Source organism: Nocardiopsis coralliicola, from assembly GCF_054779695.1.
This window is the reverse complement of record NZ_BAAGXT010000017.1, coordinates 1-57,355: the sequence shown is the minus strand read 5'-3', so window position 1 is coordinate 57,355 and position 57,355 is coordinate 1. Positions and strand designations below refer to the sequence as shown.

Sequence of the window (57,355 nt, the reverse complement as noted above, 5' to 3'; positions counted from 1 at the left end):
GCGGAAGTGCTGCTGGCCGACGCTGATCCGGCGCGGGCGCGCGCCGTTGCCGGCGCTTCCGGCGGCAGAGCGGTGGACGCCGCCGCCGTTCTGGCCCCCGGAGCGGTCGACGCCCTGGTGATCGCCGCAGCCACGGACGCCCACGCCAGCCTCGTCACCGCCGGGATCGAGCTCGGCCTGCCGGTGTTCTGCGAGAAGCCGGTCGCGCCGGACGTGCCCGCCACCATCGCGGTACTGCGCGCCGCTGAGAAGGCTGCCGCGCTGGTGCACATCGGCTTCATGCGCCGCTTCGACGCGGGCCATCTGCGGGCCCGGGCCGCGCTGCGCTCCGGCGAGCTCGGCGAGCTCCACCGCGTGCACGCTGCCACCTGCGACCCGGCGCCGCCCCCGGCCGAGTACGTCCCCACCTCCGGCGGCATCTTCCGGGACTGCCACGTGCACGACTTCGATGCGCTCCGCTGGATCACCGGGCGCGAGATCACCGAGGTCACCGCCTACGGCGCCAACCGCGGCGCCGAGTTCTTCGCTGCCGCCGGCGACGTCGACACCACCGCGGCCGTGCTCCGGCTCGACGACGGCACGCTCGCCACGCTGCAGGGCTCCCGCTACAACGGAGCCGGATACGACGTGCGCATGGAGCTGGCCGGCACCCGCGGCACGATCGCCGTCGGGCTGGACGACCGGACGCCGGTCCGCTCGGCCGAAGAGGCGCCGTTTCCGGTCGGCGCGCCGTGGCCCGACTTCCCCACCCGCTTCGGCCCCGCCTACCGGGCCGAGATCGACGCCTTCCTGCGGGCCGCAGCGGCCGGCGGCCCCAGCCCCTGCACGGTTGCCGACGCACTGGAGGCCGTCCTCGCCGCCGACGCGGCGGACCGGTCCCGCCGCGAGGGCCGCCCGGTCCTCGTCGCCGAGGTGCGCCCCGGCCTCTGAGCCCCTGCCGCGGAGGAGGTCCGGTGTCCGTGAAAGAGCCACCGAGTTGTCCACAGACTCCGGAACCGCCCTTGCCCGGCCGCTGCGGGCCGCGCACCGTGGAACCGTGCGGCCCGGCTGACCCCCGCCCCCGTCCGGGCCGCGCCGCAGGCCATCACCGCGCCCGTGCCGCCGCCCGCCTCCGCAGCCCGGACTGCGGCCCACCGGAAGGCCCGACCATGACCGCGCTCCGCGAGTGCCGTCCGCCCGCTCTCCGCTCGCGGCTGCGCTGCCGGCTGCTTCGCCCGCTGCTGTCGGCCCTTCCGCGAGGTCTGATCGCGGTGGCGCCAGCCGCTCCGGTCCGCCGCCCGCGGGGCAGCCGCCCCCACGCGGTGCGGGCCCGGCGCAGCCGGGCCGGGCGGTGCCGATCGCCGTCGAGTCCGGCACCCGGCGTCCTGCAGTCCGCCACCGCGGGCTGGTCGGCCGTGCCGGGCCATGGGCCCGGGTGCGGTGGTGGCGCTGCCCCGCCCCGGGCCGTGCACGGCCCCGGCCGACGCCCCGAGCTGCAGCGCTGCCGTCCCGCCCGCACCCTCCGCTCCGAGGAGGCCCGGTGACCGACCCCTCCGCTGACCGCCGGAACCGGCTCGACGTGCTCGCGTTCGGCCGCATCGGCGTGGACATCTACCCCGACCAGGTCGGCGTGGGCCTCGACCGGGCGGAGTCGTTCGGCAAGTACCTCGGCGGTACCGCCACCAACGTCGCAGTGGCCGCCGCGCGGCACGGCCGCGCCGCCGCGGTGGTCTCCCGCACCGGCGACGACCCCTTCGCCGACTTCGTCCACACCGCGCTGCGCGGCTTCGGGGTCGACGACACCTACGTCACCCCGGTGCCCGGCCTCCCCACACCGGTCACCTTCTGCGCGCTCTTCCCGCCCGACCACTTCCCGCTGTACTTCTACGGCCGCGACCCCTCGCCCGACCTGCAGATCACCGCGGACAGCCTCGACCACACCGCGATCGGCACCGCCCGCATCCTCTGGACCACCGGCACCGGTTTCAGCGCGGAGCCCAGCCGCACGGCCACCCTGGAGGCGCTGCGGATCCGCGCCGCCCTCCGCCTCGGCGGCTCCGCCGGGGCGGGGGACGGGCCGCGCACGGTGCTCGACCTCGACTACCGGCCGCAGTTCTGGGCGTCCCGGTCCACCGCCCGGGACACCCTCGCCGAGGTACTGCCGCTCGTGGACACCGCGATCGGCAACCTCGACGAGTGGGAGACCGTCCTCGGCGTGCGCGACCCCGACGCCGTCCTCCGCGCCGCGGCGGGACTCGGCCTCGGCCTCGCGGTCGTGAAACTCGGGCCCGGCGGGGTCCTCGCCGCCTGGCCCGGCGGTACCGCCGCGCTCCCGCGGTTCCCGGTCGACACGGTCAACGGCCTCGGCGCCGGCGACGCGTTCGGCGGCGCGCTCTGCCACGGCCTCCTCGCCGGCCGCCCGGTCGCGGAGGCGCTCCGCTTCGCCAACGCCGCCGGCGCCCTCGTCGCCGGCCGGATCGCCTGCTCCGCTGCCATGCCCACCACCGGCGAGGTCGAGGACGCGCTCGCCCGCGGAGGCGCCCCCGCCCCGCCCACCGGCGGCCAGGCCGCCGCCGGTTCCGATACAGGCCCGCTGCGAGGTGCACCGTGACCGACGAAACCGACCCCCGCTTCCGCTCCGGGGCGCCCGCCGCGCCGCTGCTCCGGCCGGCCGGAGCAGCCGCGGGGCCGGATCCGGGAGAGCCCTACTTCTCCACCGTGCTCACCCCGGACACGGCCGGCTGGACCTACTCCGGCCTGCGTGTCCTGGAACTGCCGCCCGGCGGTCGCGCCGCGTTCGCCACCGGTGGCGCCGAGACCCTGGTCCTGCCGCTCTCCGGCTCCTGCACCGTGGAGTGCGCCAGCGGCGGCACGAACGCCTCGGTGGATCTGGCCGGGCGGCCCAGCGCCTTCACCCGCGTCACCGACTTCGCCTATCTCCCGCGGGACGCCGACGCCGCCGTCAGCAGCGCAGGCGGCGGCCGGTTCGCGCTGCCGTCGGCGCTCTGCGCCGAGCAACTTCCGTTCCGCTACGGCCCGGCAGCGGGGGTCCCGGTCGAGCTGCGCGGAGCGGGCGCCGCTTCGCGCCAGGTCAACGGCTTCTGCATGCCCGGCGTGTTCGCCGCGGACCGCCTCATCGCCTGCGAAGTCCTCACGCCCGGCGGCAACTGGTCGTCCTATCCGCCGCACAAGCACGACACCTCCTCCGCCGCGGAGACCGAACTCGAGGAGGTGTACTACTTCGAGGTTGCGCCCGGCCCCGGCGGCGCCCCCGGCGTCGGCTACCAGCGGGTGTACGGCACCGCGGAGCGCCCCGCCGAGCTCCTCGCGGAGGTGCGCACCGGCGACGTCGTCACCGTGCCGCACGGCTGGCACGGCCCGTCCATGGCCGCCCCCGGTTACGACCTCTACTACCTGAACGTGATGGCCGGCCCCGGAGCGGAGCGGGCATGGCGCGTCAGCCACGACCCCTGCCACGCCTGGGTGCGCGATACCTGGGCCGGCGAAGCCGTCGACCCGCGGCTCCCGCTCTGCACCGCCGAGGGGCCGGGCCGCGGCGCTCCCGGAGCGGGCGGCGGCAGCGCCGCCGGCGCCGTGGAAGGGCGCTGACCATGCCCGCACTCCGCCTGACGACGGCCCAGGCACTCGTCCGCTTCCTGGCAGCCCAGTACACCGAGCGCGACGGCGAGCGCCGCCGCCTCATCCGCGGTGTGTGGGGCGTCTTCGGCCACGGCAACGTCGCCGGGCTCGGCCAGGCCCTCCTGGGCTCCGCCGACGGCGCCGGGGACCCGCACCTGCCGTTCCACATGGCGCGCAACGAGCAGGCGATGGTGCACACCGCAGCGGCCTTCGCCAAAGCCTCCGACCGGCTCAGCACCTATGCCTGCACCGCCTCCACCGGGCCCGGCTCCACCAACATGGTCACCGGTGCCGCCCTGGCCACGGCCAACCGCCTCCCGGTCCTGCTGCTGCCCGGAGACATGTTCGCCACCCGCCCGGCCGACCCGGCACTCCAGCAGCTCGAGGCGCCGCACTCCGGCGACCTCTCCGTCAACGACGCCCTGCGCCCGGTCTCCCGCTACTGGGACCGGATCAGCCGGCCCGAGCAGCTGCCGTCCGCGGCGCTGGCGGCGATGCGCGTCCTCACCGACCAGGCGGAGACCGGCGCCGTCACCCTCTGCCTGCCCCAGGACGTCCAGGCCGAGGCGCACGACTGGCCCGCGGAGCTCTTCGCCGAGCGCGTGTGGCACATCGACCGCCCGCTTCCCGACGCCGCAGCGCTGGAGCGCGCCGCCGCGCTGCTGCGCCAGGCCCGGCGGCCGCTGATCGTCGCCGGCGGCGGGGCGGTCTACGCCGGCGCCGCCGCCGAGGTGCGGGCCTTCGCCGAGGAGGCCGGCATCCCCGTCGCCGACACCCACGCCGGGAAGGGCGCGGTGCAGTGGGACCACCCGTGCGCCCTCGGCGGGATCGGCGCGACCGGAACGGCGGCCGCCAACGCGCTCGCCGCCGAAGCTGACGCGGTCCTCGGGATCGGTACCCGCTACAGCGACTTCACCACCGCCAGCCGCACCGTCTTCGCCGCCCCCGATGTCCGCTTCGCCAACCTCAACATCGCCCGTTTCGACGCCGTGAAGCACTCCGGCACCGCCCTCGTCGGCGACGCCCGGGAGGGGCTGCGCGCCCTGCGCACCCTCCTGTCCGGATACCGGGCCGCGCCCGAATGGCAGCGCCGCGCGGCCGATGCGGCCGCCGCGTGGCACACCGCGGCCGACACCGTGCGCGCCGACCGCACCGGCGGAACCGGCCCGCTCACCCAGGGTGCGGTCCTCGGCGTGCTCAACGACGCCCTGGACGACCGCGACGTCGTCGTCAACGCCGCCGGCAGCCTCCCCGGCGACCTGCAGCGGCTCTGGCGCGCCCGCGATCCGAAGGGCTACCACGTCGAGTACGCCTACTCCTGCATGGGCTACGAGATCGCGGCGGGCCTGGGCGTGCGGCTCGCCGCGCCCGACCGGACCGTCGCCGTCCTCGTCGGCGACGGTTCGTACCTGATGCTGGCCCAGGAGATCACCACCATGGCGGCGGAGGGCGTTCCGGTCCTGATCGTGGTGCTGGACAACGGCGGCTTCGCCTCGATCGGCGGCCTCTCCGAGCAGGTCGGCTCGGAGCGGTTCGGGACCGAGCTGCGCCACCGCGACCCCGGAACCGGGCGGTTCGACGGCGCCCCGCTCCCCATCGACCTCGCCGCCAACGCCGCCAGCCTCGGAGCCCGGGCCGTGCGTGCCGCCACCGCCGGCGAACTCCGCGCCGCAGTGCAGGAGGGCCGCACCGCGGACACGGTCACCGTCGTGCACGTCGCCACCAGCCTCACCGACCCCCAGCCGCCCACCTCCGCCTGGTGGGACGTGCCGGTCGCCGAAACCGCGGAAAGCGCCGCCGTCCGTGCTGCCCGCACCGCCTACGACAAGGAGAAGGCCCGCCAGCGCCCCTACCTGTGAGCCGCCCGTCCCGCCTCCCCGAGTCCGACGATCCCGCGAGCGGCGCCCGTCCGCACACGCGAACACCCGCCTTCCACGGCCCCACCGCCGACCAAGCCCGCCCATCCCGCAGCACGGATTGGCGCAGCCCCCCGCCCACCGCCACCGACCGCCGGAACCCGCACCACTGCAGCGCGTCCCGGACCGCAGCCCGCCTACCGGCGCCCCTCCCCGGTACGGCGGCGTGGACCTCGGCTCCCGACCGGCCCCGCCGCCCGCTCCAACGCCCGTCCCCCCCCGCAGCCCTCAGCTCTCCGGCCCCGTCCGCCTCTCGCACCGGCCCCCGCGCCATCGCCCGCCCCCTCCCCGCCGGCCAGCGCCCCCTTCCGCCCGGCCCCGCCTCCCGACCGCAATGGAGGAATCCGTGCCCGCATCCGCGTCCGCAGTGCCGCCGGAGTCCGCGTCCGGCCCGCTCGTGCTCGGCTCCGCTCCCGACTCGTGGGGCGTCTGGTTCGCCGACGACCACCGCCAGACCCCCTGGAACCGGTTCCTCGACGAGCTCGCCGAAGCCGGCTACGGCTGGCTTGAGCTCGGGCCCTACGGCTACCTGCCGACCGATCCCGCCCAACTGGCCGACGAGGTCGGCGCCCGCGGCCTCCGGGTCAGCGGGGGCACCATGTTCGGCGCCCTGCACGATCCGGACCGGTGGGACGCCACCCTCGCCACCGCCCGCAAGGTCGCCGCGCTCACCGCGGCCATGGGCGCACACCACCTCGTCTTCATCCCGCCGCTCTTCCGCGACGACCGGACCGGCGCCTTCCTGGAACCGCCCGAGCTCGACCCGGGCCAGCGCCGCACCCTGCACCGCAGCGCCGACCGGCTCGGCGGCATCCTCCGGGACGAGTACGGCGTGCAGCTCTGCCTCCACTCCCACGCCGACAGCCATGTCCTCACCCAGCCCGAGATCGAGCAGTTCCTCGACGCCACCGACCCCGGCCGCGTCGCGCTCTGCCTGGACACCGGGCACGTGGCCTACGGCGGCGGCGACGCCGTCGCCCTCGTCGAGCGCTACCGCGAGCGCATCGGCTACGTGCACATCAAGCAGATGGACTCCGCAGTGCTGCGCCGCGTCGCCGCGGAAGGGCTCTCGTTCGGCGAGGCCGTCGCCGAGGGCGTCTGCGTCGAACCGCCGGCCGGGGAGCCGGCTCCGGCCGATGTGATCGATGCCCTGAACCGCGTCGGCGCGCAGGTGTTCGTCATCGTCGAGCAGGACCTCTACCCCTGCGATCCCGGCGTTCCGCTGCCCATCGCCGTCCGCACGCGGCGCCACCTGCTCCGCTGCGGCGCCGGAGCGCCGCACCAGCGCGCCTGACGGAACGGCGGGGCACCTGCGCGAAGGCGGAGAATGGACTGCCGGCGCAGCACACCCCGCGGCACCGCCATCCGCCCGCCCGACCACCACCGCACCCCGCACCGACCCCCTCCCGAGGGAGGCAGGAACATGTTCGCCAGACGACCCGTCCCCGCCCTGGCCGCGATCGCCGCGGCACTCGCCCTGGCCGCCGCCGGCTGCAGCTCCGAAGGCGGCCGCCAGGCCGAGGAGGAGGCGGCCCAGGCCGAGGACCTCACCTTCGCGCTCATCACCCACCAGGCGCCGGGCGACACCTTCTGGGACCTCGTGCGCACCGGCGCCGAGGCGTCCGCGGAGAAGAGCGGCGCCGCCCTCGAGTACTCGGCCGACCCCGAGGCGGCCAAGCAGGCCACGCTCATCCGCACCGCGGTCGACAAGGGCGTCGACGGCATCGCGGTGTCCTTCGCCAAACCCGACGCCCTGCGGGGCGCCGTGGAGGAGGCGCAGCAGGCGGGAATCCCGGTCGTCGGGCTGAACTCCGGTATCGAGTACTGGGAGGACGCCGGCCTGCTCTCCTACTTCGGCATGGAGGAGGAGCTCGCCGGCGAGGCCTACGGTGAGCGGCTCAACGACGAGGACAGCGGACCGGTTCTGTGCGTCATCCATGAGCAGGGAAACGTCGGCCTGGAGGAGCGCTGCGCCGGAATGGAGTCGGCCTTCGACGGCGACCTGGAGACGCTCTACGTCGACGGCGCCAACATGCCCGACGTCGCCTCCTCCATCACCGCGAAGCTGCAGGAGGACGATTCCGTCGCGCACGTCGCGACGCTCGGCGCGCCGTTCGCGCTGACCGCCGTCGACGCGGTGGCCGACGCCGGGTCGGACGCCGTCGTCGCCACCTTCGACACCAACGAGGAGACGGTGCAGGCCGTCCAGGACGGCTCGGTCGCCTGGGCCGTCGACCAGCAGCCCTACCTGCAGGGGTACATGTCGGCCGAAGCGCTCTGGCTGCACGCCACCAACGGCAACACGCTGGGCGGCGGCAGCGAGCCGGTGCTGACCGGCCCGGACTTCGTCGACGAGTCCAACGTCGCCGAGATCGCCGAGTACGCCGAGCGGGGCACCCGGTGAGCGGCGCGGCATCCGGATCCGCCGAGCCCTCCGGCGGTCCCTCCGCGCGGGCCGCCGGCGCGGCGGCCGACCCGCGGGCGCTGCGCGTGTCGCCGCTGCGCCGGGCAGCGGCCCGGCCCGAGGTCGGGTCGCTGCTGGGCGCGATCGTGCTCTTCGGGGTCTTCCTCGCCGTCGCGCCGCCGTTCCGCCAGCCCGAGTCGCTCGCCACCGTGCTGTACGCGGCCTCGACCATCGGCATCATGGCGGTGGCCGTGGCGCTGCTGATGATCGGCGGCGAGTTCGACCTTTCCGCCGGTGTCGCCGTCGTCACGGCGGCCCTCGCCGTCGGAATGATCGGCTACCAGCTCAACCTGAACGTGTGGGCGGCCGCCGGCATCGCGCTCGCCGTCTCGCTGTCCATCGGCTTCCTCAACGGCTGGATCCTGGTGCGCACCGGGCTGCCCAGCTTCCTCGTCACCCTCGCCATGTTCCTGATGCTGCAGGGCGTCAACATCGCGGTCACCAAGCTGGTCAGCGGCAGCGTCGCCACCAAGAGCATCGCCGACATGGACGGCTTCGAATCGGCCCGCGCCGTATTCGCGTCCAGCATCCCGGTCTTCGGCGTACCGGTGCGCATCACCGTCCTGTGGTGGCTGGTCTTTGCGGCGATCGCCACCTGGGTGCTGCTGCGCACCCGCGTCGGCAACTGGATCTACGCGGCCGGCGGCGACGCAGAGGCGGCCCGCGCCGTGGGTGTTCCGGTGGCGCGCGTCAAGATCGGCCTGTTCATGACCGTCGGCGGGCTCGCCTGGTTCAGCGGCATGCACCTCATCACCGCCTCCGGAGTGCAGCAGTCCGGCGAGGGCGTCGGCAACGAGCTGCTCTACATCATGGCCGCCGTCGTCGGGGGCTGCCTGCTCACCGGCGGCTACGGCACGGTGGTCGGTGCCGCGATCGGGGCGCTGATCTACGGCATGACCAAGCAGGGCATCGTCTATGCGGGCTGGGACAACAACTGGGTGCTGTTCTTCGTCGGGGCGATGCTGCTGCTCGCCGTCGTCGTCAACAGCTGGTTCCGCGGCCGCGCCGCCGGGAGGAGATGACCATGGGCTCCCCAGACGACCGGGCGTCCCGCCCCGAGCCGGGCGGCGCCGGTCCGGCACCCGGCGCACCGGACGGCGCGCCGGGTGCCGGACCGGCGCTGCGGCTGGACGGCGTCGGCAAGGTGTTCGGCAACGTGCGCGCGCTGGACGGCGTCGACCTCGACGTGCACACCGGCCGGGTGAGCTGCGTGCTCGGCGACAACGGCGCCGGAAAGTCGACGCTGATCAAGATCCTCGCCGGACTGCACGCCCCCTCCGAGGGCCGCTACTTCGTCGACGGCGCGCCCACCGTTTTCGGCTCGCCGCGGGAGGCGCTCGACCGCGGCATCGCCACCGTCTACCAGGACCTCGCACTGGCGCCGCTGATGCCGGTCTGGCGCAACTTCTTCCTCGGCTCCGAGCCCACCGCGGGCCGCGGCCCGCTGCGCAGGCTCCGGGTGGCGCAGATGCGCAGCACTGCAGATGCGGCACTGCGCCGCCTCGGCATCGCGCTGCCCGACATCGACGCGCCGGTCGGACAGCTCTCCGGCGGCCAGAAGCAGGTGGTGGCGATCGCCCGGGCGATCCACTTCGGCGCCCGCGTCCTGATCCTCGACGAGCCCACGGCGGCCCTCGGCGTCAAGCAGTCCGGGGTGGTGCTGTCGCTGGTGCGGGCCGCGCGGGACGCCGGCGTCGGCGTCGTCTTCATCACCCACAACCCGCACCACGCCCACCTCGTCGGCGACCGGTTCACGGTGCTGCGCCTGGGCCGCGTCGAACTCGACGCCGAGCGCAGCGCGCTCACCCGCGAGCAGCTGGCCCACCACATGGCGGGCGGCGCGGAGCTCGAGGAGCTCGAACACGAGCTCGAGGCCTAGGACGTGTTTGGTGGACAACTGCCCTGCTGCGCGGCGCCCTGGCACGCCCCTCGCGGCGTTCTCCTCAATCGACAGGAAAACCCACCCTGACTCATTCGTCGGCCTTGCGACGGGTGCACCAGGACACCGCTCGCGACGAACGCCATTCACCAAACACGCCCTAGCCGGCCGGCCCGAATCCGGGACCGGCCGGGAAGGCGCGACGGGCGGCGCATCTGCACCTGCCCGGCCCGGGCGGTTGCGGCGCGGCCCAGCGCCTCGGCGGGCGATCGGGCGCGCGCCTGGATCAGTCCTGCTCGGGGGCGACCGTGTCGGTCGCCGCGAGCAGGGCGTGCGGGAGGTCGGCCCACCGCATCGGGGCGGGCTTCGCGCTGGGCGCCGCGGCCGGCGGTGCCGGACTGGCGGTGGGGACGGAGGAGACCGGCGCGGCGTGGTTCTGCGTGCACCCGGCGATGGCGAGGGCGACCAGCGCGGCGGCCGCCGCCCCGGCGGCACGGCGGGCGCCCCGCGGCCAGCGCCGGGTGGTGCGGGCGGGGGCCGTGCCCAGGCGCTGCGGCGGGGCGGACATCGGTGCGGACAAGTACAGACCTCCCGAAAGCGGTGCGGAGCGGTCGGGTGACCGCGGGGAGGGGGATGGCGCGGGGCGCCCCGCACGCACCGCCGCGCCGCACCGGGACCCGTGCGCGCGGCGGCCCGGCAACGGTAGTGCCGCAGGGTGCCGCCGAAAGGGAAGACGCGCGGCCCCGCCGCGGGGAGTACACCGCGAGCTGCGCCTTCGGTGCGAATCCGGGGGTTGACGGACGGTGATGGCCGGATCAGTCTGTGTGCGCGCAAACCCGCGCAAGGAATCCACTCCGGAGGGGATCATGCGGCTGAGGTTTCTCACGATCGACCCTGACACCGGCGGAGACCACTGCCCCGCCCTCTTCGTCGACGAGGAGAGCGGAGACCTGGTATTCCAGGGGGAAGTCGTGACCGATGGGAGTGATCTCGGACAGATCGAGGAACACAGTTCAATGGCCCCGACGGAGGCCGCCGTCCGTCTCCCCCGGCGGATGGCCGCGGGAATCCTGGAGGCACTGAATGGAGTCGACGCTCCCCCCGTTCGCTGACCTGATCGCCGAGACCCGCCACACCGCCCACCACCTCGAAATGCGGGACGCCTACACGCCGGACGACCCGGTCTACCGCTCCTGGCAGGCCGGGATCCCGCTACCCGATCCCCCCTACCCCGACTGGTTCGCCACCGTCCGCGCGCACTGCGCCCGCGGCGTGGCCATCCGGCGGGCCCGCATCGTCTCGGAGCCGCTGTCCCGGTTCGCCCGCTTCGAGTACGACATCACGGCCGGCCTCAACCGCGCGGCGGGGGAGGAGGTGCGCTGGCTGCCGCGCCGCCGGGCCGCCGGCATCCCGCTCCCCGCGCACGATTTCTGGCTCTTCGACGGCCGCCTGCTGCGCATCCACCACTTCGACGGCTCCGGCCAGGTGATCGAGGACGAGCTCTCCTCCGACGCGCGGCTGATCAAGCTCTGCGCGGCGGCGTTCACCGCGGTATGGCAGCGCGCCGTCCCGCATGAGGAGTACCGTCCCCTGCGCTGACATGTCTTCCTCCCCCTCCTCCAGTGTCCAGCGGGCCCGAGCCGAAGTCGCCGGCCGCCTCCGCGAGCTGCGCCTCGACGCCGGGCTCACCGCGCGTGCCCTGTCCGCCCGGGCCGGCTGGCACGAGTCCAAGACCTCGCGCATCGAGGGCGGCAAGCAGGCGGTGACCGACGCCGACGTCGCCGCCTGGTGCCGGGCCTGCGGCGCGGAGGGCGAGTCCGCCGACCTCGTCGCCGCCTCCCGCACCGCCGACTCGCTCTACGTCGAGTGGCGGCGCCTGCACCGCACGGGCATGCGCCGCGCCCAGGAGTCCCGGGTGCCGCTCTACGAGCGCACGCGGAGCATGGGGGTGTACTCCTCCACGGTCATGCCGGGCCTGGCCCAGACGCCGGCCTACGCGGCGGCGCTGCTGCGGTCGATCACCGCCTTCCAAGGCACACCGGACGACGTCACCGACGCGGTCCGCGCCCGGATGGACCGCAACCGCATCCTCCGCGAGGGCGACCACCGCTTCGCGCTCGTCCTGGAGGAGGCGGTGCTGCACCACCGCCCCGGAACGGCGGGGGAGGCTGCTGAGCAGCTGGAGCACCTGCTGCAGGTGATGGCGCTGCCGTCGGTGTCCCTCGGGATCGTGCCGCGGGGCCGCCCCGGCGGCGCGGTCTGGCCGCTGGAGACGTTCACCGTGTTCGATGGCGAGCGCGTCCACGTGGAACTGCTCTCGGCACAGGTCACCGTGGTTGCGCCGGGAGAGGTCGCGCTCTACCGGCGCGCCTTCCGCCGCCAGGCCGAGGCGGCGGTCTTCGGCCGCGCGGCCCGCAGCCTGGTCGAGCGGGCGGCCGGTGCGGCCCGCCGCGACGCCGCCGCGGAGGAAGCCGCGTCCGGGCACCGTGCCGCCCCCTCCGCTGAGCAGGAACAGCCCTGATCACGCGGTGCAATGCGTGCGATGTGCCCGTCTGTCCTCCGCTGCGCCGCGCTCGTGTGCAAGTCCGCGCAAGTCGGTGGTGGGCGGGGGAACCGGGTCCGTACCGTCCTGGCAACGGCATCGCGCAGAGCGGCCGTGCACGGCGACGGTGCAGGCCGGAGCTGTGCGCGCACACCGGAGGGGGAGCAGTGCGGCACGACGGAGGCAGTCCGCCCGGCGGCCCGGCCCGGGACGGCGGCGCAGCGGGGGAGCAGCCGCACGGAGCGGCAGACGCACAGATCCCGGCCGACCTGGAGCACCGCTTCCCCGGCTGGCGCATCTGGCGCACCCGGGACGACCGCGGCCGCCCGGCCGGCTGGGCCGCCACCCGCACGACTGCCGACGACGTCGAGCCGACGCTGCACGCCACCACCGCCGAGGGGCTCGCCGATCTCCTCTCCGCGCCGGGCCGCCGTGTCGGGCGCGGCGTACCCGGCCTCGAAGTGTTCGAGGCGCCCCCGGACCACACCTGACCGCCCCTGCGGCCCGGCCCCGGGCCCCGGCGGCCGCCGCCCGCCCCCGGCCGGCGCCCGCCAACAGGGGGCCGGGCCGCGGGGGTGCACCCCGCCGGGCGGCCGTGGGACCCTGTGGTCCCCGCCTGCGCATGGGGGCCGCATGCTCGCCAACCGCACCATGGACCTGCTCCTGCCGATGGTCGTGCCGGTCGCGGCGGCCGGCCTTCCGGGCGACCTCCGGGAGGAGGCCGCGCGCGGATGGCAGCGCGGCCCGGACGGTCTGGTGACGCTGGGGGAGGCGCCCCCGCGGAGCGGCAGCGCCTCGCCCGAAGAGCTGATGGAGGCCGAGCGGGCGTTCCACGACTTCGGGATCGACGACTGCGACCTCCCGCCGGCGCCGGCGGAGCGCTCCTCCGGGCTGGGGGATGAACGCCTCCATCTGGTGGCCGGACGCGCTTTCGCCTTCGCGCGGGCGTGCCTGGCGGCCGGCCGCAGCCTGCCGGAGTACGGCGACCTGACGGCGCTGGTCTCGGTCGCGGCACAGGAGGGCGACCTGCGCACGGCCGCGGTGCGGTTCTTCGTCCGGCGCGGCGGCCTGCCCGCCTGCTACGCGGACCTGGACGACTTCCGGTTTGAGGCGATGGCCCTCTTCGGGCCCGGAGCCCCCGCTGCGCTGCAGTGAGTACCGGTCCCGTGCAGACGGTGCGGGCCCGATTTGCATATCCATGCAGATGCATGGATACTTTTTCCTGTGTCCAAGGTACTCACTTCCCTTCCCGTCAGCGAGCGCGTCGGAATCGCTTTCTCCGGCGGCCTCGACACTTCCGTAGCGGTCGCGTGGATGCGTGAGAAGGGCGCGGTGCCCTGCGCCTACACCGCCCACATCGGCCAGTACGACGAGCCCGACATCGAGTCGGTGCCCGGCCGCGCCACCGACTACGGCGCGGAGATCGGCCGGCTGGTCGACTGCCGCACCGCCCTGGTCGAAGAGGGCCTCGCTGCGCTGGCCTGCGGCGCCTTCCACATCCGCTCCGGCGGCCGCGCCTACTTCAACACCACGCCGCTCGGCCGCGCCGTCACCGGCACGCTGCTGGTTCGCGCGATGCTCGAGGACGACGTCCAGATCTGGGGCGACGGCTCCACCTTCAAGGGCAACGACATCGAGCGGTTCTACCGCTACGGCCTGCTCGCCAACCCGGCGCTGCGGATCTACAAGCCCTGGCTCGACGCGGACTTCGTCGCCGAGCTCGGCGGCCGCACCGAGATGTCGGAGTGGCTGGTCGAGCGCGGGCTGCCCTACCGGGACAGCACCGAGAAGGCCTACTCCACCGACGCCAACATCTGGGGCGCCACGCACGAGGCGAAGGCGCTGGAGCACCTGGACACCGGCGTCGAGATCGTCGACCCGATCATGGGCGTCAAGTTCTGGGACCCCTCGGTCGAGATCGTCACCGAGGACGTGACCATCGGCTTCGAGCAGGGCCGCCCGACCACTATCAACGGCAAGGAGTTCCCCTCTGCCGTCGACCTGGTGCTGGAGGCCAACGCGATCGGCGGCCGGCACGGCCTCGGCATGTCCGACCAGATCGAGAACCGCATCATCGAGGCCAAGAGCCGCGGTATCTACGAGGCGCCCGGCATGGCTCTGCTGCACGCCGCCTACGAGCGCCTGGTCAACGCGATCCACAACGAGGACACGATCGCCGCCTACCACGCGGAGGGCCGCCGCCTCGGCCGGCTCATGTACGAGGGCCGCTGGCTCGACCCGCAGGCCCTGATGCTGCGCGAGTCGCTGCAGCGCTGGGTCGGCTCGGCCGTGAGCGGCGAGGTCACGCTGCGGCTCCGCCGGGGCGAGGACTACTCGGTCCTCGACACCCGCGGCCCGGCCTTCAGCTACCACCCGGACAAGCTGTCCATGGAGCGCACCGAGGACGCCGCGTTCGGCCCGGTCGACCGGATCGGCCAGCTGACCATGCGCAACCTCGACATCGCCGACTCCCGCTCCCGGCTGGAGGCCTACGCCGGCCTCGGCATCGTCGGCTCCGGCGGCGGCGACCGCCCGCTCGGGGCAGCGCAGGCCGCCTCCACCGGCCTCATCGAGACCATGCCCGAGGGCGGCGCCGACGCCATCACCGCCGGCGGCGGCCACGCCGCAGACGACCTCCTCGACCAGGCCGCCATGGAGTCCGGCACCGACTAGCCGGACTGCGCGCCTTCTCCTGGCCCGGTGCCCTCAGGGGTGCCGGGCCAGCGGCGTGTCGGGGCACGGTGCCGGACTCCCCGGCGGCTGCTAGCCCGTCTCTAGGCCGAGCGCAGTCTGGACCCAGGTTTCCGCCTCCCGTTTCGGGGAGAACGCCGAACGGAGCCTCGTCCGCGCAGTCGTGGAGACCAGCCGTTCGGGCAGCGGGTCGACGGCGCTCCCCGCGAGGGAGCGGTGCCACGCAGGGTCGGGGCACATGAGGAAGGCGAGGACGCGCAGCGGGTTCGCCAGCGGAACCGTGCCGAGTCCTGCCCCTGCGAGCGACGCGTGGAACGCGGCCGCGGCCAGGGCGGCAGCGGCCGTGATCTCCTCGTCGTCCGGCTGCTCTGGGTCGGGGTCGAAAAGGAGGTCGGCGAGGGGATCTTCGGCTCCGGCGTCGCCGAGTCGTGCAAGCAGCTCGCACCAGAAGTGGACGTCAGTCGGAAGCCGACGGCGGCCAGGTCCGGCGCCGGCCCGTCTGCCGCCCGGTGCGAAGGAGCCCGGGGTGGCGCTGAGACATTCCGGGGCGGCCAGGACACCGCTCGCGGCGCGTGCAGCCCCGGTGGTCGCCGGGTCTGCCGCGAGCCCGTCGACGAGGTCGGCCCGGACGAGGCTGGCAGCCGCTGTGCGGTGCTTCGCGGACGCCGGAAGAAGGCGCCCGAACTGATCCCTGCGGGGCGGGAAAGCGGCCCACTTCCGGTCGGCTTTCTCTCGGAACGCACGCCTGTCGGCCACTCGAGCCCGGGCGGCTAAGTCCAGCAGGGCGATGCCGTGTTGGGTGCCCTTGCAGGTCTGGCAGGCGCAGCGGTCGCCTCGGGCTCTGGCGCAGCTCTTCGGGTGGCCCATCGCGACATCTCCCGGGTTCCGTGGTCGGTCGCCCCTGCCACGGTTCTTTCATCCGGTGCGGCGCCGCGGAATGTGCACGGCGAGGACACTCACCTGGCGTGCGCGCAGGCAGACTGCTCCCGGGATCCCCTTGCGCCGGACCCTCTGATGAGGACCGGGGCAGATGGGGCGCAGGGCCGCTCTTGCGGTGCTGAAGGTTTCCCGTTGACCGGGTGGGCGGGCAGACTGGGAGGCCCCGGAGAGGAGCAGTATGGGCCGGGTGCCCGCGGAGGATCTGCTGCGGATCCACGCGCCGCTGTACCGGGCCGGGGCGAAGCCGGCCCTCGTCGACGTGCCGCCGCTTCCGTACCTGATGGTCGACGGGACCGGAGCGCCCGGCGGTGCCGCGTTCCGCGGCGCGGCCGGCGCGCTGATCGCCGCGGCCCGCGGCGTGCGGTCCGTGCTGGCCGACTGGAAGCGCGTCGACTGCCGGCTCATGCCGCTCCAGGGACGCTGGTGGCCGGAGCCGGAGGGCAGCGCGGCGAGTGCCCCGGCCCCGCCCGGCGGCGGCCCCGCAACGTGGCGCTGGACCCTCATGATCCTCCAGCCCCGCCAGGCGGGGCCCGACGTGGTCTCCGCCGCGTTCGACGCCGCCCGCGCCGAGCGTCCGGCCGCGCCGATCGACCGCGTGCGCCTCGCCGTACTCGACGAAGGGCGCGCCGCGCAGATCCTCCACGTGGGCCCGGCCGACGACCAGCCGCACACGCTGGAACGCCTCGCCCACTTCGCCGCGCACCAGGGCTACGCCTTCTGCGGCCCGCACCACGAGGTCTACCTCAGCGACCCCGCCGCAACTCCGCCCGAGCGGATGTCCACCATCCTCCGCTACCCGGTCGAGCCCGCCGAGCCCGAGCACGCCAGGCCGGGCCCACTGCACGTCTAGCGGCGCCGCACGGGCCGGACGGCGCGGCCGCCTCCGGCCGCCCCGAAGAAAAGGTCTGTATTGCAAACCAAAGAGTCGCGGCGTACCGTCGGATCATAAAGGTCTGCAGTGCAGACTCAAGAGTGAGGCGCGGACCCCGCGATCGGCCACGCGCAGAGAGTTGCGAAGGAGAGCACTGGTGAACCCCTCGATCGACCCGGCGCGGATGGACCGCATGATGGCGGTGACATCGCAGTTCAACGGATTGCGCGGCCTCATGGTGGTGCCGGTGGGCATCGCCCTCGCCGTCTCCGGAGCCGGCCACTTCGCCGGCCTGTCCGAATGGACGCTGCCGGTCCTGGCCCTCGGCCTGCTCGCGATGATCCCGACGAGCGCCTATTACCGGCGGCGCTACGGAAGCGTGCGCCGCAGCAGCGCCGTCGAGGGCACCGTCCTCGTGGCGGTGGTCCTGGCGCTCTTCATCGGCTTCGGCATCGGCGTCACCCTTCTCGATCTGCAGGACGGCCCGCTGTGGCTTGCGGGCGTGCAGATCGGGCTGGTGCTGGTGGTGGTCGGCCTCTACGGCTGCGCCGCCCGGCGCAAGTGGCGCGACGCCCGCATCACCCGCCACTATGCGGTGATGGGTGCCGTTCTCACCGCGGCGGGGCTGTTCCCGCTCGGCCTCTTCACCGGGGGCACGCATCCGCTCAACGCCTCCGACGGCCTGCAGAACGGGTCGCCCGTCTTCGCGCTCGGCATCTGCTTCATCATCGGCGGGCTGCTGGACCACCGCACCCTCGACCGCGCGCTCGCCGCTGTGTCCGTCCGCGGAGCCGGTGCCGGCGGCGACGCCGGCCCGAACGGACAGGGACACCCGTGACCGACGAGACCGCCGGCGGCCTCCCCGACATCGACAAGGTCATCCACGAGCCGGCCCGGCTGACGGTGGCCACCGCCCTGCTCGCGGCCGACGGCGCCGACTTCCGCTTCCTGCAGACCCTGACCGGCCTGACCAAAGGCAACCTCTCCAGCCACCTGCACAAGCTGCAGGACGCCGGGATCGTCGCCCTTACCCGCTCGGGCGCCGGCCGCACCGCACGCACCTGGGTCGAACTCACCCCGGACGGCCGCACCGCCGTCGCCCGCCACTGGGAGCAGCTCGACCGCCTCCGCGGCCTCGCCCAGGGCGGCCTGTAGGGCCGGCGCCCGCGCCGATGCGGTGCCCGACCGCGGTATCGGCCGCCCCGGAAACGCCGATACCCGCCGCTGATTCAGCGGATAGGAGCGTTTTCCGGCGACGGGGTGATTGCGCCGCTACGGTCCGTTCCGTGAGACAGGAGAAGAAGCGCGGCCTCGGCTACGCACACGAGACGCGGGTGCAGTTGTTCCGCGATGACCCGGAATGTGCGGCGCACCTGGTCACGCGCGTTCTCGGCCGGCAGCTGCCCCACTATGACCAGGCGGTGCTGCACAACGCCGACCTCGGCGAGACGCAGCCGGTCGAGCGCCGTGCCGACGTGGTCATCGGCCTGCTCGACAGTGCAGGGATCGCCGAGCGCGAGGACTCCGGGCGGACCGAGATGGTGCTGGTGGTGGAGGTGCAGACCTCCTACCGGCGGGACAAGGTGTTCCAGTGGCTGGAGTACGCGGCGGTCTGCGCCGAGCGGCACAAGTGCGGTGTCGGCCTGGTCGTCGTCTGCACCGACGAGCCCACGGCCGAGCGCTACGACCGGGAGTACGACTGCGGATCGCTTGTGCTCCGCCCGTGGGTGGTGGGCCCGCAGACGCTGCCGGCGCCGAGGGACGAGGAGGAGATTGCAGCCGACCCCTCGCTCGCCGTCCTCGCCGCCGCGGCCCATCAGGACGTGCCGGGCATGATCGAGACGTTCCTCCGCGGGATCCGGCACCTGCCTGACGAGGAGTTCGCGAAAGTACGCTGAATACACGCTCACCTTGCTGTCGGGCGAGGCGCTGCAGGAGATGAGGAAGGCGATCGGGATGGGGCCGATCCGGTTTCACAGTCCGTACTCCGACCGGTTGCGCGAGGAGGGGCGCGAAGAGGGGCGCGAAGAGGAGGCCGTTCAGCAGCTCCGCGCGCGGATTCTGGATGTGCTCCATGCTCGGGGGATCGCAGTGGGTGCGGAGCAGCAGCAGCGGGTTGCGGCGTCGGCCGACCGCGACGAGTTGGAGCGGTGGCTCGGGCGGACTTGGACGGCCGAGACCGCCGATGAGATCTTCAGCTAGCGGCGGACTCCGGACACGGGAGGGGCGGCCGGGATGGGGCCGATCCGGTTTCACAGTCCCTACTCCGACCGGTTGCGCGAGGAGGGGCGCGAGGAGGGGCGCGAAGAGGGCCGCGCCGAGGGCCGTGCCGAGGAGGCTCTGATTCAGCTGCGGGGGCGGATCCTGGATGTGCTCCAGGTGCGGGAGATCGCGCTCAGTGCGGAGCAGCGGCGGCTGGTCGGCGAGTCCACCGATGCCGACCGGCTGGAGCTGTGGCGGGAGCGGACGTGGACGGCCGAGACCGCCGATGAAGTCTTCGGTTAGGGCGTGCCAGGGCGCCGCGCAGCAGGACAGGTGTCCACCCAACACGCCCTAGCGACTCGGCCCAGTGCGGGGCGCTGGTTCGGCCCCGCACTGGCGCGGCGTCAGGGGACCGGACGGCCCTGGGCCAGATGGAGCTGGGCGCCGGTCCAGCGGCGGCGGAGCCAGCGGTCGTGGCTGGCGATGACGACGGCGCCCGGGGCGGTCTGCAGGGCGGCCTCCAGTTCTTCGGCGAGCGAGAGCGATAGGTGGTTGGTGGGCTCGTCGAGCAGCAGCACCTGCGGCTGCACCGCGATGAGCAGGGCCAGCGCCAGCCGGCGCCGCTGGCCGACGCTGAGCAGTCCGAGCGGCCGGTCGGCATCGCCCGGGGCGATCAGTCCCAGGTCGGACAGTGGCGGGGCGCCTGCCGGGGCAGCAGCGGCGTAGCGGGCCCGCGGCGTTGCCTCGGGATCGCGGAAGACCACGTCCTGCTCCAGCAGGGCGACCTTCGCTCCGCCGAGCCACTGCACCGCGCCCTGGGGCCCCGGGTCGAGCCGCCCGGCCAGGACCGAGAGCAGTGTGGACTTGCCCGCGCCGTTGGCGCCGGTGACCAGCAGGCGGCCGTCGGCCGGCAGGTCGAGCTCGTCGAGCCGGAGCCGGTCCCCCACGTCGATGCGGCGAGCGGTCAGGGCCAGCCCGGAGGCGGGTGCCTCCCCGGTGAGCGTCCCGGAGAACGACAGGGGCCGCGGCGGCTTGCGGACCTGGGAGCCCTCCAGCTCGTCCAGCCTGCGCTGGGCGTTGCGGATCCGGCGCGACACCTGCTTGTCGACGCGGCTGCCCTTGAAGTCGTAGAGGATCTTGGCCTGGTTGCCGCGCGGCCGCCCCAGCGAGACGTTGCGCGCCGTGGTCTGCACCGACTCGCGCAGCTCCTTGAGCTCCTCCTGTTCCGCGGCGTAGCGCTGCTCCCAACGGGCCCGCTCCTTGCGCTTGGCCTCCAGGTAATAGGTGTAGGCCCCGCCGTAGGACACCGGGCCGTCCACCGCCGGGTCGAGGTCGAGCAGCCCCGTGCAGACGGCGTCTAGGAACGCGCGGTCGTGCGAGGCCAGCACCACCACGCCGGGCAGCGCCGTGAGGTACTCCTCCAGGAAGCCGACGGCGTCGTCGTCCAGGTGGTTGGTGGGCTCGTCGAGTAGGAGCGCGCGCGGCCGACGGATCAGCAGCGCGGCCAGCGCGAGCCGGCTGCGCTGCCCGCCGGACAGCGCTCCGACGCTGCGCTCGCGGTCGGTGCCGCCGAGCCCCAGCCCGGCCAGCACGAGCTCTGCGCGCTGGTCGGCGCCCCACACGTCCAATGCTTCGGCGAGTGCGAGGGTCTCGGCGTAGTCGGCCGTGGCGGCCGAGTCCGCGCCGTCCAGGGCGGACGCCCGCTCGCTGAGCAGGCGCTCGACTTCCCGGGACGGCGCCAGGGCCGCCTCGACGACGCCGGCGATGGTGTCGGCGTCGGTGAACGGCGCCTCCTGGCGCAGGTAGCCGGTTTCCGGCGGCCGCTCGACGGTGCCCCCGTCGGCCTCGACCTCACCGGCCAGCAGGCCCAGCAGCGTCGACTTTCCGGCGCCGTTCTCGCCGACCAGGCCGAGGCGCTGGCCGGGCGCCGCGGCGAGCGCGACACCGTCGAAGACGGGCCGCCCGCCGTAGGACTTGGCCAGGTCGGCCGCGCGCAGCAGCGGGGCGGAGCCCGCGTCGGCCACTTCTGCGACGAGATCGAATCGGGTGCGTGACAAGCGGCAGCCTCCACGGTTTCCATCGTGGCGGGTCGCGCAGAGGCGTCCGGGACAGCGCGATCGGCGCGCCGGGCACCGCAGAGGTGCACCGGACGGCTGCGTCGAGACCACGCCGGCTTCTTCCGGACGGGGTTCCCCGCGGCGGATCCGCGGAGGACCGGCCGCATACAGGGAGACGCACCGGGAGGGGCTGCTCCAGCCGCTGGTATCGGAGGGATCCTCCGGCAGGGCGAGCGCCGCGCGTCCCGGTGCGTGGTCTCGACGGTTAAATGCGCATGTCTCCAGAGTAGGTGCCTGTGCCCGGGCAGGCAAAGCATTTTCGACGTGCTCCGATGCACGCCGGGCCGTCGGCCGGAGCGCCGCCGGCGGAAGGCCCAGGACTCACCGGCCGGCGTCTCCGGGCCCGGATGCGGGCCCGTGCAATCGGGCCTTCTGGCCGAAGACTTTTGTGGAGAACGGAGTATTTTTCCCCGCCCTTCCGTGAAACAACGCCGGAATGGACTCTTGCGAAGGTGGCCGCCCAGGGGCCTAAATGTCCCCCACCAGTTCACCTCCCCAGCGACCGGATGGAACCCCCACCATGTCCGAAACGACGACTTCGGAGGCGTCCGGCGGCTCCGGCTTCCTCAAGGTCCTCGGCCGCACCGACGTGCTGGCCCTGGCGTTCGGAGCCATGATCGGCTTCGGCTGGATCGTGCTGACCGGCGACTTCATCAGCGCGGCCGGCACCGCCGGCGCCGCGCTCGCGTTCGTCATCGGCGGCGTGATCATCGCGTTCGTCGGCTTCACCTACGCCGAGCTCGTCTCGGCCATGCCGCACGCCGGCGGCGAGCACCACTACGCCATGCGCGCACTGGGCGGCAAGGGCGCCTTCATCGCCTCCTGGGCGATGGTTCTCGGCTACGTCTCCGTCGTGGGCTTCGAAGCCGTCGCCGTGCCGCAGACCCTCCTCTACCTCTTCCCCGACCTCGGCGCGTTCCCGCTCTGGACGATCGCCGGGTACGAGGTGCAGGGCAGCCTCGTGGCGCTCGGCATGCTGATCGCCGCCGCCATCACCCTGGTCAACTACATCGGCATCCGGCCCGCCAGCGTCTTCCAGGCGGTGGCCGTCCTCTTCCTGCTGGCCGCCGGCGCCGCCATGCTCGTCGGGTCGTTCGCCGGCGGCTCGGCCGAGAACATGGAACCGCTGTTCACCGGCGGGGTGTCCGGCATCTTCGTGGTCCTGGTGGCCGTGCCGTTCCTGTTCGTCGGATTCGACGTGATCCCGCAGTCGGCCAGCGAGATCAAGCTGCCCTACCGCCAGGTCGGTACGCTCCTCGTCGTCTCGGTCGCCTGCGCCGCGGCCTGGTACGTGCTCATCATGCTGACCGCCGGCGCCGGCCTGACCGCGGAGCAGCTCTCCGCCTCCGACCTCGCCTCGGCCGACGCGATGGCCGCGCTGTGGAACAGCCCCGCGATGGGCAACGTCCTGGTGATCGGCGGCATCGCCGGCCTTCTGACCAGCTGGAACGCCTTCCTGATCGGCGCGAGCCGGCTGCTGTTCGCGATGGCCGAGTCGCGCATGCTGCCGCTGTGGTTCGCCCGCATGCACCCGAAGTACCGCACGCCGAGCAACGCCATCCTGTTCATCGGCGCGCTGTCGGTGCTGGCCCCGGTGTTCGGCGAGGCGATGCTCGACTGGCTGGTCAACGCGGGCGGCGTCAACATCGTCGTCGCCTACGTCGTGGTGGTCGTCAGCTTCCTGCTGCTGCGGCGCCGCGAGCCCGGGATGGAGCGGCCGTTCCGCGTGCCCGCCGGCGGCTTCGTCGGCGCAACCGCCCTGGTGCTCAGCGTCGGCCTGGGACTGCTCTACCTGCCCGGCCTGCCGGCTGCGCTCGCCCCGCCCGAATGGGTCATGGTCGGCGCGTGGTGGGCGTTCGGCGCCCTGTTCCTGCTGCGGCTGCCGAAGGTGCGCCCCGGTGCCGGCGCCGAGCAGCGGCTCATCGCCGCGGTCGAGGCCCGGTCGCGCGGCTGATCCGGCTGATCTGATCCGCCTGCCGGGTGGCGCTCCGGTGTGCCCGGCGGGCCGGAGGCAGCAAAACCGAACCCCGTTCTAGTGCGGTCGGGGTTCGGTCGGTAAGGTTCCGCACATGGATCTGAATGGAGTTTCCGCCATCGTCACGGGCGGCGCGAGCGGCCTGGGTGAAGCGACCGTCCGGCAGCTGGCCGACGCCGGGGCGACCGTCGTCGTCGCCGACCTCAACGCCGAGCGCGGCGAGGCAGTGGCCAAGGAGGTGGGCGGCCTCTTCGCCCTCACCGACGTCTCCGACGAGGCCCAGGTGCAGGCCGCCGTCGGTGTCGCCACCGGCACCGGCAAGCCGCTGCGCGCGGCGGTCGCCTGCGCCGGCATCGGCTGGGCGACGCGCACGGTCAACCGGGACGGTGTCCCGCACGACCTGGAGAGCTACCAGAAGGTCATCCAGGTCAACCTGATCGGCACCTTCAACCTGCTGCGGCTGTCGGCCGCCGCCATGGCCACGACCGAGCCGGCCAACGCCGACGGCGAGCGCGGCGCGATCGTCAACACCGCCTCGCTGGCAGGGATCGAGGGCCAGATCGGCCAGATCGCCTACTCCTCCTCCAAGGGCGGCGTGATCGGCATGACCCTCCCGGCGGCGCGCGACCTCGCCGCGATCGGCGTCACGGTCAACACCGTCGCGCCCGGCATCCTGGACACCCCCATCTACGGGCAGGGCCCCGATTCGGAGGCGTTCAAGGAGCGGCTCGCCGCCCCGGTGCCGTTCCCCAAGCGGCTCGGCACCGCCGACGAGTTCGGCCGCCTCGTCCGCTCGCTGCTGGAGATCAGCTACATCAACGGCGAGGTCGTCCGCATCGACGGCGGCCTGCGGATGCCCCCGAAGTAGCGTCCCGCCCCGCCGGCCGGCGCAGCCGGGTGCCGAACGGCACCGCGCAGCGGCCGGCGCCGACCCGCCCGCGCACGCAGAGGACAGGAGGGCCCATGGCCGAAGAGACGCCCGTGCACTACGAGGCGGCCGACGGCATCGCCGTCATCACCATCGACCGCCCGAAGGCGAAGAACGCGGTGAACGCCGCGGTGGCCCAGGGCATCGCCGACGCGCTGGACGACCTGGACGCCCGGGACGACCTGACCGTCGGCATCATCACCGGGGCCGGGGGCACGTTCTGCTCCGGCATGGACCTCAAGGCGTTCATGAAGGGCGAGGTCCCGGTGGTGGAGGGCCGCGGTTTCGCCGGGTTCGCCCAGCGCCCGCCGCGCAAGCCGCTGATCGCCGCGGTCGAGGGCTACGCCCTGGCCGGCGGGTTCGAGGCGGTGCTCGCCTGCGACCTGGTGGTCGCGGCCGAGGACGCCCAGTTCGGCATCCCCGAGGCCAAGCGCGGCCTCGTCGCCGCCGGGGGCGGCCTGCTGCGCCTGCAGCACCGCATCCCGCGCAACATCGCCATGGAGTTCGCGCTGACCGGCGACTTCGTCGGCGCGCCGCGGATGGCCGAACTGGGGCTGGTGAACGCGGTCGAGTCCAGCGGCGAAGCGCTTGCGGGAGCCCGCCGCCTCGCCGCGCGGATCGCCGCGAACGCCCCGCTCGCGGTCGCCGTCTCCAAGGAGGTGATCGGCGCCTCCGCCGACTGGCCGCAGGCGGAGATGTGGGCCCGGCAGGACGCCGTTACCGGCCCGGTCTTCGTGAGCCACGACGCCATGGAGGGCGCCGCCGCATTCGCGGAGAAGCGCACGCCCAACTGGAAGGGCGCCTAGGGCAGCAGCCCGACCGCTTCCGCCCCCGGATCCGGCCCCGCCGGGCCGGGGGCGCACGCGTTTCCGCGAACGCCTGCCCTGGCGCGCCCCGCACCTTGTGCGCGCGCTGCAGGGCCTGGAATAGTCCTCAACCAGTTCTAGCGAGGAATCCGGGTCGTTCACGGCCGGGAGGAATCGCTTCCCTCGCCCGTCCGGACGGTCAGTCCGGGCGTTTCTGTTGGTCGATGTATTCGGCGATGACCGATAGCGGGGCGCCCCCGCACGATGCTGCGAAGTAGGACGGCGACCAGAAGTGGGTGTCCCACAGAAACCGGCGCACGTGGTCGGGGAACTGCTTGCGCAGGTAGTGCGCTGAGGTGCCCTTGAGTCGGTTGACCAGCGTCGAGATCGGGATCTTGGGCGGGTAGTGCACGAGCAGGTGGACGTGGTCGTCCTCGCCGTTGAATTCGCGCAGCTCCGCTCCCATGGTCTCGCACACGCCGCGCATGGCCTGCTCGCAGTGGTCCAGCATCGGGCCGGCAAGCACACCGCGCCGATACTTGGTGACGAAGACAAGATGGACATGAAGGTTGAATAAAACACTGCGTCCGCGTCTGATATTGGGGTCTGGTTCCCACCGCGGTGACATAGATAAGACGGTAACCTGGAAGGGTGAAGATCGTCGTGCAGGTGAAGCTGCTCCCCGACGCCGTACAGGAGAGGGCGCTGTGGGAGACGCTGAAGCTGTGCAACCAGGCAGCCAACCACGCCGCCCAGCGGGCGCACGAGGCCGACGTGAAGGCCAAGGCGCCGTTGCAGCGTCTGGTCTACGACGAGGTCAAGGCCATGGGTCTGTCAGCTCAGCCAGCGATCCACTGCGTGCGCAAGGTCGCCGGGTCCTATGCCACCGTTGCGGCCAACCTCAGGGCCGGGAACTACGGATGTGAAGGCTCCAAACGGCGCACCCGGGTGGAGAACACGCCGGTGCGGTTTCGCAAGGACGCCGCACAGCCGTTTGACGACCGGTGTCTGTCCTGGCGACTGGACGCGCGCACCGTGTCGGTCTGGACCGTTCAGGGGCGCATGAAGGATCTAGCGTTCACCGGCTCACCGGACCAGTTGAAGATGCTGGCTGAATATCGCCAGGGCGAGTCCGATCTGGTCCGACGTGGCAACAACTGGTACCTGTACGCCACGTGCGAGGTGCCCGAAGCCAACGAGTACACGCCCGGGGACTTTCTCGGCGTCGACCTGGGCATCGCCAACATCGCCACCACCTCTGACGGCACTATCCATTCTGGCGGGCACACGAACAATGTCCGTCATCGGCACCGTCATTTGCGCAGGCGGTTGCAGAGGAAGGGAACGAAGTCCGCCAAGCGTGTGCTGCGCCGGCTGTCGGGCCGTGAGGCACGGTTTGCAGCTGACACCAACCACCGCATCGCCAAATGCATCGTGACCGAGGCTCAACGCACCTGGCGCGGTATCGCCCTGGAAGACCTGGGCGGCATCCGCAAGAGGGTACGGCTACGCAAGCCCCAGCGGGTCACGCTGCATTCATGGCCCTTTGCCCGACTCGGGTCCTATATCGCCTACAAGGCGAAACGGGCCGGGGTCCCGGTCGTCTATGTCGATCCCGCCTACACCTCGCAGGAGTGTAGCGAGTGCGATCACATCGATAAGAAGAACCGGCCTGAGCAGGCCACATTCGTCTGTACGTCGTGCGGCTTCGCTGAGCATGCCGACGTCAATGCAGCCCGCAACATCTCCTCGCGAAGTGTCGCGGGCTGGGCAGTGAGTCACGCTGCCGACGACGCGGCCTAGCATCCACCCTCCAGGTGCGAGCTAGAGCCGCAAGCTCGGCCCTTCAGGGACGAGAAGCTGACGCACTCCGGCTACGGCAAGGACTTCTCGCTGTACAGCCTGGAGGACTACACGCGCGTCAAGCACGTCATGAGCTACTTCGGCCGCGACTGACCGCCTTCGGGGCGGGGACCTGCCGGGGCACGACAAAGGGAGCGCGCGTGGACGGGGGACAGCAGTCCGGGGAGCACGCGTCGGCTGCGCCACCCCCGCGATCGGACGGGGAACAGGGCTCCACCCGCCCCGGTGACCCGGCCGAAGGGCCGCATGCCTCGGGGAGCACCGGGGGCCAGGCGCCGACCGGCGGCACCGCTCCCGCGGTCGCCGTGCGCGGCCTCGCCAAGGCCTTCGCGACTCGCGCCGGACCGGTCACCGCCCTGAACGGGGTCGACCTGTCCGTTGCTCCGGGCGAGTTCTTCTCGCTGCTCGGCCCTTCCGGCTGCGGCAAGACGACCCTGCTGCGCTGCATCGCCGGGTTCGAGGAGCCCGACGCGGGCGCGGTCCTGCTCGGCGGCAGCGACGCCGCGGGCGTGCCGCCCGAGCGGCGGCCGGTCAATACGGTCTTCCAGAGCTACGCGCTCTTCCCCCATCTCTCGGTGCGGGACAACATCGCCTTCGGCCTCCGCCGCTCCGGCGTGCCCCGCCGCGAGGCGGCCCGCCGGGTGGGCGAGGCCATCGATCTGGTGGAGCTGGGCGGCCGGGAGCGGGACCGGCCCGACCGCCTCTCCGGCGGCCAGCGGCAGCGGGTCGCGCTGGCCCGCGCCCTGGTGAACCGGCCCCGCGCACTCCTGCTCGACGAGCCGTTCGCTGCGCTGGACCCGGTACTGCGCCGGTCGATGCGGCGCGAGCTCACGCGGATCCAGCGCGAAGTCGGCATCGCGTTCGTGCACGTCACCCACGACCAGTCGGAGGCGCTCGCCCTCGCGGACCGCCTGGCGCTGCTCGCCGGCGGCACCGTCGTGCAGACCGGCACCCCCGCCGAGGTCTACGAGCGGCCCGCGTCCCGCTTCGCGGCCGGCTTCCTCGGCGCCGCCAACCTGCTCACCGGTACCGCCGAGGCGGGCGCCCCCGCCGGCTGGACCGACGTCCGCGTCGGCGGGGGCAGGGTCCGCGCCGCCGGCACCACCGCTCCCGGCGCCGCCGTCCATCTCACCGTGCGGCCGGAGAAGATCGCCCTCAGCACCGAACCCCCGGGGGACGGCGGCGGGCTCTGCGCCGTATCCGGCACGGTCCGCGAAGCCGACTACCTCGGCGGGACCACCCAGTACACCGTCGACGCCGAAGGGGTGCAGATCGCCGTGCACGCGCTGAACACCGGCGGGCCGGGCACCGCCGTGCAGCGCGGTGCGCCGGTCTGGCTGAGCTGGCGGCCCGAGCACACCCGCACCCTGCCCGAGTGAGGCCGGGTCCGCCGCCCGGCCCAGCGGCTGTCCGGTCTCGGCCGGACCGCCGGGCCGGGACCGCGCACCGCACGGACCGGGTACGACGATGCGCGAGCGGATCGCCCTGGCCCGCCGCCCGCCCGCCCCGCCCTGCCGGGCGGCACCCCGCAGCCCGCCAAGCCCCCCGAATGAAGGAGGAGCCCCCGTGGCCCGCCCCCGCTCCACCCCTGTACCCCCGCCGCGCCCGGGCCGCCGCGCGGTCCGGCGCGGCGCCGGGCTCGCGGCCGCGGCGTGGGCGCTGGCCGGCTGCGGCGTCGGCGGGAGCCGCGCGGAACCGGTGACCGCCGCGGAGTTCTGGGACGGCAAGGAGTCCTCCGGCCGGCTCTCCTTCGCGAACTGGCCCCTCTACATGGACCCCGAGCGGGCCCCGCTCGCCGCGTTCACCGAGGAGACCGGCATCGCCGTCGACTACGACGAGGCGGTCCAGGAGAACCACTCCTTCTACGGCAGGATCCGGCCCGCGCTCGAGGCCGGCGATCCGGTCGGCTACGACCTGATGGTGCTCAGCGGCGGCATCGAGCTCACCCGCCTCCTCGCGCAGAACCACCTCGCTCCGCTCGACCACCGAATGCTGCCCAACCTCGGAGCGCACGTCGCGGACCGCTACAAGCGGGCCGCCTACGACGAGGGCAACCGGTACACGGTCCCCTACGCCTCCGGCATCACCGGCATCGCCTACAACCCCGACTACGTCGACCGGGAGATCACCCGCATCGCCGACCTGTGGGACCCGGAGTTCGCCGGCAAGGTCGGCATGCTCGCCGACCCGCAGGAGCTCGCCAACTACGCGCTGCTGCTCGACGGGACCGCGCCCGCCGGCTCCGGCCGCGCCGACTGGGAGCGCGCCGCCGACCGGCTCACGGAGCAGCGCGACGCCGGCATCGTCCGCCGCTACTACGAGTCCGACTACATCCAGCCGCTCAGCAACGGCGACCTGTGGCTCTCCATGGCGTGGTCGGGCGACGTGCACCAGCGCAACGCCGAGGAGGGCACCCGGCTGGAGTTCGTGCTGCCGGACGAGGGCGCCACCCTCTGGAGCGACCTGATGATGATCCCCTACACGGCGGAGAACCCCGTCGACGCGGCGATGCTGATGGACTTCCTGCTCGCGCCGGAGACGGCGGCGCAGCTCGCCGCGGAGATCGCGTTCATCACGCCCGTCCCCCAGGCACGCGACGTGCTCCGCGAACGTGCTGCCGCGGACGGCGTGTCCGACGCGGAGCGCGCCGAACTGGAGCGCACCGCCGACAGCCCGCTCGTCTTCCCCGCCGCCGACGACTACGACCGGCTGCACGACTTCGTCCCCGTCCCGCTGGAGCAGGCCGAGGACTTCACCGCCCTCTTCCAGTCGGTCACCCGGTCCTGACCGCCGTGGACGACCGATCGCCGCCGCGCACCGGCGCGGAGCTGCAGCGCAGCGGCCCCCAGGGCGGCGCGCGCCGCCGGCCGCCCGGGCAGCAGGGCGGTCCGGGCGCCGGCCCCGCCGGGCCGCGGGGCGCCCGCGCCCTTCCGTACCTGCTGGCCGCCCCGGCCTGGCTGTGGCTGGCCGCGTTCTTCATCGTGCCGATGGGGGCGATGCTGTCGCTGTCCCTGATGGACGGCGATTCCGTGCAGGGATACGCCCCGGCCTGGAACACCGGGGTCTACGCCGAAGTGTGGGCGGCGCACAGCGGGCAGATCGCACGGTCGCTGCTGTACGGCGCCTGCGCGACGCTGGTCTGCGCCGCCGTCGGCGTCCCCACCGCCTACTGGATCGCGTTCCGCAGCCGGCGCAAGGGGCTCTGGCTCTTCCTGATCCTGCTCCCGCTGCTCGTGCCCTTCGTGCTGCGCATGGTCTCCTGGCAGGCGCTCCTCGCCGACGACGGCCTGCTCCTGGGCCCGCTGAAGGACCTCGCCCTGCTGCCCGGCGGGGCCCGGGTCCTGACTACGGCGCCCGCCGTCGTGTTCGGTCTGGCGCACACCTTCTTCCCGTTCATGGTGCTGCCCGTGTACACCGTGCTCGCCCGCGTCGACGGCACCGTGGTGGAGGCGGCCCGCGACCTGTACGCCGGCCCGCTGCAGACCCTGCTGGCGGTGGTGCTGCCGCTCGCCCGGCCCGGAGTGGCGGCCGGCGCGATCATGGTCTTCGTCCCCGCGGCGGCCGACTACGTGACCGCCGAGACGCTCGGCGGCGCGCACACCGCCGTGGTGGGCTCGGTGATCGAGGACCGGTACCTGGTGGACCACGCCTATCCGGCGGCCGCGGCGCTGACGGCTCTGGTACTGGTCCTGCTGCTCGCCGCGGTGATCGCGGCGGTGCGGGTGCCCGCGGTGCGCGCCGCCGTGCCGGAGGGCGCCCCGTGAACGGCAGCGGCAGGGGCGGCGGCCAGGGAAGCGGCACCGGAACCGCGCCCGAGCGGCCGCGCGGCCCGCGGAGGAGGGGCGGCCGGTCCGGGCCCCGGCCGGCGCGCGGCCGGCGGATGCGCCTGCCGCGGCGGCCGTGGGGCGGCCTCGGCGTCGCGGCGGTGGCGGTGTGGATGTGCGCGCCCGCCGCCTTCATGGCGGTCTTCGGGTTCAATGACGCCGCGGGCCGGTACAACGTCACCTGGCAGGGGTTCACCCTGCGCTGGTACCGGGACGCCTTCGCCCACGCCGACCTGAACCGGGCCCTGCTGACGTCGCTGGCCATCGCCCTGCTCACGATGGCCGTGGCGGGGATGCTCGGCGCCCTGCTCGGCCTGGCGCTGGGCCGGCACCGGTTCCGCGGCCGGGCGGCGACCGAGGCCGCGCTGTTCGCGTCGATCGCGGCCCCCGAGGTGGTGCTCGGCGCGGGACTGCTCTCGCTGTTCCTCGCGCTGAACATCGCGACCGGGTTCTGGACGACCGTGATTGCGCACGTCGCGTTCGCCCTGCCCTTCGCCGCGCTCACCGTCCGGGCCCGGGTCCGGACACTCGACCCGGCGCTGGAGGAGGCCGCCCGCGACCTCGGCGCCACCCCCGCCGCGGCCTTCCGCCTCGTCACACTGCCGCTGCTGGCGCCCGGTATCGCGGCCGGCGGGCTGGTGGCGTTCGTGCTGTCGCTGGACGACTACATCGTGACGTCCTTCGTCAGCGGCACGACGACGACGTTTCCGCAGTGGATCTGGGGCAGCACCCGCGTCGGCATCCCCCCGCAGGTCAACGTGGTGGGGACGCTGCTCCTCGCCGCGGGCCTGGCACTGGCCGCCGGCAGCGCGCTGCGAAGGCGCCGCCGCTGAGGCCGCCCAGCGGCCCGGCCCCGGCTGCTCCGCACCGCTGTCCCGGCAGTACCCGGGGTGATCACCGCTCTTGGCAGTGCACGTGCACGTGTGCTTCCATGCTCCCGGGGACGGGGGCTTCCCGAGTCCGGGGGAGGGGCATGAACGTGACGGCTTCGGACCGCGCCGGTACGGCACCGGCGCTGACCATCGCACTGCCCGGGGGGTTCGCCGACTGGCTGGCCGGTGCGGCGCCGTCCTTCGACGACGACCTCTTCCACGCCTCCGCGCGCAGCGCGATGGCGCACGCCCGGGTGTATCCCGGCGGCGAAACCGAGGTCACCTGCGATGTCGGCGGGCTCTGCGTGATCGGTGAGCAGGCGTACCGGCTGGCGCACACCCCCGGCATCTCCGACGCGCTGCACGACGCCGCCATCACCGCGCTCGACCGCTTCCACTCCGCCATGGACACCTGGAACGGCCGTGCGCCCGGCGGCGCCGGCGGTCCGGACGCCTCCGCCCCGGTGCGGCCGGTGCACGCGAAAGAGGGCATGTGTGTGGACTGCGGGGGCAGCGGCCGCGCTCCCAGCGGCGAGGCGTGCCCGCAGTGCCGGGGCACCGGCCGCATCCCCACCGGCTGGTAGCCGACCCCTTCCGGCCAGCCAAATCGTACGGCTCTGCGCTGCGCCGGGTGCCCTGCGTGTTTAGTTCTTGACGTTCCGTTGAATGAATGCTGGTGCGCGGTTGGTCCGGACTATCTCCCGCGCACCGGTACGTCCACGGGCCCCGCGGCCCGCAGCGGAAGGGAGCAGCAGCATGGTGGCGATTGTTCCGCGGTCGGAGTGGGGTGCGCGCTCGCCGCGCTCGGTGACCGAAACGACCTGGGGAGGCCGCACCGGCTTCACGGTGCACTACTCGGAGGGGCCCACCAGCCAGACGCCCCGCCAGATCCAGGACTTCCACATGGACGGCAACGGCTGGGCCGACGTTGGCTACAACTTCCTCGTCGACACCGACGGCACCGCCTACGCGGGGCGCGGCTGGCTGGTGGTCGGCGCGCATGCGGCGCCGCACAACACCACCCACATCGGGGTCTGCTTCATCGGCCGCGACGGCGACGCCACCGACGCCGCCAAGACCACGATCCGCGCCCTCTACGACGAAGCGAACGACAAGGCCGGCAAGACCCTCGACCAGACCTACCACGGCGGGCTGTCCGGCAACTCGACCGACTGCCCGGGCGCCGACCTGCGGGCCTGGGTGCAGGACGGCATGAAGAAGCCCTAGTGCATGGCTGGCGGGCGGCGTCCGCCGCGGGGCAGCTCCTCAGGCGGCCGCCCGGCGCCTGGACGCTGGCCCGCCCGGTGCCGCCCCGCGCAGCTGAGCGCCCGGTGAACAGCGGTGCGGATGACCGGAACCCCGGAATTCGGCTTGATCGTCTGGCGGGCCGACGCCCCGGAGAATCCGGTCTGACCTGCGCGTTCGATGCCGGGGCGGAGGGATGCCCGGAGAACGGCCGGGGTGCGCCTGTGCCAAGGGGTGTTTCCGCGGGGCAGCGGGGAATAGAGTCGCGCGAGAGACGTTGTACAGGCTGGTCGTGAATCTGTGTATGTGTTTGACCTTGTGTTGACGCTCGCGGAGTCGTCGCGGGCGCCTAGCTTCTGCCGGGAACGGTGGGGCGCGCCACGTCTCGAAGTGCGATCAGGAGGCCCGGAAGTCGGGTCCTCCACCCATCGACCTGTCAGGAGGCAGATATGGCTCAGGGAACCGTGAAGTGGTTCAACGGCGAAAAGGGCTTCGGCTTCATCGCCCAGGATGAGGGCGGCCCGGACGTCTTCGTTCACTACAGCAACATCCAGGGATCGGGCTTCCGGAACCTCGAGGACGACCAGCGCGTCGAGTTCGAGGTCACCCAGGGCCCGAAGGGTCCGCAGGCCGAGCAGGTCCGCGGCATCTGATTCGGGTTCGGGGCCGGGCCAGTCCCGGCCGCCCGTCTGGGCGGTGCCACCGCTGGCGGGCTGCGGCGCAGCAGCGCCGCGGCTGACGGCAGCGGCCGGCACCGGATCGAGACACCGGTCCCCGAGCGCGGCTCCGGGGACCCAGCGGCGCCCCCGCCTCCAGGAGAGGCGGGGGCGCCGCCGTGTGCGCGGCCGACCCATGACATCCGTCATGGAGCGGGCGTTACGAATCGCCGCCGGCACCGGTGACGCGCGCGTCTACCGGCACCGGCGCCGCCGGCGAGACGCTGGCACCATGACCACACCACAGCGGGGGCGCGGGGGCGGAGCCGCGGCCATCAGCGTGCGGGGCCTCCGCCAGTCCTATGGCGACTTCGAAGCGGTGCGCGACGTGTCGTTCGAGGTCGGCCGGGGCGAGCTGTACGCGCTGCTGGGGACCAACGGTGCCGGCAAGACCACGGTCATCGAAACCCTGGAGGGGTTCCGGCGGCCCGGTGCCGGGGCGGTGCGCGTCTTCGGCATCGACCCCTACGGCCAGCCGGCCGCGCTGCGCGAGCGCGTCGACGCCGTGCTGCAGAACTCCGGCCAGTTCCCCGAGCTGACCGTCCGCGAGACCGTCGACCTCGCCCGCGACCTGTGCGCCGACCCGATGGGCACCGCCGAGGTGCTGGCGATCACCGGGCTGGAGGAGCAGGCCGGGGTCGTCGTGCGGCAGCTCTCCGGCGGGCAGCGGCGCCGGCTCGACCTCGGCACCGCGCTGCTCAGCCGGCCCGAGGCGCTCTTCCTGGACGAGCCCACCGCGGGCATGGACCCCGCTGCGCGGCGTGCGGCCTGGGAGGTCGTCTCCGGCGCGGTCCGCGGCGGCGCGGCGGTCGTCCTGACGACCCACTACCTCGAAGAGGCCGAGCGGCTCGCCGACCGGATCGGCATCATGCACCGCGGACGCATGCATGTCTCCGGCACCCTCCGGTCGATCGTCGCCGAGCGCGGCGACCGGATCGGCTTCGCCCTGCCGGACGGCGTGCGCGCCGGCGATCTGCCCGCGCTCGAAGGCGCGCAGCCGGACGTGGAACTGCGCGGCGCCCGCGCCTGGGTCGGCTACACCGTGCACGGCGGCGACACCGAGCTCCGCGCCCACCGCGCGCTCGCCGCGCTCGTCGCCTGGGCCGAGCGGTTCCGGACCGGCCTGCCGCTGCTGGAGGTGCGGCCGGCGACGCTGGAGGACGCCTTCCTCAGCGTCGCCGACGGCACCCGCGAGCTGGCGGAGGGCTGACGGCCGTGGCGAACGCACCAGAGGCGGCGGAGGCGGCCGTGTCCGCCCGGACGGGGGACCGGGCGGCCGCGGCGCGTCCACCGCGTACCCCGGTCAGCCCGCTCCGGCAGCTGCTCCGCCTGGCGCGGGTCGAGATGCTGCTCTTCTACCGCTACCGGACCGCGGCCTACACCGCCGCCACCCCGCTCATGTTCCTCCTTCCCGCGCTCGCGCTCAGCGGCGACGGCCCCCACGGGATCGACCAGCGCGCCTTCGCCATGGCACCGGTGCTCATGCTGGCGCCGATGACCCTGGGGATCATGCACATGCCCACCGTGTACGCGGCCCGCCGCGAGTCGATGCTGCTGAAGCGGTACCGCGCGGCCGGCGTGCCCGCATCGGCGCTGTTCGGGGCGACAACACTCAGCGTGGTCGCGGCGGTCGCCGTACTGACCGGCGTGATCGGCGCCGCGGTCGCCGCCGCCGGCGGCGCGCTGCCGGTCCACCCGGTGCTGCTGCTCCTGGGGATCCTGCTGTGCACGGTCGTGTTCTGCCTGCTGGGCCTGTCCGTGACCCGCCTGGCCCGCAACGCCGAGAGCGCGCAGCTGGTGTCGGTGCTGCCGTTCCTGCTGCTCTTGGCGGCCAGTGGCAGCTTCGTTCCGCTGACCGGGCTGCCCCAGCTGCACACCGCGCTGTCGTTCCTGCCCATGCTGCCCGCCGTCGACCTGGCCCGCGCCGCCTACTTCGGGGTCGACACCTTCGCCGCGGCCCCGGGCGCGGCCGCTCCGCTGGCCGGACCCGAGGTATGGGCCGCCGCCGCTCCAGCGCTCGCCGTACTGACCGTCTGGATCGGGATTGCCGCCTGGATCCTGCGGTACTTCCGCTGGGACCCGCGCCAGGGCGGCTGAGCGGATGCTGTGCGCCATCCCCGTCCAGCGCAGGGGAAGCAGGCGCACGCCGGAGGCGTTCCGGGGGAGGCAGCCGGGTCAGCCGGCCGGATGCCGGCGCGGTCCGCGGCGGCGGCAGAGGCCTCCAGGCGGGCGCTTTCCGCCAGAATGGACATCCGCGCCGCACGCCCCGCCGGAGCGGCTGCAGTGAGGAGACGGGATGCAGGTCGAGCAGTGGCCGGACATCGGCACCGATGCCGCCGCCGCGATGCAGAAGCGCATGCGCATCGCCTGGTGGATCATGGTCTTCTCGCTGAGCTTCGTCGCCCTGCAGATCCCCTTCCTCACCGTGGCCACCGCGGTCTCCGGGGTCGCCGAATCCATCGCCCTCTGGCGGGTGGCCGTCGGGGTGGCGGTGAGCGTCCCGCTCACCGCCGTGGTCATCTGGATGCTGATCTTGCGCATGCAGCACCGGGTGCGCCCGGTGCTCGACCGGGCGCTGCTGGGGGGCTCCGCTGCGCTGATGGCGGTTGAGGTCGTCGTCTTCGACATGTGGACCGGCACCGCGATGATCGTCGGGGCGTGGTGGTCGTCCGCGTGGGTCCTGGCCTCCCGCCGCTGGCGCGTCGCCATCACCGCGGTCGCGCTCGCCGCGCCGTGGGCGCGGGCGCTGTTCTTCACCGACCCCGACTGGATGCTGGTGGGCGGAGTGATGCTCACCGGCGCCGGGTACGGCGGGGTGCTGCTGTCCGGCAACATCGCGATGCTCTGGCTGTGGGACGTCGCCAAGGACTCCGTCGCCGGCTGGGAGGCGCGGGCCCGACTGGCGGTGAGCGAGGAGCGGCTGCGGTTCGCCCGCGACATGCACGACCTGCTCGGCCACAGCCTTTCCGGGATCGCGGTGCAGAGCGAGCTCGCGGCCCGGCTCGCCGAGCGCGACGCCGGCCGCGCCGCAGAGGAGATGCGCGCGGTGCAGCAGCACGCCCGGGATGCGCTGCGCGAGGTGCGCTCGGCCGTGACCGGCTACCGCGCGATCGACCTTCACCAGGAGATCGACACCCTCACCGGGGTGCTCGCCGCGTCCGGTGCCCGCACCGCCGTCGCGGGGGACGTCACTGCGGTCCCGGTCGGGCTTCGCTCCCTGGCCGGGTGGGTGGTGCGCGAAGCGGTCACCAACGTGATCCGGCACAGCACGGCGACCCGCTGCGAGATCGCCCTGCGGCGTGATGCCACCACCGCCACCATCGAGGTCTACAACGACGGTGCCTCCGAGGCCGGAGCCGCGCCCCGCGGCAACGGACTCACCGGCCTCGCCGAACGGGTTTCCGCGGCGGGCGGCACGCTGAGTGCCAGCCCCAGCGGCTCCGACGGCTTCCTGGTCCGTGCAGTCCTGCCGGCGGATGAGCCGGCCGCTGCGCCCCGCCCGGGGACCGCCCCCGCCGAGCGGGGGCCGGAGGGCGCCCTGCCCGCGGCGCCGCCGGAGGGCCCGGCGGCCCCGGCCGTGCAGGCCCACGATGTCCACCGCTGAGAGCCGCCGGCCGGAAGGCGCCGCCGCCTCGCCGGAGGGGCCCGCCGGAGCGGGCCGGCCGCCGGCCGAGGACGCGCGGCTGCGCTCCGCCAAACGCATCGCCTACGGCGCTCTGGCGGTGCTGCTGGTGCAGATCCCGATGTGGGTGGGCGTGCTGCTGTGGACCTTCCAGATCGACGGCGCCTTCTCCGGCCGCGACGACGCGCGGATGCTGTGGGCGGTCATGTGGGCGGCGCTCGCCGGCTGCTTCGTCCTGGCGGGTACGGCGGCGTGGCTGCTGCGGGTGCGGCTGCGCGGCGGCAGCCGCTGGGCGCGGTCGGTGTTCTGGGCTTCCGCGGTCCTCGCGCTCGGCGTCCTGGCCGCTCTGGGACCCAACCTCAACGCCTCGGTGGCGCTCGGCACCTGGTGGGCGGTCGCGACCCTGGCGGTCACGCCGCGGCACGCCGCGGCGAGCGGTGCGCTGCTGCTGGCCGCGCCGGTCGCCCAGCTCCCGTGGGTGCCCGAGGAGGTCGTCGGGCAGATGGCGGTGCTCCTGGTGTTCTTCGCCGCCATCGCCGCGATCCTCCGGCTCCTGGCCGAAGGCATGGTGCGGCTGCTCGACATGGCCGAGGAGCTCATCGCGGGGCGCGAAGCCCAAGCGCGGCTCGCCGTCAGCGAGGAGCGGCTGCGGTTCGCCCGCGACATGCACGACCTCCTCGGCCACAGCCTCTCCGGGATCGCGGTCAAGAGTGAGCTGGCCCGCCGCCTCGCTGAGCGCGACCCCGGCCGCGCCGGGGCAGAGATGGCCGAGGTGCAGCTCGCCGCCCGCGAAGCGCTGCGCGACGTGCGCTCCGCCGTCACCGGGTACCGGAAGACCGACCTCGCCGGAGACCTGGAGCGGATCGGTTCCGTGCTCAGAGCCGCGGGGACCGAGTGCCGGGTGCGGGGCGGAGCCGCGGACGTACCCCTCCACCTGCACGATGCCGTGGCGTGGTTGCTGCGCGAAGCGGCCACCAACGTGGTCCGGCACAGCGGCGCAGCGCAGTGCGAGATCGCGCTGCGCCCGCAGCGGAGCGCCGTCGTCGTCGAGGTGCACGACGACGGCGCACCCCGGTCGGCCCCGGTCCCCGGCAGCGGTCTCACCGGCCTCACCGAGCGCACCGCGGCCGAGGGCGGCAGCCTCTGGTACGGCAGGACGTCCACCGGCTTCCTGGTCCGCGCGGTCTTCCCGGCGGGGGCGGCCGGCAGCGCAGCGGAGGGCGGAGTGCAGCCCGCCGGTACCGCCCGCACCACCGATGAGCGGGAGTGCGAAGCGGAGCCCGGCGCGGCCCCCGACGGTAGCGTGCCCGGCGGAGACGACACAGGTGCAAGCGAGCGCGGCGGCCGTGCGGCCGGCCGCGGTGAGACGAGGAGAGCGCAGTGATCCGCATCGTGCTGGCCGACGACGAGCACCTGGTGCGCGGGGCGATCGCCGCGCTGCTCGGCCTCGAGGAGGACTTGGAGGTGGTCGCCCAGGTCGGCCGCGGCGACGAGGTCGAGGCCGCGGTCGCCGAGCACGCCGCCGACATCGCCGTCCTCGACATCGAGATGCCGGGCGCCACCGGGCTGGAGGTCGCCGGCCGGCTCCGGTCGTCGGCACCGGGAACCGGAGTGCTCGTGCTGACGAGCTTCGGCCGTCCCGGCTACCTCCGCCGCGCCCTCGACGCCGGGGCCCGCGGCTTCCTCGCCAAAGACGCCCCGGTGGACGAGCTCGCCGGCGCCATCCGCAAGGTCCACACCGGCGGCCGCTACATCGACACCGAGCTGGCCGCGACGGCGATGACCACCGGCGACAATCCGCTGACCCCGCGCGAAGCCGAAGTCCTGCGGGCCGCAGCCGGCGGCCAGGCCGTCGCCGACATCGCCGCCCGCATCCACCTCAGTGAGGGAACGGTCCGCAACTACCTCTCGGCCGCCATCACCAAGACCGGCGCCGCCAACCGCCTCGGCGCGATCCGCACCGCCCAGGAGATGGGCTGGCTGTAACCGTCGGAGGCACGCCCCCAGAGCGCCGATGCGGGTCACCCCGCGGTCTCCGGTCATGCGCGCATCCCCACCGCCGCCCGTGTGTCCTGAGGCCGGTCTTCGGGCCCACCGCCCCCGGTGCGGGGCAGGCCTCCGCGGGATGTCGCAGGCCGATTTGGCTCTGCCGGGGACGTGCGTACGACTCCTCCGATCCTCCGAACCCCTGTTCGGCGCCCGGGCGTGCATCTCCCACCGCCGTCCGACGGGTAGGCGGCCGGTGCTTGGGCCCACCGCCCCTGTGTGGAGTGAGCGTCCGCGAGATGGCGTGCGTGCTGCCGCCGTCCGCGTGGCCTGAGGGGGATGTTCCAGCCCGCCAACCCGATTCGGGGCGGGTGCCCGCGCGGTGCGGCGTCTGCGCTGAAGATCGCGCCCCGCGGCGGGGAGAGCGGGGTCGCTCGGCGCTGTCACTGCGCGAGTGGCGCGGACAGGAAGGCGGGGGACCTCGATGCGGTCGGACCGGCCCCTCGCGAGGGAGCCGGTGTAGGTGCCGTCATCCTCGCTGATGGCGGTGTGCACCGCGCCCGGCCGTCAGATTCTGCTGTCAGGGACATGCCGATTCTGCAGCCGGGCTCCCGTCGGGACGGCGCGGATGCCGGGGTGTACCGCACCGGACTATCTCCGACCGGGCAGGGCGGATGGGCGCACTACCTCCGACGGCGCCTCTTGAGGTTGCCGCGCCGTCCGCGGATCCAGCGGTTGCGAGGGCCCGCAGCGGCACGTCTGCGCCGGTACAGCCCGAGAGCGAGATGGCGCCTTCGGCTGCGGGTGCAGGCGCCGGCGCCTCGGACTGCGCCGCCCTTGTCTGCGGAGCCCGAGAGGCGCAGCGGACCGGGCCGTCTCCCGGGAGGGCAGCGGCCGCCGGTCTCGACCGTGTGTCAGGCAGTCGCCTCGACCAGGAGGTCGGTGAGCGAGGACAGGGCGATGCGGCCCGGGGCGTGGGCCGTGGGGACGGCCGAAGGGGCGAGGTGGACGCGGCAGCCGGCGGCCTGGGCTGCGGCGGCGCCGCTGGCGGAGTCCTCGACGGCCCAGCAGAGGGCGGGGTCGGCGGCGAGGGCCGCGGCACCCATCAGGTACGGCGCCGGGTCGGGCTTGCGGAGGTCGGTGTCGTCGGCGGTGACGACGGCGGCGAACAGGTCGCGGCCGATCGTCTCCAGGGCCAGCTCGGCGACGCTGCGCGGCGAGGACGTCACGAGCGCCTGCGGGATACCGGCCTTCTGCAGGCCGCGCAGCGTGTCCAGCGCGCCGTCGTGCAGTGGCGGACCGTCCTGCAGCAGCACGGTGACGCGGGCGACGATGGCGGCGTGCAGCTCGCCCAGCTCCGCACCGGTGAGACCGGCGCCGGTGTGCTCGTTGAGCATCCGCATGGTCGTCCGGTCGTCGGTGCCGGTCATGGCCTGCGCGACCTCGGCCGGCAGGCTGCCGCCGAGCCTTCCCGCGGCCTCGGCCAGCGCCACGTGCCACAGCGGCTCCGTGTCCACCAGCGTTCCGTCCATGTCCCACATGACGGCGTCCGGCCGTGCCATCCAACCCCCTCGGAATCCGTCCCGCGCTGGTCCGGCCGACCACGATAGCCACGCCCCCGGACTCCGCACCATGACCGCGGTCACCAGCTCCATGCCGAGGCGCCGCCGCCGGCGGCGCGGCGGGGAGGGCCGGGGCGGCCAGCTGTCCGGCAGTCCCCGTGCCGGCCGGCCGCCGCAGGACCGGTACCGCGCGCTGCGGCCGGCATCCCCGCCCGGGGCCGGGACCCGGGCGGACCGGCTGCGGCGACCGTGCGCTCCGGGAAGTCCGGCACGGCCGGGCCCGGCGGTGTGCGCGCCGCAGCCGAAGGGCGGCCCGCAGCGCGGTGTTCCGGGCGCCGGCCCGGACCGGGCCGAGGTCCCCGAGCGCTGGCGCGGCCGCCCGCGGTGCCGCGCCCCTGTTCGCGAGGGCCCCAGGCCCCACGGCGGCGCGCCGGGCGCGGAACATCCGGCACCGCGCTCAGAGGAAGCGCAGCACCAGCATTGCCGTGTCGTCGGTGTGGCCGCCCGGAGCGAACTCCTCGAGCTCCCGGTCGATGCGGGCGATGACGGCGTGCGCGGTGAGGCCGGTGCAGCCGGTGAAGATGCGCATCAGGCCCTCGTCGCCGAGCATCTCGGTCTCGGTGCGGCGCTCGGTGACGCCGTCGGTGACCGCCAGCAGCACCGCACCGGATTCGATCTCCACGGTCTCGGTGAAGAAGTCGACGTCCTCGAACGCGCCCAGCAGCGGCTGCGACGTGCCGACCGGGTCCACCGCGCCGGCGCGGTCCAGCTTGAGCGGCAGCGGATGCCCCGCCGACACCAGCCGGATCCGCATGCCGCCGGACTCGCCCAGCGGCGTCATCTCGCCGTACAGCATGGTCAGGAACCGGGTCGAGGTGTTCTCCTCCAGGATCGCCAGGTTCAGGCGGTCCATGATGTGCGCCGGCGAGCAGCCCTCGCGGGCCAGCGCGCGCAGCGTGTGCCGCGCCAACCCGGTCACCGCCGCCGCCTCCGGCCCGGTGCCGCACACGTCGCCGATGGCGAAGCACCAGCGGCCGTCGGCCGCGAACACGTCGTAGAAGTCGCCGCCGACCACGGTCCGCTCGTCGGCCGAGCGGTAGAACACCGCGTGGTCGACGCCGGGGATGTCCGGCTCCTTCTCCTTGGCCGGCAGGAGGCTGCGCTGCAGCGCCTCGCTCATCTCCGTCTGCCCGGCGTACAGCCGCGCGTTCTCCATGGCCGACGACACCCGGCTGGCCAGGTCGTTGGCGACGTCCACGTCCTCGCGGGTGAACGGCGCGTCCGCCTGCCGGCCCAGCGTCATCCGGCCCAGCGCGCGCCCGTGTGCCACCAGCGGGATGCTCACCGCGGGCGACTCGGCCAGCTCCAGGGTGAGCTCGTCGTCCAGTTCGGCGGCCGACACCAGCTCCGCCGACCAGAGCGGCCGCGGGCTCGCCGCTTCGGGCGGCGGCAGCGTCGCCAGCAGCGTGCGCAGGACGTCGTTGTAGTTCTCGTTGCTGTGCACCGCGTGCGCCAGCCGGCTCACGCCCAGGTCGCTGACGATGTGCACGGCGCACCAGTCGCCCAGCCGGGACGTGGCGAGCTGGGCCGCGAGCGCGGCGGTCAGCGGCTCGTCCAGCGTGCCGGTGAGCAGGTCGCTCGCTTCGGCGAGGAAGCTCAGCGAGGCCCGCCGGGACAGCTCCACCTCGGCCAGCCGGGCCCGTTCGACCGGCAGAGCCATCCGGTCCGAGCCCTCTTGCAGGCGCCGCGCCGCGGTGTCGCCGAAGTGCCGGATGCGCCGGGACGCGACGCCGATCAGCCCGGTGATCCGCCCGTCCACGATCAGCGGGGCGGTCACCAGCGAGCGCATGCCCGCCTGCGCGAGCCGGCCGCGGTGCGCGCGGGCCAGCATCAGGTCGTCGTTGAGGACGGCGCCCGGCGCCGGCGCGGCCGACGGGAAGGTCTCCTCGGTGCGGCTGCGGAACGGAGCCCAGGTGCCCTCGGTGAGCCCCACGCCGGCCCGCACCTCCCACTCCGTCTCGTCGGTGGTGGCCAGCGCGATGTAGGCCGCGTCGCCGCCCAGCGCGGAGCGCGCGTACTCCACCGTGCGGTCGAGCAGTTCGGGCAGCGACAGGCGGGCGGACAGGGCCGCGTCCAGCGCCGCCCACGGGCCCGGCCGGGGCGCCCTGCGCTGCGGAGGCCGGACCGGGGCCGGCGGCGTGATGCCGTTCTCGGTGTCCTCCTCGTCGTCGAGGACCCGGAACCAGACCGCCTTGTCCTCTTTGCTGTAGGCCACGCCCCACGAGGACGCGATCGCGCCGGCCAGCGCCAGGCCCAGTCCGCCGCTGCGCGTGTTCTCGGTGGAGGGCGAGGTGTCCACCGCCAGCGGCCCGGCCTGCGGCAGGGCGCGCTCCGGCACCCGGTCGGCGACGACGACCTCGACCAGGCCGTCGTACCGGCGCAGCGTCACTTCGAGGACGCTCTCGGCGTGGATGACGGCGTTGGTGACCAGTTCGCTGACGAGCAGCACCACGTCGTCGGCCGAACGGCCGACCGCCCACTGGTCGAGGGTCTCCCGCACGAACGTGCGCGCTTCCCCTGCGGCTTCGGGGACCGGGGAGAACTCCCGTTCGGCAGCCTTCATCGCGTCGTGTGGCATCGTGAAGCCGTGCGGTTCCTTCGGTGTCTGGGATGCCGGACCGTGCGCCCGCGGACGGTCCGACTGCTGGGCAGGCTCCCCGCTCGCGGCGGTCGGCCCGCCACCGAGACTATCCGCACGCTGCATCCGCACCCCTCCCAGGAGCTCCCCGGCGGGATAGCGCGGGAACGCGCCGGGCACTGCCCGCCCCGCGGCGGGGGCCGGAGGAATCCCTGCCGCGGCTGCCGCGCTGTACGCACCGGCCGTGCTCAGGGGCCTGGCGCACTGCTGCTGCGCTCTCCTTGCCCGAGCCGGTGTCGTATTCGCCCTGACACGGGCACAGTAGGAGACGACGCAGTCATGATGGCAGAACAGGCACCGATCCAGCAGCTCGCCCGAATACCGTGAAGCCCGCATACCTTTGCGAGGGGCCGGGGTGCTCCCGGCCTCCGGGTCCGGCGGCCCGGCGCGACCGTGCGGCGGCCCACCACCGCGGCGCGGGCGCTGCCCGGCGCCAGGGATCAGCCCAAGGAGGAGACGCATGCCCGAGGACACGCGGGCGCCCGACGCCGCCGGCGCGGACGACGCCCGGCTGGACGAGCTTCTCGACGCCCTGTACAGCATGCGCGACGGTGATTTCAGCGTGCGCCTGGACAGCCGCGCGGGCGGCAAGCACGGCGAGGTCGCCACCGTCTTCAACCAGGTGCTCGACCACTGCGAGCAGCTCAGCAGCGAGCTGCAGCGGGTCGGCGAAGTGGTGCGCACCGAAGGCCGGCTCACCGAGCGCGTCTCGGTCAGCCCGGCGCGCGGCGCGTGGGGTACCAGCGTGCGCTCCCTCAACCACATGCTCGACGAGGTGAGCGAGCCGGTCACCTCCGTCGCGCAGGTCCTCGACGCGGTGGCCGACGGCGATCTGAACCGCCGGGTCGCGCTCTCCGGCCGCCGCGGCGAGCTCCACGGCGACCTGCTCCGCCTGGCCTCCTCGGTCAACCGGATGGCCGACCAGATGAGCGGCTTCACCAGCGAGGTCACCCGGGTGGCCCGGGAGGTCGGCACCGAGGGCAAGCTGGGCGGCGCCGCCAGGGTCGAGGGCGTCTCCGGTGCCTGGCGCGACGTCACCGAAGCCGTCAACCAGATGGCGTCGCGGCTCACCGCGCAGGTCCGGGACATCTCCACGGTCACCTTCGGCGTCTCCCGCGGCGACCTCAGCCGCAAGGTCACCGTCGACGTCCAGGGCGAGATGCTGGAGCTCAAGGACACGGTCAACACGATGGTCGACCAGCTGTCCACGTTCGCCGACGAGGTCACCCGGGTGGCCCGCGAGGTCGGCACCGAGGGCAAGCTCGGCGGGCGCGCCAACGTCAAGGGCGTCTCGGGCATCTGGAAGGACCTGACGAACAACGTCAACTCGATGGCCGACAACCTGACCAACCAGGTGCGCGACATCTCCACGGTCACCACCGCGGTCGCGCGCGGCGAGCTGAGCCGCAAGGTCACCGTCGACGTCCAGGGCGAGATGCTCCAGCTGAAGAACACCGTGAACACCATGGTGGACCAGCTCGACTCGCTCGCGGACGAGGTCACCCGGGTCGCGCGCGAGGTCGGCTCGGAGGGCAAGCTGGGCGGCCGCGCCAACGTCAAGGGCGTCTCCGGTATCTGGAAGGACCTGACCGACAACGTCAACTCGATGGCGAACAGCCTCACCTACCAGGTGCGCAACATCGCCCAGGTCACCTCCGCGGTCGCCGCCGGCGACCTGACCAAGAAGATCACGGTGGACGCCCAGGGCGAGATGCTGCAGCTGAAGGACACCGTCAACACGATGGTGGACCAGCTGTCGGCCTTCGCCGACGAGGTCACCCGGATGGCGCGCGAAGTCGGCACGGAGGGAACCCTCGGCGGCCAGGCGCACGTGCGCGGCGTCTCCGGCGTCTGGAAGGACCTGACCGACAACGTCAACTCGATGGCGAACAACCTGACCCACCAGGTGCGCCAGATCGCCCAGGTCACCACGGCCGTCGCCAAGGGCGACCTGACCAAGAAGGTCACCGTCGACGCCAAGGGCGAGATCCTTGAGCTCAAGGGCACCATCAACACGATGGTCGACCAGCTCTCTGCGTTCGCCGCGGAGGTCACCCGGATGGCCCGCGAGGTCGGCACCGAGGGCAAGCTGGGCGGCCGCGCCGACGTGCAGGGCGTCTCGGGCATCTGGAAGGACCTGACCGACAACGTCAACTCGATGGCGCAGAACCTGACCACTCAGGTCCGCAACATCTCCCAGGTCACCACCGCCGTCGCCAAGGGCGATCTGACCAAGAAGATCACCGTCGACGTCCAGGGCGAGATGCTGCAGCTGAAGGACACCGTGAACACCATGGTGGACCAGCTGTCGGCCTTCGCCGCGCAGGTCACCCTGGTCGCCCACGAGGTCGGCTCGGAGGGGCGGCTGGGCGGCCAGGCCAAGGTCGACGGCGTCTCCGGCACCTGGAAGCAGCTCACTGACAGCGTCAACGAGCTCGCCGGAAACCTCACCACGCAGGTCCGCGCGATCGGCGAGGTCGCGGCCGCCGTCACCCGCGGCGACCTCACCCAGCGCATCAACACCGACGTCCGCGGCGAGATGCTGGAGCTGCGCGACAACATCAACCTCATGGTCGCCAACCTGCGCGAGACCACGGCGGCCCAGCGGGACGAGGACTGGCTCAAGTCGAACCTGGCCCGCATCTCCGGCCGGATCCAGGGCCACCGGGACCTCAACGAGCTCGCCCGGGTCATCATGACCGACGTGACGCCGCTGGTCGGCGCTGAGCACGGCGCCTGCTTCCTGCCCGAGGACTCCGACGACCAGAGCACCTTCCGCCTCTACGCCGGCTTCGGCTTCCAGCCGGACGCGTCGCGGCGCTGGGTCCGATCGGGCGTCGGCCTGGCCGGCGAGGCGGTCGCCCAGAAGCGCGAGCAGATCGTGCACAACGTGCCCGGCGACTACGTGACCGTCGAGTCCGGCCTGGGCTCGGCTCCGCCGATGACGCTCGCGGTGCTGCCGATCATCTCCGAGGGCCGGGTGCTCGGCGTCGTCGAGTTCGGCTCCTTCGGCGAGTTCCGCGAGGTGCACCTCAACTTCCTCCGCGAACTGGTGCAGCTCATCGGCACCACCGTCAACACGGTCCTGGCCAATTCCAAGACCGAGTACCTCCTGGTGCAGTCCCGCCAGCTCACCACGGCCCTGCAGGAGCGCTCCAACGAGCTGCAGCGCCAGCAGGAGGAGCTGCGCCGCAAGAACGCCGAGCTGCACAGCAAGGCGGGACAGCTCGCCAGCCAGAACCGCGCCATCGAACTGCAGAACCGGCAGATCGAGCGGGCGCGCCGCTCCCTGGAGGACCGCGCCCACCAGCTGCAGGTCTCGTCCAAGTACAAGTCGGAGTTCCTGGCGAACATGTCGCACGAGCTCCGCACTCCGCTGAACAGCCTGCTGATCCTGGCGCGGCTGCTCGCCGACAACAGCGAGCAGAACCTCACCTCCAAGCAGGTCGAGTTCGCCCAGACCATCCACAAGGCCGGCAGCGACCTCCTCGAACTTATCGACGAGATCCTCGACCTGGCGAAGGTCGAGTCCGGGCGGGTCGAGGTGCAGGCGGCCGACGTCCCGATCCGCGGGCTCGTCGACTACGTCGAGGCGTCGTTCCGGCCGCTCAGCCAGGACCGCGGCCTCGCGTTCGCCGTGGTCGTCTCGCCGGACATCCCCGACCACCTGTGGACCGACGAGCAGCGCCTCCAGCAGATCCTGCGCAACCTGCTCTCCAACGCCGTCAAGTTCACCTCCTCCGGGGAGGTGCGGCTGCTCATCAAGCCGGCCTGGGCGATGGACGACGCCGACTTCGACATGTTCGGCGAGAACGAGGAGGTCATCGCCTTCTCGGTGGCCGACACCGGGATCGGGATCTCACCCGACAAGCTCCAGGTCATCTTCGAGGCGTTCCACCAGGGGGACGGCGGTACGTCCCGCCGCTTCGGCGGCACCGGGCTGGGCCTGTCGATCAGCCGGAACTTCGCGCGGCTGCTCGGCGGCGACATCCGCGTGGAGAGCACCGTCGGCGAGGGCAGCACCTTCACCCTGCTGCTGCCGGTGCGGGTCCCCGAGGAGACCGCCGACCGGTCCGAGCCGGCGCTCGGCGCGCCGCCGGAGGAGCAGCGGCCGCCGGAGTCGGCGATCGAACCGCTCACCGACATCGAGTTCGGCGACGTGCCGGACACCCCCGCCGAGCTCACCGAGGTCCCGCCGGAGCTGCCCGAAGCCGACACCGGCGGCAGCGTCCCGGTGCTGCGCGAGACCGAGCCGGAGGAGTCCGGCGAAGAGCGCGGGACCGACAGCGAGCACGAGCGGGACCAGCGGATCGCGGGCAAGACCGTGCTCATCGTCGACGATGACATCCGCAACGTCTTCGCGCTGACCAGCGCGCTGGAGGCGAAGGGCCTCACCGTCCTCTACGCCGACAACGGCCGCACCGGCATCGAGAAGCTCGAGGCCAACGAGGACGTGTCGCTGGTCCTGATGGACATCATGATGCCGGAGCTGGACGGCAACGCCACGACCCGCGAGATCCGCGCGATGCCGCAGTTCTCCGATCTGCCGATCATCTCGCTGACCGCGAAGGCGATGCAGGGGGACCGCGAGGCCAGCATGGAGGCCGGTGCGTCAGACTACGTGACCAAGCCGGTCGACCTCGGCCACCTCCTCAACGTGATCCGCACGTGGGTGGCACCGGAGGACGGCACCGAAGACGGGCAGGAGCAGTAGACGTGCCACAGAAGGCGAACATCCTTCTTGTCGACGACCGCGACGAGAACCTGACGGCCCTGGAGGCGATCCTCACCTCGCTGGACCAGAACCTGGTCCGCGCCTCGTCGGGTGAGGAGGCGCTCAAGGCGCTGCTGGAGGACGACTTCGCGGTCATCCTGCTCGACGTGATGATGCCCGGCATGGACGGTTTCGAGACCGCCAGCCACATCAAGCAGCGGGAGAAGACCCGGGATGTGCCGATCATCTTCCTCACCGGGGCCGGCATCGACCGGCACCAGGTGTTCCGCGGGTACGCGGCGCGGGCCATCGACTACCTCACCAAGCCGTTCGACCCGTGGGTGCTGCGCTCCAAGGTGGAGGTCTTCGTCGAGCTGTTCCAGGTGAAGCAGCGCCTCAAGGACCAGGCCCGGCTGCTGCGCCGGCAGGTCGCCGAGGAGACCGGAGCCGACGCCGAGCCGCTGGTGGCGCGCCTGGCCCGGCGCACCGCCGAGGTCAACGCGTCGCTGGAGCCGCTCCGGGAGCTGATCGTCACCGACCGCGGCCTCGACACCCGCACCATCGAGGCCGTCCGCGACCTCGACCGGTCCGTCGCCCAGATGACCACCGTCGTCGAAGCCCTCCGCGGCCCGGAGCAGACCGGGGGCTGACCGGCCGCGGGCCGCCCGCCGCTGCGCCGCCCGCTGCGGCCCGGCGGCCGGGGCGTTCCGCGGGCCGCGGAAAATCCGGTCGCGCCGGCACCGCGGGAGCGGGAGGATGGCGCGGTGAGCCGCACTATCTCGGAAATCCCCACCGGCCCCGTCGAGGTGCCCGCCGTCGTGCGGGCCCTGGCGGGCTCGGCCCGTACCGAACCGGTCTGGATCAACGAGCTGGGCGGTACGACCTTCCGCCTCACCGGCGACGGGCCGGACCGCTACCTCAAGTGGACGCCGGCCGGCACGCCCGAGATCGACCTCGCGGCCGAGGCCGAGCGGCTCGCCTGGGCGCAGCAGTGGGTGCGCGTCCCCGAGGTCCTCGGCCGCGGCGCGGACCCGGCCGGGACCTGGCTGGTGACCGCGGCGCTGCAGGGAAGCTCCGCGGTGGACCCCCGCTGGCGGGACCACCCGGTCACGGCGGGCACCGCCATCGGCCACGGCCTGCGCCGCCTGCACGACGCGCTCCCGGTGGCCGAGTGCCCGTTCGACTGGAGCATCGAGCGCCGCCTGCGCCGCTGCGACGAGCGCCTCGCCGCCCCCGGCGGGATCCCTGATGAGGACCTGTCCCCGGAGCACCGCGGCCTCGACCCCGCTGCGGTCCGCGCCCGCCTCGCGGCCCCGCCGCCGGCCGACCGGCTCGTCGTCTGCCACGGCGACGCCTGCGCCCCCAACACCCTCCTCGACCCGGCAGGCGGCTTCGCCGGCCACGTCGACCTCGGCTCCCTCGGCACCGCCGACCGCTGGGCCGACCTCGCCGTCGCTGCCTGGAGTATGGACTGGAACTACGGCTCCGGCTACACCGAGGCCGTCTACGCCGGCTACGGCATTGAGGCCGACCCCGAGCGCATCGCCTACTACCGGCTGCTCTGGGACTTCGCCTAGGGCGTGTTCCGGCCGCCCGCGCGGGGCGCGGACGGCTGGCGGCGGGATCCCGCTCCGGCTCGCGGGGGCCATCCCGGAAGTCGCGGGGTGCAGTGCGGCCCCATCCGGCGCGACGGCGGATGCACGTGTGGGTCCCCGTGCAGTGCAGCGTCGGCGGCTGCCGGCCGCAGCAACGGCGGGGGCCGTCCCCGCGCGCAGGATGCAGGCGACCGGCGGCCGCCGCACCCAGCGCATGCCGGTCCCGCCCCCGCGGGCGGGGGCGCAGGGTCCTCGGCCTGCGGTGGCGCGGGGCCGCTGCGGACCGGAGGCCAGGGGCGCGGCCGAGTGCTCGGAGTGCGCGGCGGCTTCGCTGCTCGGCGGGGACGGCGGCCGCTCGCAGAAGCGGCCGGAGGGGTCAGCCGGTGGCCGCGCCGGAGGCGTCCGGAGCGTCGGCGGCGCTGTCGGGATGGGGCGGCAGGGCCAGGCCGATGTGCTCCCCGATCTCCTCGATCAGTCCCAGGTCGGCGAGGCGGAAGGATCCGCGGTTGCTGCGGCGGATGAGAGTCAGGGCCCCCCGGATTCCGCGGCTGCCCCGGAGCGGGACGCTGAGCAGCGAGCCCGCGCCGAGCGTCGCGAGCACCGGGGCGCCGTCCGCGCCGGCACCGAGGAGGCCCTCGTCCTCGATCAGCTGGTTCAGCAGCGAGTCGCCGGTCGCCAGCACGTCGCCGGGCACGTCGGAGTCCATCGGGTCGGCGCCTTCCAGCAGTGCCCGGTGCGCATCGTCCTCGGGCACCGCGACCACGGCGCGCCGCGCGCGGTCCGGTTCCGAGGGCAGATCGCAGACGTCCAGCAGCACCCAGTCGGCGTAGGAGTCGGCGAGGAGCGCCGCGGCCTCCTCCAGGGCGAGCGGCCGCCCCTCGCCGCCCGGCCCGGCCGAGGCGAGCAGCAGCCGCGTCATCCGGGTCAGCACGTCGAGCCGGCGCGCAGCGAGGACGACGACCTGGTCCTCCACCTCCGCCTCCAGCGGCGGCGGGCCGTCCTCCTCGGCCTCCTGGTGCGGCGGCGACACCACGACCAGTACCAGCGGCTCGGCCTCCAGCGGCACCTCGATCCGGGTCAGCGCGAGGTGCACGTCCTCGGCCCAGCCGCGCTGCGCCAGGCGTGACTCGAACGACGCCGGGCTGCCGTCCCGCAGCACCGCCGCGAGCCACGACCGCAGCGGCGCCCGGCGCCGCAGGTCGACGAAGGTGGAGAACGGCTTCCCGGTCAGGTAGCCGGGCGCGCCGCCGAGCCGCTCGGCGGCCAGCGCGTTGAGCCGGCGGATGTGGCCGTCGCGGTCGAGCAGCAGGACCGGGACGGTCAGCTCGTTGAAGACCGCCTTGAGTATCGAGCGCTCGTCGTCGGCGTGCACCGACCGCTGCGGGCCGGTGCCGGTGCCGTCCGGAGCCGCCGACGCGGCGGCGATCCGCTCGCCGCAGTCCTGGAGCAGGCGGCCGGCGTAGTCGAGTTCGGCCAGCGCGGCCCGCGCCGTGCCCGCCGTATCGCCGGAGTCCATGCCGAGGCTGGTGCGGAGCGCCTCCGCCCGGTCGTTCAGCTCCGCGATCTCCCGCTGGAGTTCGGCCAGATTGTCCGGCACGCCCTGTGACTCCCGTCGTCGTGGTGCGGCCGCGTCCGCCCGCGCTGGCGCGGTCGCGTATCGACGCTAACGTATGCGGAACCCGGCGCGTTCTGCGGTTACCGTGGAGTCAGGACGTGGATTCGACCGCCCGGTGCGGGGAAGGCGGCGGTGATGGAAGCTGCGGACACCGCGCCCGCGTGGGTGGAGCGGCTCGCGAGCGCGATCGGGGAGCTCGGGCACACCGACGGCGGCACGCCGGAGCGTGCGCTCGACCGGATGAGCGCCGCGGCCGCGAGCTCGGTGCCCGGCTGCTCCGCGGCTCTCGTGGTGATCTGGCGCGACGTCGCCGACGGCGGCAGCGGCGGTGCCGTGGACGCCGGCGGCGCCGGCCGGCACGTCGTCGTCGACTACGGTGCCTCCCACTCCGACCTGGCGTCGGCCCTGGAACACCAGTACACGACCGACCAGGGGCCCGCGGTGGAGGCGGTCCGCGAGATGCGCCCCGTCATCGTCTCCGACGTGCTGCGGGAGCGCCGCTGGCCCGGCTACGTGAGCACGGCCGTGCAGTGCGGCGACCGCTCGTCGGTCACCTACCCCTGCGCGATGGAGGGCGAGGTGGTGACCTTCGGCGTGCACTCGGTGCGCGGCGACGGGTTCGACGTGGCCGCGGTCGCGCCGCTTGTCGCCCTGCTGGCCGAGCACGCGGCGATGGCGCTGCACAGCGCCGGCCGCTACACCGACGCCGCGCGCGAGGCCGCGCACATGCGCCGCGCCATGTCCGCGCGGGCGGTCATCGACCAGGCCAAGGGCATCATCATGCACGCACGCGGGTGCGGTGCCGCCGAAGCCTTCGCCGAACTGCGCAGCGTCGCCCAGCGCAACCGCATCAAGGTGGCGGAGGTGGCGCGCTCGCTGGTGGAGGAGAACTCCCGCCGCTAGGGCGTGTGCGGTGGATCGCTCACCGCCGGCGGGGGAGCCGGGGCGGCCCGCTCTTCCTCCTCGGCTCCACGGGGCGAGGAGGACGCTGCGAGGGGTGTGCCGGGGCATCGCGCAGCGGGACAGGTGTCCCCCCGCGTCCGAGGCGCGGCCGCGGACCGGTTCCGCGCGCGGCCGCGCGCAGCGCACCGCTCAGTCCTCTCGTTTCCGGCGACCAGCGGAAAAGCCGGGTGATCCGGGGATATCGGTGTGGTGACGGTGGACCGGCTGTTCTGGGCCCTGCCGCGGGCAGGAGATACGCTCGGAGGCGTGGACGCCCCGCAGCGCCGGACGACGGCGTGTCGGCGCGGGGGCGGACTGCTCGGACGCAGGAGACCACCCCCGCCGCCCGTGGCCGGGCGTCGGGCGGGCGCGGATGGCGTCCGCAGCAGAGGAGGAGGGTGCGCGTGCCGGTGCAGATCCCCGTGGCGGACGATGGCGGGGTCGCCGTCGTCGCGCCGGAGGGCGAGCTGGACGCGACCACGTCCCCGGCCCTCGCCGAGGTCATCGACGGGCTCCTGACCGCCAGTGAGCCGGCCCGCGGCATCGTCATCGACATGTCCGGCGTCGGCTTCTGCGACTCGCGGTGCATCGGCGTCCTCGTCTCGGCCTACCGCCAGGCCCGCGACCGCGGCATCCGCCTGGTGATCGCCGCACCCCAGGGCACCGTCCAGCGCCTCTTCGTCATCGCCGGCATCGACCAGGTCCTCACCATCGAGCCCGACCCGGCCCAGGCGCGCGAGTCCGTTCTGGCCTGACGCCCGGCCGCAGCGGCGCTCCCCGGCGGCCGTCCGGGAGCGGTGCGCGGGCCCGCTGCGGCCCGCCCTCCCGTAGGAGCCCCTCCTACGCCGCCGGTCGGCGGTCTGGACGCGTCTCCGGTGGAGCTCTGCACCCGACGGTGAAGCCGGCTGCGCCGGTGGGAGGCCGCAGCTGCGGCCTCCCACCGGCGCGCGGGCCGGTCAGCCGGTGGCGAGCGTGTTCTGGCGGGCGGCGATCCACCAGCGTCCGTCCTGCTTCACCAGCACGTAGAGCGCCACCATCGCGGGGTCGGGGCCGGTGGGCGCGCCGTCGGCGCCGAGGTCGGCGGCGCTCTTGCGGACCAGGGCGACATCGGAGCGGACGAAGGTGACGGAGTCGACGGTGTAGCGGGCCCGGGAGTCGCGCAGCGGACCGGCGAGGCCCGCGGCGGCAGCCGCGTGGATCGCGTCGCGGCCGGCGAGGAGGCGGCCCGTCGCGATGGCCGCGGTGCCGTCGCTGGCGAAGTGCTCGGCGAGCAGGCCGGGGTCGTTGCCGTTGAAGCCGCGTTCGATGTCGGCGATGATCCGCTCGATCGCGGCGCGGTCGGCGGCGTGCTCGGCCGTGTCTGCGGGGGCGGCGAGGGCGGGCGGCACGGTGGCGGCCGTGGAGTCGGTAGTCATGCGCCCAGCCTCGGACTTCGAGTTAACGCGAAGTCAACAGGCGGGGCGGGATCCGGTCAGCGGCCCTGCCGGGGCGCGCGGAAGACTAGCCGGACCAGGGTTCCCCGGGGCGAGGGGACGACCTCGAAGAAGTCGCACACCTGCCGGGTGATCCACAGGCCGTAGCCGCGCCCCTGCAGCCCTTCGGCGGGGCGCTGCCCGGCGAGGGTGTCGTTGAACGCGGTCGAGGTGTCGCGCACCTCGCAGACGATGCGGTCGCCGGCCCGCCACAGCACGAGGCGGCCTGTGCCGCCGCCGTGCTCGACGATGTTGGCGGCCAGCTCGTTCACCGCGACGACCAGGTCGGCGTGGCGGGCGCTGGGCAGGCCCACCGCCTCGGCGAGCGCCTCCGCGCCGCTGCGCACCGCGGCCAGGTCGCGGCCGAGCGGAAGGACGTGGGCGGAGGGCTCCGGTTCGGCCGGCGGCGGCACCCTGCCTCCGCCGCCTCCGCTGCTCCGGCCGGCCGTGTCGGCCCGGCCGCGCGCCGCCGGCCGGAAGCCGGGGTTCGGATGCTGGCCGTCCACCGCGCGCAGGTGCGGGTGCGCCGCCCGCGCGGAGGCTGCCGCGGCTGCGGTCAGCACCCGGGTGTCATGCGCGCAGAGCAGCTGCAGCCGGTCGCGGCGCAGCGCCTCGTGCAGCGCGGCTTCGGCGTGCCGCCAGTGGTCCAGCTCGCCGGCGTGGTCCGGCAGCAGCGGCTCGCCGATGAACAGAGCCCCGGTCGCCGCGTGGGAGACGGCGATGCGGTGCAGTGCGCCCGCTGCCCGCCCCGGCGCGTCGTAGTGCGCGGCCCGGTCGGTGAACCGGAGTTCCGCGCCCCGGGAGGCACGCGCCAGCGCGGCACCGAGCCGGTCGCTGACCGCGGCGATGACGGGTGTTCCCGCCTCGGCGGCCGCTCGTACCGGAGCCGCCAGCGCCGCCGCGAGCGCTTCCGGCCCCGCGGCGAAGACGCCGGCGTGCGCGAAGGCGCCGGCGGGCATGCCGCGAAGGACCGCGGGATCGGCGGGGGACGTCATGGCGCCGTGCACAGTACTCGGAATCGGAGGACCGCGCGTGCCCGCTGTCCGATCGCCCGCCCGGCCGCCGGTGCGGCGTGCGCCCTCCTGCCTGGCCGCGGCGCCGCCGCGCGGCTGCCGCTCCGGCGTGCCGACCTGGCGGCTCCCCCGGAGCGCCCCGCGGGCACGCGCGGCTGCGGTGCGCGGCCGCGAGTGCTCCGGGCGGGTGGCGGGGGTTCCGCGGGGGTGCCCGCACCGGTGCGCTCCTCCGCTGCTGGAGCAGGGCCGCCCGCGAAAGCGCCGGGAGCGCCGGCTGCCGGCCCCCCGGGTGCGGGGCCGACCTGTGCGGCGGCGCTGCTGTGCCGGTGCCCGCGCGTCCCCGGGCCGCGGTCGGCAGAGCCGCGGACCCCGGTAGCAGGGCGGCCGCGGGAGCGGCCGGGGCCCGTGCCCGCTGCCGGCCCGCTCGCCTCTCCGCCGCACCCGTGCGCGCACGGGGGAGCCGCAGCGCCCGGAGGGCCCGCGAGGGCGGACGCCGCCCCGCCGTCCGATCGGGGCGCCCCGGTGCGCTCCGCCGGGGCGGGGCGCGGCCGCACGCTGCCGGCGGCGTCGGGCAGAAGGCCGCCCCCGTCCGGCGCAGGCGCGTGCGCCGGGACGGGCGGTCCCGGTCTAGTGCACATCGTCGCCCGACGCAGCGGCGAGGCCCTCCTCCTGGGGCAGGGCGGCGCTGTAGACCCGCTCGGTCTCGGCCGCGACCCGCTGCCAGGTGTAGCGCGAGCGGGCCCGGTCGGCGGCGGCGATGCCCTGCGCGGTGCGGATCGTCGGCTCGCTGGACAGCGCGTGCAGTGCGCGGGCGAGCGAGTCGCGCTGCGCGCGGCGCAGCAGCAGGCCGGTGGTCTGGTCGAGGACGGCGGCCGTCGCGCCGCCGGCGGCCTTGGCCACCACGGGGAGCCCGCACGCCATCGCCTCCAGCAGCGCGCCGCCGGACGGGTCGTAGTCGTCGACCGCCAGGTGCACGTCTGCCGAGCGGAGCAGCCGCGGCAGCTCCTTGCGGTCGACCGGGCCGGACAGCCGCACGCGGTCGCCGACGCCGGCCTCCTTGGCGAGCAGTTCGAGGCGGCGCAGCTCGTCGTCGGTGCCCGGGTAGGTGGGCGACGCACCCGCCACCACGAGCAGCTCGGTCCCCGGCAGCCGCACCGCGGCCTCGATCGCGCGCTCCGCACCGCCCGACCCGGGGCGGCTGACGGTGATCAGCCGCGTGGCCTCGTCGCGGCGGCGCGTCCACGGTTCGGCGGCCGCGGCGCCCTCCACGCTGAAGTGGTCGGTGTCGACCCCGAACGGCACCACGCTGACCTGCTGGCGGGCCAGGCCCATCCGGGCGAGTTCGAACCGGAGGTCGTCGGAGCCGGCGATGACCGCGTCGGCGCGGCCGGCGATGGCTGCCTCCATCCGGGCGCGGTCGGGCCGCTCCGGCAGCCCGTGCCGCTGCTCGGCGGCGTTGAGGGTGCTGAAGGTCTGCACCACCGGCGGGCGGCCCTCGCCGCTTCCGGCGGCGGCCAGCGCTGCCAGTCCGCTCGTCCAGCCCAGCGCGTGCACCACGTCCGGAGCGTCGGCGGCCAGCGCCTCGCCCAGCGCGGTGGCGAAGGCGCCGGTGTGCTCGGCCTCCTCGTGCGCGCGCAGCGGGCGCTCCGGTCCGGCGGCCAGCAGGTGCGCGTGCACGCTGCGGCCCATCCGGGAGCGTCCCTCCGGGTCGTCGTTGCTGACCCGGGCGTAGACGGTCACCCGGTGGCCGAGCTTGGCGAGCTGGCGGGAGAGCGCGGCGACGTGGACGCTGTCACCGCAGGTCGGCTCCGCGCGGTGCGCGGCGAGGGGCGTGGTGTGCTCGGCGATGAGGGCGATCTTCACGAAGGACTCCTCGATGCAGGGGCGAAGACTGGTGTCCGCGGCGTGCGGCCGGTGCCGCCCTGCCGGGCACCGCCCTGTGCGGCACTGCCCTGCAAGCCGCGGTGCGCCCGCGGCGCGGGCACGGCGGAGTGCACGGCAGAGCGCGCAGGGACGCGCGCGGACATGGAACGAGGCGCAGGAAGCGCTGGCTCTGAGAAAACAGCGAAAGCGCTGAGCGCTGAGAGCGGGGGATGGCGGGTGGAAGGGAACGGAGAAAACGACGCATCGGCACACACCTGACTGAATCGCGGAGGCGCTCCCGCGGCGATCGCCGCACGCGGAGCAGGAAAAACGAAATGCACTCGCCTCGAAACCGGAAGGAATCCCGGGAGGGAGTGCTTCAGTGGCGGTGTGTCTGCGTCTTAGACACCCGCGAGTCATTGTGCCAGACCCGGCGGTGCCGCACAATGCCCCGCTGACCTGGGGCAGCGGTTCCGCCCGCGGTCTGCGCGGGTGTGGCGCAGCGCGGTCGGCGTTTGCCCGCGGGGCCTCCGGGCAGGCTGGGCGGCGACGGTGCGGCCGCTGCCGCGCCGGCCAGCCTGCAGCAGGGCCTGAGGGAGCGGAGGCCGAGAGTGGCACCGACAGCGGCAGTACATCCGGCGGTGCTTGCCGGGCGGAAGGCGCTGGTCATGGACGCGTCCGGGGGCGGTGCCGCAGACCGCGGCACCGCGCGCGGCGGCACCGCCGGCGCCGCAGAGCCCGGTGCCGCTGCGGCGGTGGCCGGCGCGCTCGCGGCGCACGGTGCCGCGGTCGCCGTCGCCGGCGA

50 protein-coding genes and 1 pseudogene (1 of these 51 cut by a window edge) are annotated in these 57,355 nt (G+C 74.1%); 41 read left to right on the top strand and 10 right to left on the bottom strand.

What is annotated here, in order from left to right; genetic code table 11:
- The 8 genes from ACYVGT_RS14390 to ACYVGT_RS14355 form a co-directional block, all read left to right on the top strand.
- Positions 1–930: the 3' portion of a Gfo/Idh/MocA family protein gene (locus tag ACYVGT_RS14390; RefSeq protein WP_460858250.1), read on the top strand. Its footprint begins 75 nt before the window's first position; the window shows 930 of its 1,005 coding nt (coding positions 76–1,005); the start codon falls outside the window, past its left edge; it ends in the stop codon at positions 928–930.
- A gap of 589 nt (positions 931–1,519) precedes the next feature.
- Positions 1,520–2,590 carry a 5-dehydro-2-deoxygluconokinase gene (gene iolC, locus ACYVGT_RS14385; RefSeq protein ID WP_460858247.1) on the top strand — a complete coding sequence of 357 codons (1,071 nt, stop codon included), beginning with the start codon at positions 1,520–1,522 and terminating at the stop codon, positions 2,588–2,590.
- A 47-nt stretch (positions 2,591–2,637) separates the two neighbouring features.
- Positions 2,638–3,588 (top strand): 5-deoxy-glucuronate isomerase, encoded by a 951-nt coding sequence (gene iolB, locus ACYVGT_RS14380; protein ID WP_460858341.1) that lies wholly within the window; start codon positions 2,638–2,640, stop codon positions 3,586–3,588.
- 2 nt (positions 3,589–3,590) lie between these two features.
- Entirely contained in the window at positions 3,591–5,477 is a 1,887-nt protein-coding gene (gene iolD, locus ACYVGT_RS14375; RefSeq protein ID WP_460858245.1) for a 3D-(3,5/4)-trihydroxycyclohexane-1,2-dione acylhydrolase (decyclizing), read from the top strand.
- Between the two features lie 403 nt (positions 5,478–5,880).
- Positions 5,881–6,828: a TIM barrel protein gene (locus ACYVGT_RS14370; RefSeq protein WP_460858243.1), complete on the top strand. Its 948-nt coding sequence runs from the start codon at positions 5,881–5,883 to the stop codon at positions 6,826–6,828.
- A gap of 129 nt (positions 6,829–6,957) precedes the next feature.
- Positions 6,958–7,938: a substrate-binding domain-containing protein gene (locus ACYVGT_RS14365; RefSeq protein ID WP_460858241.1), complete on the top strand. Its 981-nt coding sequence runs from the start codon at positions 6,958–6,960 to the stop codon at positions 7,936–7,938.
- Positions 7,935–9,020, top strand: a complete 1,086-nt coding sequence (locus ACYVGT_RS14360) for an ABC transporter permease (protein ID WP_460858238.1) — start codon at positions 7,935–7,937, stop codon at positions 9,018–9,020. Before ACYVGT_RS14365 ends, ACYVGT_RS14360 begins: the two co-directional genes overlap by 4 nt.
- Positions 9,021–9,022: 2 nt before the next feature.
- On the top strand, positions 9,023–9,877 hold the full coding sequence (locus ACYVGT_RS14355; RefSeq protein ID WP_460858236.1) for an ATP-binding cassette domain-containing protein: 855 nt from the start codon (positions 9,023–9,025) through the stop codon (positions 9,875–9,877).
- 286 nt (positions 9,878–10,163) lie between these two features.
- Here the strand turns inward: ACYVGT_RS14355 and ACYVGT_RS14350 are convergent, their stop codons facing one another.
- Positions 10,164–10,457 (bottom strand): hypothetical protein, encoded by a 294-nt coding sequence (locus ACYVGT_RS14350; RefSeq protein WP_460858234.1) that lies wholly within the window; start codon positions 10,455–10,457, stop codon positions 10,164–10,166.
- A gap of 286 nt (positions 10,458–10,743) precedes the next feature.
- Between ACYVGT_RS14350 and ACYVGT_RS14345 the strand changes: the two genes are divergently transcribed.
- From ACYVGT_RS14345 to argG, 6 genes are all read left to right on the top strand, one after another.
- Positions 10,744–10,989: a hypothetical protein gene (locus ACYVGT_RS14345; RefSeq protein ID WP_460858232.1), complete on the top strand. Its 246-nt coding sequence runs from the start codon at positions 10,744–10,746 to the stop codon at positions 10,987–10,989.
- Complete coding sequence (locus ACYVGT_RS14340) at positions 10,961–11,476, top strand: DUF6879 family protein (protein WP_460858230.1); 516 nt, start codon at positions 10,961–10,963, stop codon at positions 11,474–11,476. Before ACYVGT_RS14345 ends, ACYVGT_RS14340 begins: the two co-directional genes overlap by 29 nt.
- 1 nt (position 11,477) lies before the next feature.
- Positions 11,478–12,398 (top strand): helix-turn-helix domain-containing protein, encoded by a 921-nt coding sequence (locus ACYVGT_RS14335; protein WP_460858227.1) that lies wholly within the window; start codon positions 11,478–11,480, stop codon positions 12,396–12,398.
- A 188-nt stretch (positions 12,399–12,586) separates the two neighbouring features.
- Positions 12,587–12,910, top strand: coding sequence for a hypothetical protein (locus ACYVGT_RS14330; RefSeq protein ID WP_460858225.1), 324 nt, complete (start codon positions 12,587–12,589; stop codon positions 12,908–12,910).
- A gap of 142 nt (positions 12,911–13,052) precedes the next feature.
- Positions 13,053–13,574 (top strand): hypothetical protein, encoded by a 522-nt coding sequence (locus ACYVGT_RS14325; protein ID WP_460858223.1) that lies wholly within the window; start codon positions 13,053–13,055, stop codon positions 13,572–13,574.
- 69 nt (positions 13,575–13,643) lie between these two features.
- Positions 13,644–15,092 carry an argininosuccinate synthase gene (gene argG / locus ACYVGT_RS14320; protein ID WP_460858221.1) on the top strand — a complete coding sequence of 483 codons (1,449 nt, stop codon included), beginning with the start codon at positions 13,644–13,646 and terminating at the stop codon, positions 15,090–15,092.
- 90 nt (positions 15,093–15,182) lie between these two features.
- On the opposite strand, the gene ACYVGT_RS14315 is transcribed toward argG, so the two are convergent.
- Positions 15,183–15,866, bottom strand: a complete 684-nt coding sequence (locus tag ACYVGT_RS14315; RefSeq protein ID WP_460858219.1) for a hypothetical protein — start codon at positions 15,864–15,866, stop codon at positions 15,183–15,185.
- A gap of 361 nt (positions 15,867–16,227) precedes the next feature.
- On the opposite strand from ACYVGT_RS14315, the gene ACYVGT_RS14310 reads away from it, so the two are divergent.
- The 6 genes from ACYVGT_RS14310 to ACYVGT_RS14285 all read left to right on the top strand — a co-directional run bounded on the left by ACYVGT_RS14310 (position 16,228) and on the right by ACYVGT_RS14285 (position 19,425).
- Positions 16,228–16,899 (top strand): GyrI-like domain-containing protein, encoded by a 672-nt coding sequence (locus ACYVGT_RS14310; protein WP_460858217.1) that lies wholly within the window; start codon positions 16,228–16,230, stop codon positions 16,897–16,899.
- A gap of 178 nt (positions 16,900–17,077) precedes the next feature.
- Positions 17,078–17,758 carry a hypothetical protein gene (locus ACYVGT_RS14305; RefSeq protein WP_460858215.1) on the top strand — a complete coding sequence of 227 codons (681 nt, stop codon included), beginning with the start codon at positions 17,078–17,080 and terminating at the stop codon, positions 17,756–17,758.
- Entirely contained in the window at positions 17,755–18,075 is a 321-nt protein-coding gene (locus ACYVGT_RS14300) for a transcriptional regulator (protein ID WP_460858213.1), read from the top strand. Before ACYVGT_RS14305 ends, ACYVGT_RS14300 begins: the two co-directional genes overlap by 4 nt.
- A gap of 131 nt (positions 18,076–18,206) precedes the next feature.
- Entirely contained in the window at positions 18,207–18,818 is a 612-nt protein-coding gene (locus ACYVGT_RS14295) for a hypothetical protein (RefSeq protein ID WP_460858211.1), read from the top strand.
- Positions 18,819–18,831: 13 nt separating this feature from the next.
- Positions 18,832–19,122 (top strand): hypothetical protein, encoded by a 291-nt coding sequence (locus ACYVGT_RS14290; protein WP_460858209.1) that lies wholly within the window; start codon positions 18,832–18,834, stop codon positions 19,120–19,122.
- Between the two features lie 33 nt (positions 19,123–19,155).
- Positions 19,156–19,425, top strand: coding sequence for a hypothetical protein (locus tag ACYVGT_RS14285; protein WP_460858207.1), 270 nt, complete (start codon positions 19,156–19,158; stop codon positions 19,423–19,425).
- A 101-nt stretch (positions 19,426–19,526) separates the two neighbouring features.
- Here the strand turns inward: ACYVGT_RS14285 and ACYVGT_RS14280 are convergent, their stop codons facing one another.
- Positions 19,527–21,179, bottom strand: coding sequence for an ABC-F family ATP-binding cassette domain-containing protein (locus tag ACYVGT_RS14280; RefSeq protein WP_460858205.1), 1,653 nt, complete (start codon positions 21,177–21,179; stop codon positions 19,527–19,529).
- A gap of 580 nt (positions 21,180–21,759) precedes the next feature.
- On the opposite strand from ACYVGT_RS14280, the gene ACYVGT_RS14275 reads away from it, so the two are divergent.
- From ACYVGT_RS14275 to ACYVGT_RS14265, 3 genes are all read left to right on the top strand, one after another.
- Complete coding sequence (locus tag ACYVGT_RS14275; protein ID WP_460858203.1) at positions 21,760–23,193, top strand: APC family permease; 1,434 nt, start codon at positions 21,760–21,762, stop codon at positions 23,191–23,193.
- A 115-nt stretch (positions 23,194–23,308) separates the two neighbouring features.
- The gene (locus ACYVGT_RS14270; protein WP_460858201.1) at positions 23,309–24,082 is read left to right on the top strand and encodes an SDR family NAD(P)-dependent oxidoreductase; all 774 of its coding nucleotides are present in this window, start codon (positions 23,309–23,311) and stop codon (positions 24,080–24,082) included.
- A gap of 95 nt (positions 24,083–24,177) precedes the next feature.
- A complete protein-coding gene (locus tag ACYVGT_RS14265) occupies positions 24,178–24,948 on the top strand; it encodes a crotonase/enoyl-CoA hydratase family protein (protein ID WP_460858199.1) in 771 nt (256 codons plus the stop codon).
- Between the two features lie 199 nt (positions 24,949–25,147).
- On the opposite strand, the gene tnpA is transcribed toward ACYVGT_RS14265, so the two are convergent.
- Entirely contained in the window at positions 25,148–25,576 is a 429-nt protein-coding gene (gene tnpA / locus ACYVGT_RS14260) for an IS200/IS605 family transposase (RefSeq protein WP_460858197.1), read from the bottom strand.
- Positions 25,577–25,599: 23 nt separating this feature from the next.
- Here tnpA and ACYVGT_RS14255 point away from each other — a divergent pair, with 23 nt between their 5' ends.
- The 13 genes and pseudogenes from ACYVGT_RS14255 (at position 25,600) to ACYVGT_RS14195 (ending at position 39,076) form a co-directional block, all read left to right on the top strand.
- Positions 25,600–26,751, top strand: a complete 1,152-nt coding sequence (locus tag ACYVGT_RS14255) for an RNA-guided endonuclease InsQ/TnpB family protein (RefSeq protein WP_460858195.1) — start codon at positions 25,600–25,602, stop codon at positions 26,749–26,751.
- 200 nt (positions 26,752–26,951) lie between these two features.
- Positions 26,952–28,190, top strand: a complete 1,239-nt coding sequence (locus ACYVGT_RS14250) for an ABC transporter ATP-binding protein (RefSeq protein ID WP_460858193.1) — start codon at positions 26,952–26,954, stop codon at positions 28,188–28,190.
- A 187-nt stretch (positions 28,191–28,377) separates the two neighbouring features.
- On the top strand, positions 28,378–29,598 hold the full coding sequence (locus ACYVGT_RS14245) for a polyamine ABC transporter substrate-binding protein (RefSeq protein ID WP_460858191.1): 1,221 nt from the start codon (positions 28,378–28,380) through the stop codon (positions 29,596–29,598).
- A 5-nt stretch (positions 29,599–29,603) separates the two neighbouring features.
- Entirely contained in the window at positions 29,604–30,575 is a 972-nt protein-coding gene (locus tag ACYVGT_RS14240) for an ABC transporter permease (RefSeq protein ID WP_460858188.1), read from the top strand.
- A 116-nt stretch (positions 30,576–30,691) separates the two neighbouring features.
- Positions 30,692–31,468, top strand: a complete 777-nt coding sequence (locus ACYVGT_RS14235; protein ID WP_460858186.1) for an ABC transporter permease — start codon at positions 30,692–30,694, stop codon at positions 31,466–31,468.
- Between the two features lie 140 nt (positions 31,469–31,608).
- The gene (locus ACYVGT_RS14230; protein WP_460858184.1) at positions 31,609–32,091 is read left to right on the top strand and encodes a hypothetical protein; all 483 of its coding nucleotides are present in this window, start codon (positions 31,609–31,611) and stop codon (positions 32,089–32,091) included.
- Positions 32,092–32,263: 172 nt separating this feature from the next.
- Positions 32,264–32,722, top strand: a pseudogene (locus ACYVGT_RS14225) (N-acetylmuramoyl-L-alanine amidase); the annotation flags it as partial.
- Between the two features lie 479 nt (positions 32,723–33,201).
- On the top strand, positions 33,202–33,405 hold the full coding sequence (locus tag ACYVGT_RS14220; protein ID WP_460858182.1) for a cold-shock protein: 204 nt from the start codon (positions 33,202–33,204) through the stop codon (positions 33,403–33,405).
- A 295-nt stretch (positions 33,406–33,700) separates the two neighbouring features.
- Positions 33,701–34,678, top strand: a complete 978-nt coding sequence (locus ACYVGT_RS14215) for an ABC transporter ATP-binding protein (RefSeq protein ID WP_460858180.1) — start codon at positions 33,701–33,703, stop codon at positions 34,676–34,678.
- A gap of 5 nt (positions 34,679–34,683) precedes the next feature.
- Positions 34,684–35,565, top strand: coding sequence for an ABC transporter permease (locus ACYVGT_RS14210; protein WP_460858178.1), 882 nt, complete (start codon positions 34,684–34,686; stop codon positions 35,563–35,565).
- A gap of 199 nt (positions 35,566–35,764) precedes the next feature.
- On the top strand, positions 35,765–37,072 hold the full coding sequence (locus ACYVGT_RS14205) for a sensor histidine kinase (RefSeq protein ID WP_460858176.1): 1,308 nt from the start codon (positions 35,765–35,767) through the stop codon (positions 37,070–37,072).
- Positions 37,059–38,474: a sensor histidine kinase gene (locus tag ACYVGT_RS14200; protein WP_460858174.1), complete on the top strand. Its 1,416-nt coding sequence runs from the start codon at positions 37,059–37,061 to the stop codon at positions 38,472–38,474. The genes ACYVGT_RS14205 and ACYVGT_RS14200 overlap by 14 nt, the downstream gene beginning before the upstream one ends.
- Positions 38,471–39,076 (top strand): response regulator transcription factor, encoded by a 606-nt coding sequence (locus tag ACYVGT_RS14195; RefSeq protein WP_460858172.1) that lies wholly within the window; start codon positions 38,471–38,473, stop codon positions 39,074–39,076. The genes ACYVGT_RS14200 and ACYVGT_RS14195 overlap by 4 nt, the downstream gene beginning before the upstream one ends.
- Before the next feature lie 914 nt (positions 39,077–39,990).
- Here ACYVGT_RS14195 and ACYVGT_RS14190 read toward each other — a convergent pair.
- Together ACYVGT_RS14190 and ACYVGT_RS14185 are read right to left on the bottom strand one after the other, a co-directional pair.
- Complete coding sequence (locus tag ACYVGT_RS14190) at positions 39,991–40,638, bottom strand: HAD family hydrolase (RefSeq protein WP_460858170.1); 648 nt, start codon at positions 40,636–40,638, stop codon at positions 39,991–39,993.
- 457 nt (positions 40,639–41,095) lie between these two features.
- On the bottom strand, positions 41,096–43,261 hold the full coding sequence (locus ACYVGT_RS14185) for a SpoIIE family protein phosphatase (RefSeq protein ID WP_460858339.1): 2,166 nt from the start codon (positions 43,259–43,261) through the stop codon (positions 41,096–41,098).
- Positions 43,262–43,796: 535 nt separating this feature from the next.
- Between ACYVGT_RS14185 and ACYVGT_RS14180 the strand changes: the two genes are divergently transcribed.
- From ACYVGT_RS14180 to ACYVGT_RS14170, 3 genes are all read left to right on the top strand, one after another.
- Complete coding sequence (locus ACYVGT_RS14180) at positions 43,797–48,050, top strand: HAMP domain-containing protein (RefSeq protein WP_460858169.1); 4,254 nt, start codon at positions 43,797–43,799, stop codon at positions 48,048–48,050.
- 2 nt (positions 48,051–48,052) lie between these two features.
- Complete coding sequence (locus ACYVGT_RS14175; protein WP_460858167.1) at positions 48,053–48,700, top strand: response regulator; 648 nt, start codon at positions 48,053–48,055, stop codon at positions 48,698–48,700.
- Positions 48,701–48,814: 114 nt separating this feature from the next.
- On the top strand, positions 48,815–49,627 hold the full coding sequence (locus ACYVGT_RS14170; RefSeq protein ID WP_460858165.1) for a phosphotransferase: 813 nt from the start codon (positions 48,815–48,817) through the stop codon (positions 49,625–49,627).
- Between the two features lie 394 nt (positions 49,628–50,021).
- Here the strand turns inward: ACYVGT_RS14170 and ACYVGT_RS14165 are convergent, their stop codons facing one another.
- Positions 50,022–51,242 carry a GAF domain-containing protein gene (locus tag ACYVGT_RS14165; protein ID WP_460858163.1) on the bottom strand — a complete coding sequence of 407 codons (1,221 nt, stop codon included), beginning with the start codon at positions 51,240–51,242 and terminating at the stop codon, positions 50,022–50,024.
- 153 nt (positions 51,243–51,395) lie between these two features.
- Here ACYVGT_RS14165 and ACYVGT_RS14160 point away from each other — a divergent pair, with 153 nt between their 5' ends.
- Together ACYVGT_RS14160 and ACYVGT_RS14155 are read left to right on the top strand one after the other, a co-directional pair.
- A complete protein-coding gene (locus ACYVGT_RS14160; protein WP_460858160.1) occupies positions 51,396–52,163 on the top strand; it encodes an ANTAR domain-containing protein in 768 nt (255 codons plus the stop codon).
- Between the two features lie 443 nt (positions 52,164–52,606).
- The gene (locus tag ACYVGT_RS14155) at positions 52,607–52,957 is read left to right on the top strand and encodes an STAS domain-containing protein (protein WP_460858158.1); all 351 of its coding nucleotides are present in this window, start codon (positions 52,607–52,609) and stop codon (positions 52,955–52,957) included.
- Positions 52,958–53,158: 201 nt separating this feature from the next.
- Here the strand turns inward: ACYVGT_RS14155 and ACYVGT_RS14150 are convergent, their stop codons facing one another.
- The 3 genes from ACYVGT_RS14150 to ACYVGT_RS14140 form a co-directional block, all read right to left on the bottom strand.
- Positions 53,159–53,617, bottom strand: a complete 459-nt coding sequence (locus tag ACYVGT_RS14150) for an SgcJ/EcaC family oxidoreductase (RefSeq protein ID WP_460858155.1) — start codon at positions 53,615–53,617, stop codon at positions 53,159–53,161.
- A gap of 56 nt (positions 53,618–53,673) precedes the next feature.
- Entirely contained in the window at positions 53,674–54,669 is a 996-nt protein-coding gene (locus tag ACYVGT_RS14145) for an anti-sigma factor RsbA family regulatory protein (protein ID WP_460858152.1), read from the bottom strand.
- A gap of 645 nt (positions 54,670–55,314) precedes the next feature.
- On the bottom strand, positions 55,315–56,550 hold the full coding sequence (locus ACYVGT_RS14140) for a glycosyltransferase (protein ID WP_460858150.1): 1,236 nt from the start codon (positions 56,548–56,550) through the stop codon (positions 55,315–55,317).
- Positions 56,551–57,355 lie beyond the last annotated feature (805 nt).

What these genes read in the sequence shown, in the direction of transcription:
- iolD (WP_460858245.1), top strand. Translation starts at nt 3,591, where the DNA reads ATGCCCGCACTCCGCCTGACGACGGCCCAGGCACTCGTCCGCTTCCTG.
- ACYVGT_RS14310 (WP_460858217.1), top strand. Translation starts at nt 16,228, where the DNA reads ATGGGCCGGGTGCCCGCGGAGGATCTGCTGCGGATCCACGCGCCGCTG.
- ACYVGT_RS14145 (WP_460858152.1), bottom strand. Translation starts at nt 54,669, where the DNA reads ATGACGTCCCCCGCCGATCCCGCGGTCCTTCGCGGCATGCCCGCCGGC.
- ACYVGT_RS14285 (WP_460858207.1), top strand. Translation starts at nt 19,156, where the DNA reads ATGGGGCCGATCCGGTTTCACAGTCCCTACTCCGACCGGTTGCGCGAG.
- ACYVGT_RS14230 (WP_460858184.1), top strand. Translation starts at nt 31,609, where the DNA reads ATGAACGTGACGGCTTCGGACCGCGCCGGTACGGCACCGGCGCTGACC.
- tnpA (WP_460858197.1), bottom strand. Translation starts at nt 25,576, where the DNA reads ATGTCACCGCGGTGGGAACCAGACCCCAATATCAGACGCGGACGCAGT.
- ACYVGT_RS14355 (WP_460858236.1), top strand. Translation starts at nt 9,023, where the DNA reads ATGGGCTCCCCAGACGACCGGGCGTCCCGCCCCGAGCCGGGCGGCGCC.
- ACYVGT_RS14335 (WP_460858227.1), top strand. Translation starts at nt 11,478, where the DNA reads ATGTCTTCCTCCCCCTCCTCCAGTGTCCAGCGGGCCCGAGCCGAAGTC.
- ACYVGT_RS14205 (WP_460858176.1), top strand. Translation starts at nt 35,765, where the DNA reads ATGCAGGTCGAGCAGTGGCCGGACATCGGCACCGATGCCGCCGCCGCG.
- ACYVGT_RS14265 (WP_460858199.1), top strand. Translation starts at nt 24,178, where the DNA reads ATGGCCGAAGAGACGCCCGTGCACTACGAGGCGGCCGACGGCATCGCC.
- ACYVGT_RS14365 (WP_460858241.1), top strand. Translation starts at nt 6,958, where the DNA reads ATGTTCGCCAGACGACCCGTCCCCGCCCTGGCCGCGATCGCCGCGGCA.
- ACYVGT_RS14180 (WP_460858169.1), top strand. Translation starts at nt 43,797, where the DNA reads ATGCCCGAGGACACGCGGGCGCCCGACGCCGCCGGCGCGGACGACGCC.
- ACYVGT_RS14345 (WP_460858232.1), top strand. Translation starts at nt 10,744, where the DNA reads ATGCGGCTGAGGTTTCTCACGATCGACCCTGACACCGGCGGAGACCAC.
- ACYVGT_RS14220 (WP_460858182.1), top strand. Translation starts at nt 33,202, where the DNA reads ATGGCTCAGGGAACCGTGAAGTGGTTCAACGGCGAAAAGGGCTTCGGC.
- ACYVGT_RS14270 (WP_460858201.1), top strand. Translation starts at nt 23,309, where the DNA reads ATGGATCTGAATGGAGTTTCCGCCATCGTCACGGGCGGCGCGAGCGGC.
- ACYVGT_RS14215 (WP_460858180.1), top strand. Translation starts at nt 33,701, where the DNA reads ATGACCACACCACAGCGGGGGCGCGGGGGCGGAGCCGCGGCCATCAGC.
- ACYVGT_RS14200 (WP_460858174.1), top strand. Translation starts at nt 37,059, where the DNA reads ATGTCCACCGCTGAGAGCCGCCGGCCGGAAGGCGCCGCCGCCTCGCCG.
- ACYVGT_RS14185 (WP_460858339.1), bottom strand. Translation starts at nt 43,261, where the DNA reads ATGAAGGCTGCCGAACGGGAGTTCTCCCCGGTCCCCGAAGCCGCAGGG.
- ACYVGT_RS14340 (WP_460858230.1), top strand. Translation starts at nt 10,961, where the DNA reads ATGGAGTCGACGCTCCCCCCGTTCGCTGACCTGATCGCCGAGACCCGC.
- ACYVGT_RS14235 (WP_460858186.1), top strand. Translation starts at nt 30,692, where the DNA reads ATGCGCCTGCCGCGGCGGCCGTGGGGCGGCCTCGGCGTCGCGGCGGTG.
- ACYVGT_RS14150 (WP_460858155.1), bottom strand. Translation starts at nt 53,617, where the DNA reads ATGACTACCGACTCCACGGCCGCCACCGTGCCGCCCGCCCTCGCCGCC.
- ACYVGT_RS14325 (WP_460858223.1), top strand. Translation starts at nt 13,053, where the DNA reads ATGCTCGCCAACCGCACCATGGACCTGCTCCTGCCGATGGTCGTGCCG.
- ACYVGT_RS14160 (WP_460858160.1), top strand. Translation starts at nt 51,396, where the DNA reads ATGGAAGCTGCGGACACCGCGCCCGCGTGGGTGGAGCGGCTCGCGAGC.
- ACYVGT_RS14190 (WP_460858170.1), bottom strand. Translation starts at nt 40,638, where the DNA reads ATGGCACGGCCGGACGCCGTCATGTGGGACATGGACGGAACGCTGGTG.
- ACYVGT_RS14275 (WP_460858203.1), top strand. Translation starts at nt 21,760, where the DNA reads ATGTCCGAAACGACGACTTCGGAGGCGTCCGGCGGCTCCGGCTTCCTC.